Consider the following 55,316-nt stretch of genomic DNA (forward strand, 5'->3'; position numbering starts at 1 on the left):
CCTGCCGAATATCTGTCGCTGATCTCCAACGCCATCCGCATCTCCCTCGTCGCATCTAGTACGAAGGAATCACGGTCGCCGAAGCCACGCAAATCACGCCAGAGTCAGATCATCCGCTCAGCGGTATGAGATGGTACCAGATGGTCACCAGCAGCATCAGCGTGCTGGCGAGCGCCGCGGGCCGCGTCCACAGCCCGATGGCGATCAGGGCCCCGCCCACCACCTGGATCGCGGCCAGCAGCGGCGAGAAGAACCAGCCGGGATGAAAGCCGATGGATTCGACGAAGCCCGTCTGCACCAGTGGGTTGACGATCTTCGGCCATCCTTCGATCACCAGGATGGCGCCGACGATCAGGCGGAAGACGAGCCAGCCGAAAGGCTGGGCGAAGCTCTCGTAGAAGCCGCTCATGAACGGAAGGATGAGCCGGTCGCGCGGGTTCTCCACGGCATGTGACATGGGTTCGGTATCCTTGCTGATCGGGGACAAGCGGAACGAAGCCCGAAGTCGATCCGGCATCGGCGCTTCAGGAGCCTCGATACCGCGTCACGCGTGTCGTCCCGCGCCGAGGACCGATGCCGTCTTCGACTGAGCTGTTATCGATATTATGAGTATAATAGTCAAGTTATATGCCAAGCGGTATGCACCGACTTCGTGGTCGGGAGCGGAGTGCATGCCGAGCTTCACGGCAAGCGCGGAAGCGCCGTGGCCGGCGCGCGCACGAGCACACGCCGACCATCGCGGCGAGGGGTGGAAGAACCGGCTGTCGGGCTGTCGCCCGATCAGTCGAACAGGCTGGAGACCGAGCGCTCGGAGGCCGTGCGGGCGATCGCCTCGCCCAACAGATTGGCGGTGGTGATCACGCGGATGTTCGGCGCGTCGAGGATCGCCTGGGTCGGCTGGATGGAATCGGAGATCACCAGCTCGCGAAGCTTGGAGGCCGAGATGCGCGCGACCGCGCCGCCGGAGAGCACGCCATGCGTGACATAGGCCGTGACGCTTTCCGCGCCCGCATCCAGGAGGGCTTCGGCGGCGTTGCAGAGCGTGCCGCCCGAATCGATGATGTCGTCGATCAGGATGCAGTTGCGCCCGGTGACGTCGCCGATGATGTTCATCACCTCGGATTCGCCCGGCTTTTCGCGGCGCTTGTCGACGATGGCGAGCTGCGCATCCATGCGCTTGGCAAGCGCGCGGGCGCGCACCACGCCGCCGACGTCCGGCGAGACCACCATCAGGGCGGACAGGTCGTGGTGCTCCTTGATGTCGCGGGCGATCAGCGGCACCGAGAACAGATTGTCCGTCGGGATATCGAAGAAGCCCTGGATCTGCCCGGCATGGAGGTCGAGCGTCATGACGCGGTTGGCGCCCGCCTCGGTGATCAGGTTGGCGACCAGCTTGGCCGAGATCGGCGTGCGTCCCCCCGCCTTCCGGTCCTGGCGGGCATAGCCGAAATAGGGCAGCACCGCCGTGATGCGCCGGGCCGAGGCGCGCCGCGTCGCGTCGATCATGATGAGCAGTTCCATCAGGTGATCGTTGGCGGGATAGGCCGTCGACTGGATGATGAACACGTCCTCGCCGCGGACATTCTCCTGGATCTCGACGAAAATCTCCTGGTCGGCGAAGCGCCGCACCAGCGCCCGTCCGAGCGGCAGATCGAGATAGCCGGTGATCGCCTCGGCCAGAATGCGGTTGGAGTTGCCGGCAAAAAGTTTCATCGCATCTCGCTTCATCAATCTGGCCAACGGATCGGGACCGCTGCGGGTTGCTCTAGCAACATCCTCCGAAGAGATTCAAGGTGCTATGCATTGGGTGCGTGAATCGTTTTCACTGACCTCCGGCCGAAGGCCGTGTGACGCCGGGATGACACTCCGGACTCGAGCCGCGACCACGAAACGGATCTCCCGAGCGCGCGAACGCAATCGCGTCCCGTTGCTCGGCCGTTTCCGCGGCCGGCCCCCTCCGTCAGCCTCGGCTGGCTGCGAATTTTGCCAGATCGCCAAACGTTTGGGCGGCGAGCTGATCGAAGACCGGTGCCCCGACCACGGACCATGGGTCGTCGGCCGCGCCCGGCGTCGTTTCCTGGCCCTGAATCCGGCGGACCCGCTCGCCGGAGTCGTCCAGCACATCCCATACGTAGGTGACCGTGGTGCTCGATCCGGCGCTGACGGCCGCCAGATATCCCTTGAGCCGATAGGACGCCGATGGAGCGTCGTTCGGCACGATGGTGACGCCATTTTCCGCCGCATGGGCCGAGAGCGCACTGGAGAGAAGTGCCACCCGCTCCGGCGGGGCGCCGATGACCGGCAGGAACTGAACCGAGAGCGCGCTGGCCGGCTGCATCGCCGGCGCGGCCGCCATGGTCTGTGTCTGGGGCTGGGGTGCCGACAGGGGCTGCTCTGTCGCCATGGCCGGTTGGGGCGCTGCTGCCATAGGCTGTTGGGGTGGCGGGCTGGCCATCGGGCTCAGGCCTTGCGAGACCTGCGGGGCCGGGCTCGCCTGCATTTGCGGCGGCGGCGAGGCCTGGGCGCTGCTGGCGGGCTGGCCACCGATATCGGCCGGCGGCACGATTCCCATGGTCGGATCGATGCTGGTGCAGCCGCCCGCCATCGCGAGGGTCCCTGCGGCGGCAAGGGCGATCAGATGGCGGGTGGAGTCTTGCGAAGACATGGCAATCCCCTGGCCTCTCGGCAGGGCGTCGGCGGCGCGCGCCTCTGCCTTAAACGCGATAGGACCAGCTTTGCATGGAAACCTTAAGATCGGGAGTCGACGGGCGGTCGCCGGTTCGCGACGTCGCCGAACCTGGCGGCGACATCGCCCGGCAGTCGCGCCCGACAGGCGCTAGCCGACGACGATCAGGTCGAGCGGCAGTTTGGACAAAGGCTCGGGATCTCCCGCCGTGGTGAGATAGGTGCGGCCCAGCGTCATCGCCGTCCCGCTGTCGGAATCCATGATGATGACATGGCCGAACAGGCACATGTCCGGCACGATTTCCTGCGTGTTTCCGGCGACGAACATCGGCCAGTCCATCCACGACGGCGCGTAGCGCGCGCCCAACGAGTAGCCCGTGGCGCTAAGCCGGTGGCGGACCAGCTCGTGCTCTTCCATCACCGCGGCATGGGCGTCGAAGACGTCGCCGAAGGTGTGGCCAGGCCGCATGACCTCCTCGATGGCGGTCAGCGCCTCGCGGGCTGCGGCATAGAGCTGCAGGTGACGCTCGGTCGGCCGGCCGACGATGACCGTGCGCATCAGCACGGAGTGGTAGTGCGCCTTGACGCCGGCCCATTCCATGGTGAGCTGGTCGTTGTCGTCGAGCGTGCGGCGGCCGGAGGTATAGCGGCAAAGCAGCGCGGTCGGGCCGGAGCCCACGATGAACGGATTGGCCGGATAGTCGCCACCCTTCGCCAGGATGGTGCTCTGCAGCGCGTTGAGGATCTCGGCTTCGTTGGCGCCGGGACGGATCAGCGGCCGGGCTGCCTCGAAGGCGTCGTCGGCGAGGCCGGCCGCCTCGCGGATATAGGCGATCTCCGCCGGGCTCTTGGTCAGGCGCAGCATGCGGATCAGGTCTGTCGCGTCGATCAGGGTCGCGAACGAGCCGAGGCGCTTTTCGACGCCGCGTCCATTGGCGGCCGTCAGACCATGCGTACCCCATTCGACGCCGATCCGCGCACCCAGCAGGCCCATCTCGTCCGCCATGTCACGGAGATAGATGGCGGGCTCGGCGTTGTTGCGGTCGTGCCAGACGACGATGGTCTCGATATTGGATGTCTGGCGAGCCTGGCGCAGGTCGGCGGCGCGCGTCAACAGCCGCATCTCGCCATCGGCCTTGATCAGCAGGCACTGGAAAAAACGGAAGCCGAAGGTGTCGTAGCCTGTCAGCCAGTACATGGACTCCTGCGCAAAAAGCAGCATGGCGTCGAGCTTGCGCTCGGCCATCTCGGCGAGCAGGCGTTCGCGTCTTCGTTCAAATTCGTCGGTTTCAAAATGGAGCATGGGTGTGCCTCAGGGGCTCAGTATGATGGCGGAGAGTTGCCGGCCGTAGTCGGGCTCGCCGCGATGAGTGGTGCGTCGGTACGAGAAGAACAGGCTCTCGTCCAGATAGGTGCACCGATCGACGAAGCTCGCCGCGACCCCTGCGGCGGCGAGTCGTGTCAGGATCAATCCGGGCAGGTCGAACTGCCGCTTGTCGGATGTTTGGCCCGCCGCGAAGAACCGGCCATAGGTCGGATCCACGGCCAGGAAGGTTTCCGCGCGCTCGGCCGAGACCTCGTAGCTCGGCTGCGTGATCGTGGGGCCGAGGCAGGACTGGATGTTCTCGCGCTTGGCGCCGCAGTGTTCCATCGCTTCGATCGTCGCTTCCAGGATGCCGCTCAGCGCCCCGTTCCACCCGGCATGGGCGGCGCCGACGACGCCGGCCTTGCTGTCCGCAAAGAGCACGGGACCGCAGTCGGCGGTGATCACGCCGATCGGCAATCCCGGCGTCGCGGTGACGACCGCGTCGGCGCGCGGCCACTCCTCGCCGAACGGTCGGTCGACGATTACCGCCTCGGCGGAATGGATCTGCCAGGGTGTCGCCAGATCCTGATCCGCGCGGAGAAAACGGACGGCCCGGTTCCGATTTTCGCGCACCGCGTCGGGATCGTCACGCGATCCGAACCCCACGTTGAGGCCGCGATAGATTCCGTCGGAAACGCCGCCGCGGCGGGTGAAAAAAGCATGGCGAACACCCGCACATCCGGCAAGTGTCTCGCCGCAGACGACATCGTCCGCCACGATGTCGGAGTGAGATTGGGGCCGCCGCACGTCCATCGCACGATGGTGGTGGAGTGCGGCGGCGAAGTCAATCGTGCAGCGCGGCGGGGAAGGGGGGCAGCGGCAAGGGCCGGGTTGCGGCCGCCAGCACCTTGAAGATGCGCCCCATCTGGCCTGGCCCGGTGCCGGCCAGCCGCTCGGCGGCGGCAACGATGGCGGCCTGCTCGGCCTTCGACTGCCCGGTTCCCAGCGTCGAAGCGCGCTCCCGCAGGCCGAGGTCGAAGAGAAATTGGCCCTGTTCGGCCAGGGGCGCCACCGCGAGGCCGGCCGCCGCAAAAATGCGCGCCAGCGTGCCGAACTCCACATGGCTGGTGAGGTCGGCTTGGCCGGGATCGTTCAGCGGCTCGGCGGTCTGATGGCCGCGCAAGGCCTGCAAGGTGTCGCCATAGGCCGGCGCCGGATGGCCGTAGTCGATGAACAGCGCGGCGCCGCCGGAGGTCCTGAGCCGATCCGCCGTTGCCTGGGCGAGCCGCCATCGCGCCGGCGCGAGCTCCAGGATCGTTCCGGGCGCCGGAGCCGGCAGGGCACCGCTCAGGTCTTCGATCAGACTGCGATCCTCGGGATGTAGCGGACAGGCGGTGAACGCGAAGCTCTCATCGTCCGCCACTGTGATCCGCCGCTCCTGCCAGCCCTCGCCATCATGGACGAACTGGCGGATGGCCAAGGCATCGAACAGTTCGTTGCCGACCAGAAGCAGCGGGCCGGCTTCGAGCTCTGCCAGCGTGCGCACCCGTGCGACCGGCAGGTCGAAGCGCTCCAGCGTCGTGCGCTGCACCTCCGCCAGCCGGTCGCTCACCTCGACGAGTGTGATGCGTGCGGCTCGCAGAAAGGCCGGATCGATCTGCCGCACGGTGCGCAGCATGTCGGCCATCAACGTGCCGCGGCCGGGACCGATTTCGGCGAAAACGAAGGGAGCAGGGGTTCCGAGCCCATGCCAGGCCGCCACCATCCAGGCGCCGAGAAGCTCGCCGAACATCTGGCTGACCTCCGGCGCGGTGATGAAATCGCCGGTGCGACCGAAAGGCATATGGCTGGTATAATAGCCCTCCCGGCGATCGTAGAGCGCCAGGTTCCAGTAGGTGTCGAGCGGCACCGGCCCCTCGCGGCGGATGCGTTGCGCGATTCGCCGCGCCAGGTCGCTCACGGCTCGGCCTGTTTGGAGCGGGAGGGTTCGCCATCAGCCAAGGGGCGCGGCGCATAGGCGCGAGGCTTGGCGGTGGCGATGCCCCAGACGGCGATCAGCAGCATCGGGATCGACAGCTCCATGCCGCGGGTAAACCAGTCGGTGCCATAGAGGTATCCGACCTGGGCGTCCGGCATCCGGAAGAATTCGACCGCAATGCGCGCGACCGCATAGAGGCCGACAAAGGCGCTGCCGACGAAGCGTGGCCGCGACAGCATCTTGAAGCGATGGGTCAGCAGCCGCAGAATCAGAAAGAGCACCACGCCTTCGAGCAGCGCTTCGTAAAGTTGGCTGGGATGGCGCGGCACCGGCCCGCCGGTCGGAAACACCATCGCCCAAGGTGCATCGCTCGGAGCGCCCCAAAGCTCGCCATTGACGAAGTTGGCGATCCGGCCAAAGAACAGGCCGAACGGCACCGAGGCGGCGACCACGTCGATTAGGCTGAACAGCGGCAGCCTTCGCTTCCAGGCGAAGGCGATTATGGCCAGCGTCACGCCGATCAGGCCGCCGTGAAAGGACATGCCGCCGTCCCAGACCCTGAAAATCTCCAGGGGGTCGGCGAGGTAGCGCGGCAGGTCGTAGAACAGCACCGATCCAAGCCGCCCACCCACGACGATGCCGCCGGTGATCCACAGGATGAAGTCGTCGATGTCGATCGCGGTCAGCGGCGAGACGCCGTTCGGCCAGAGATGCGGGTTGCTCGCCAGGCGGCGCCCGTAGAGCCAGCCGAGCAGGATCCCCGCCACATAGGCCAGCCCGTACCAGCGCAGCTCCAACGGACCGATCTGAAGAAACACGGGGTCGATTTGGGGATAGGAGAGGATCGAGAGCGGAAAAAGCTCGGTCATGAAGTCTCGCTCAACGTTGGGGTGCCCCCGAAAGCGGCGCGACCTTGGCTTGCCGCACCCGGCCGGTCAAGCACCGTCGGCGGCAACGCTCGTCGCCTAGCGCCATTGCCAAGGGCGGTCTTCGCGCCTACGTCAGGACGAGCCAACGCCATCACTGGAGCCCCTCCCATGACCGACCGAGCCCCCAACCGCTTGCTGGACGAGTTTGCCCGCATGATGACCGACGCGGCCGGGACGGCTCAAGGTGTGCGACGCGAGGTGGAAACCTTGTTTCGGGCCCAGGGGGAACGGTTCCTCAACCAGCTCGATCTCGTCCAGCGCGAGGAATTCGAGGCCGTGCGTGACATGGCGATGAAGGCACGCGCCGAAAACGAGGCGCTGAAGGTTCGGGTCAGCGAACTCGAGGCCAAACTCGAGGCCCAGGCACCGGCGTCCTAGGCGGTCTCCACAAGTAATCCACAGGTTTTCCCAAGGCTTCTCCGCCGGAATCATGCGGCGGAAATCCTTGTTGTTGAATCGCTTACGCGGCGACAGCTTTGCCGGGTTTCCTGCCCCTGGCACGAAAACGTTAATAAATTCTGCTCCCCCCTTAGCGCGAAGAATCCGGCCCTATAGACTGATTTTCAAGGGTGATTCGTCGCGGCGGACGGACCTCCCGAGGCGGGCGCTCCTTCTTTCCGGAAGGGGCGCCCGGGCTGGTCTGGTTCGAGCGGCGGACGGATCGGCCTGCAACGCGGCACGAGGAAACAGCAGGTCCTTCATGAATCTTCATCAAGTCCACGAACAACGTCTCGCCAACCCGGTGGATGTCGTGGAATGGGTCGCCTCCAATCGCGAGTGGTCCTTCGAGCGGTCGGGCGAGGACGAGATCGCCCTGGCGGTCACCGGCCACTGGGCGGACTATTCCGTCTCCTTTTCCTGGCTCGAGGAATGCGAGTCGCTGCATCTGGCCTGCGCCTTCGACATGAAGGTGCCGCAGGCGCGGCAGGTGGAAGTCCTGCGGCTGCTCGCGCGGATCAACGAGCAGCTTTTGATCGGCCACTTCGACCTCTGGCCGCATGAAGGCGCGATCATGTTCCGCCATTCGCTGCTCCTGTCGGGCGGCGTGCAGCCGACCAGCGAGCAGGCCGAGCGGCTGCTCGCCTGCGCCCTGGAATGCTCCGAGCGTTATTTCCCCGCCTTCCAGTTCGTCGTGTGGGCCGACAAGAGCGCCGAGCAGGCAATGACGTGCGCCATGTTCGAGACGGCCGGAGAGGCCTGAGCCGATGCCGCTCACCACGGGATCCGTTCTGCTCTTGGGCGCCGGCAATATGGGCGGTGCCCTCCTGGCGGGGTGGCTCTCGGCGGGCGTGTCGGCGACCGACGTCGCCATCGTCGACCCGAGGCTCGGCGACGCCGTGCGGCCTCTGGTCGAGGAAAAGAGTGTGCGGCACCTGCAAAGCGTGCCGGCCGAGCGGTTCGACGTCGTGGTTCTGGCCGTCAAGCCACAGATGATGGCGTCGGTGCTGCCGCATCTGGACCCGGCGCTCTCGCCCAAGACGCTGATCGTGTCGATCGCGGCGGGCACGCCCGTGTCCTTCATCGAAAGTCACCTGGGCGAACGGCCGATCGTGCGCGCCATGCCGAACACTCCGGCGCTGATCGGCCGGGGCATCACCGGCTGCTATGCCAATCCCCGCGTCAGCGCAGACCAGCGGGCGGTCGCCGACCTCCTGTTGTCGGGCAGCGGCGCCGTCGAGTGGGTGGAGAGCGAGGCGCTGATCGACGCCGTCACCGGCGTCTCCGGCAGCGGCCCAGCCTATGTGTTCCTTCTGGCCGAGGCGATGGCCGAGGCGGGCGAGGCGCTCGGCCTCGATCGTGATCTCGCCATGCGGCTCGCACGTCATACGGTCGCTGGCGCCGGCGAGTTGATGATGCGTTCGGACGAACCACCCGCCAAGCTGCGGCAGAACGTGACCTCGCCCAACGGCACGACCCAGGCGGCGCTCGATGTGCTGATGGCCGGCGACGGTCTGAAGCCGTTGATGAAGCGGGCGGTCGCCGCGGCCCGCGATCGGGCCGAAGCCCTGTCGAAGGAATAGCGGCATGGCCGGCAAGGAACCTGCGGCCCGGATCGGCTTCGACGATTTTCTCAAGGTCGACGTGCGGGTCGGCACCATCGTTTCGGCCGAACCGTTTCCCGAGGCGCGCAAGCCCGCCTATCGGCTGACGATCGACTTCGGCGCGCCGATCGGAGTGAAAAAGTCCTCGGCGCAGATCACCGTTCACTATTCGCCGGACGACCTCGTCGGTCGGCAGGTGATGGCCGTGGTGAATTTCCCGCCGCGCCAGATCGGGCCGATGATGTCGGAGGTGCTGACGCTCGGCGTACCGGATGAAGCCGGCGAGGTCGTGCTGCTCCAGCCGACCAAGCCGGTGCCGAACGGCGGGCGGCTCTTCTAAACGCCTGACGCCCGATCGCTTCAGACCTTCGGGACAATACCCCCGCGAGACCCGCCTTCTATCCGGTCAGGCCGGAATGCGCACCATCGCCCTGAGCCCGCCGAGAACGGAATCTGACAGGAGAACGTCGCCGCCGTGCGACCGGGCGATGTCGCGGGCGATCGCGAGCCCCAGTCCGGTGCCGCCGGCATCGATGTTGCGCGCGCTGTCGAGGCGCACGAAGGGCTTGAACACCTCTTCGCGGCTTTCCGGTGCGATGCCCGGGCCGTCATCCTCCACCGTGATCGTCAGCCAGCGTCCCTCGTGCTTGGCGGTGATCGAGACGTGGTCGCCGTGCCGCATGGCGTTGGCGACAAGATTGCCGAGCAGCCGCGAAAACGCATCGGGACGTGCCACGATGCGGGGATCGCCGACGATATCGGTCGTGACCCGCTTGTTCTTCAGTTGTCCCTCGGTTTCGAAGCGGGCAAAGGTGCGCTCCAGATCGATCTCGGCGACGTCCTCCTCGCTGCCGCTCTCGCCCTTGGCGAAGGCCAGATAGCCTTCGAGCATCCGCTGCATCTCGTCGATGTCCTCGTTCAGCTCGCGCTGGTCCTCCTCGTTGCCGATGAGCGCGAGCTGCAGGCGAAAGCGCGTGAGGATGGTCCGCAGATCGTGGCTGACGCCGGTCAGCATCGCCGTGCGCTGCTCCATCTGGCGTTCGATGCGGTCGCGCATCTGGATGAAGGCCAGCGACGCCCGCCGCACCTCCGAGGCGCCGCGCGGGCGAAAGTCGGGCGGCATCGGCTGGCCGCGCCCGAAGCCCTCGGCGGCTTGCGCGAGCTTCTGGATCGGCCGGATCTGATTGCGCAGGAACAGGATCGCGATGGCCAGCAGCACCAGCGAGGTGCCCACCATCCAGCCCAGGAAGATTTGGGTATTGGAGGCATAGGCCGAACTGCGCCGGGCAAAGACGCGCAGCAGATGGTTGTCGAGCAGGATGCGGATTTCGACCAGCTTGGAATTGCCCACCGTGTCGATCCAGAACGGCCGGTTGATCTGGTCGGCGATCTCGTCGCTCAGAATGCCGTCGAGGATGTCGAAGAAGGGCTTGGGCGCCGGCGCCGGCAGCGGCTCCAGCGGAAGCACCGCGATGTTGAGATTCAATCGCTGGCGCGCGATGCGCGTGATCTGGGAAAAGTCGCCGCCCTGGGGATAGCTGTCGATCACGTCGATGATGCCGGCGATGTCGCGCACCACCGCCGTCGACAGGCGCTCCGTCACCATCTGCCAGTGGCGTTCCATGAAGACGTAGGCGGTGACCGACTGCAGCAGCACCATCGGCGCGATGATGATGATGAGCGAGCGCGGATAGAGGCCCTTCGGCAAGGCACGCGAAATCCGCCGCGGCACGTGCTTGAGCGGGCCGCGCCAGATCTTGATGCGCGGCAGTCGGCGCGGCCATGTCGGTCGCGGCAGCCACTGCGGCATCCGCGCGCCCGAACGGATGCGGTCGAGCAACGTCATCGCCGGCGCTCAGTCGATGTTGAGGCGGTATCCGATGCCGCGCACCGTCTGCAGCCAGAGCGGGTTGGCGGGATCGGCTTCGATCTTGCGCCTCAGCCGGTTGATCTGAACGTCCACGGTGCGCTCGCCGACCTCGCTTTCGTCGCCGAGAAGGTCCTGCCGCGGGATCGTTTCGCCCGCCTTCTCGGCGAACTGCGCCATGATCTCCTGCTCGCGCTCGGTCAGGCGAATGAGGTCGTTGCTGCGCTTCAGTTCGCGCCGCGACAGCGAGAAGGTGAACGGGCCGAAACGCACATGCTCGACCTTCTGGATCGGCTGCTGTGCTCCCCGTCTCAGGATGTTGTTGATCCGCAGCAGCAGTTCGCGCGGGTCGAACGGCTTGGGCAGGTAGTCGTCGGCGCCGGCCTCCAGCCCCTCGATACGTTGCTCGGTCTCGGACCGGGCGGTGAGCATCAGCACCGGCGTGTCCAGACTGCCGTTCAGGCTGCGCACAAGCTCTAGGCCGCTTTCGCCCGGCATCATCACGTCGACGATCAGCAGATCGAAGTGCAGCCCGCTCAGGATTTTGCGAGCCTCCGCGGCGTCGGCGGCGGTGGAGACGCGAAACGCCCGTTCGGACAGGAAGCGCGACAACAGGGTGCGGATGCGCCGGTCGTCGTCGATGATGAGGAGATGCGGTGCGTCGTCCAGGCAGGGCAGGGCGCGGCCGTGCGTATCGAACTCAACGTTGCTCATCGTCAGCCTTTCCGTCGATGCCCTTCTTGTCGAACCAGCTCCGGGTCGATGCGGTCTCGACCGACATCTGGAAGAGGAAGCTGGACACCGATGCCAGGTCGAAGCCGGCACGAGCGGTCTCGCAGGCCGCCCGCGCGGCGTCGATCCGCCTCACCTGCGCGCGCGACAGCTCCAGCGTGAGAGCGCGGCCCTTCGACGTCGGATAGAGGCGCCGCTGGCGGCGGTCCTCGGTCCCCGGCTGCAGGGCGATGAAATCGCCTTCGATGAGCTGGCGCAGCACGCGCGACAGCGACTGCTTGGTAATCTGCAAGAGATCGAGGAGGTCGGCGATCGTCATGCCGGGATCGCGGTTGACGAAATGCAGCACGCGATGGTGCGCACGCCCGAAACCATAGCGCTCGAGGATCACGTCGGCATCGCCGGTGAAATCGCGATAGGCGAAAAAGAGCAGCTCGATCAGGCGGAAATCGATGTCCTCGTCGGAGTTGAGCGGCTCACGCACGACAAGATCCGCCTGACAAGGCTTGTTGACCGGAACATCCATCAAATAGGTCAGCACTGTTGACGTATATCGGGTTTATTGTTACACCTAAACATGGCCGTTGGAACAGGGTCGGCAACTCCGCCCGTCCGGCCGGTCCATGATAAGGCTCCGCGGTCCAGCCTGTAGAGCGGGCGATCATCAATGTCAGGCCTCGGAAACACGAAAAGCCGCATCGTCGGTGAAGGGAGAGCGCTTCAGGCGCAACGAAATCCATGAGCAGCGTTTCATTCGATCAACTGGACGGGCAAATCTGGTTCAATGGCGAGTTCGTCGCCTGGAAGGATGCCAAGGTCCATGTGCTCACCCACGGACTGCACTACGCCAGCAGCGTATTCGAAGGCGAAAAGGCGTACGGCGGCGAGATTTTCAAGCTGCGTCAGCACACCGATCGTCTGATTGCGTCCGGTCACGCCCTGGGTTTCCAGATTCCCTATTCGGCCGACGAGATCGACGCGGCCTGCAAGGAGCTGTTGGTGCGCCAGGGCTTCTCCGACGCCTATGTCCGGCCGGTCGCCTGGCGCGGCAGCGAGATGATGGGCGTTTCGGCTCAGCACAACAAGATCAATCTCGCCATCGCGATCTGGGAATGGCCGGCCTATTACGGCAGCATCGAAGAGCGGATGAAGGGCATCCGGCTGGACATCGCCGAGTATCGCCGCCCCGATCCGCGCACCGCGCCGGCCCGCGCCAAGGCCGCCGGCCTCTATATGATCTGCACCATCTCCAAGCACGCGGCCGAGGCGAAGGGCTATTCCGACGCGATGATGCTGGACTGGCGCGGCCGCGTGGCCGAGGCGACCAGCGCCAACATCTTCTTCGTCAAGGACGGCGCGATCCACACGCCCGATCCGGACTGCTTCCTCAACGGCCTCACCCGGCAGACGGTGATCGAACTGGCCAAGCGGCGCGGTATCCCGGTGCACGAGCGGGCGATCATGCCGGAGGAACTGGACGCCTTCGAGGAATGTTTCCTCACCGGCACGGCGGCTGAAGTGACGCCCGTTTCCGAGATCGGTCCCCACCGCTTCACGCCGGGCGCGATCAGCCGGCGGATGATGGACGACTATTCGGCCGAGGTTCAGCCCAAGCAGGCCGCGGCTGCCGCGGCGGAATAAGCCGCCTGCGCCTTTGTCCGGGGCCGCGTCGAGCGCCCGTGGTCGGCGAACGGAAATCGAAAGGCTGGGGATCCTCCCCGGCCTTTCTTGTATCGTGTGCCGCGACCACCGATTCTGGCTTCGAGCCGCGCGTGGCGCGCTGATCGGATGAAACCGAATGGAGATGTCGCGCAATGAGCCAAACCGGGGACATTGAATTCGACGGCTCCGCCTTCTCTCCCCAGGAATCCCTGGCCGCGTTTCTGCTTCCCCATACCGGTTTCGATGGCGGCGACGGGGCGCACGATGTCGGGCATTTGCAGCGGGTCTGGAGAAACGCGTCTCGCATCCAGGCAGAAGAGGGCGGCGATGCCGAGATCCTGCTCGCCGCTGTGCTTCTTCACGATTGCGTCGCGGTGGAAAAGGACTCGCCTCGGCGCTCCCAGGCGTCGCGCCTCGCTGCCGCGCACGCCGCGTCGCTGCTCGAAAGGCAGGGGTGGGCGCAGGAGCGGATCGCCGCGGTGGTTCACGCCATAGAAGCCCACAGCTTTTCCGCCGGCATCGAGCCCGAAAGCCTGGAGGCGATGATCCTGCGGGATGCCGACCGGCTCGACGCGATCGGCATGATCGGCATCGCACGCTGTTTCTACATCGCCGGACGTCTGGGGCACGCCATCTACGATCCGCAGGACCCGACGGCCCGCAGCCGTCCTTATGACGACCGTTTCGCGGCCGACCACTTCGAGACCAAACTGCTGCGGCTGGGCGAGGGGTTCAAGACGGCGACGGGCGCGCGGATGTCCGAGGCCCGTCTGCAGCGGCTGCGGGCGTTTCTCGACGGCTTGTGGGACGAGATCGGCGCTGCGCCGTGAACCGCTTTACGCGACCAAAGGAGCCTCCTTGGTGTGGCGCCGTATCCTTGCCGCACGAGGTCTTTCCGCAAAAGAGCGCTGACAAAGCTCGGCTCGCGCGGTAGCACGAGCCGCGAACACCATCTTGGTCGCCCTTAGGGAGCCTGCCATGGGCCAACTGAACGCCCGGATCGTTCCGGTCACGCCCTTCCAGCAGAACTGCTGCATCCTGTTCGACGACGAGCAGAAGATCGGCGTCGTGGTCGATCCCGGCGGCGATGTCGATCTGATCGAAGCTGCGATCGCCGAGGTCGGCGTGCGGATCGAGGGGATCTGGCTCACCCATGGCCATATCGACCATGCCGGTGGCGCGGCTGATCTCAAGGAGCATCTCGGCGTGCCCATCACCGGCCCCCACGAGGCGGACCGGTTTCTGCTCGACGGCATCGAGGATCAGGCCCGCATGTTCGGGGTCGGCGGCGGCTATCGCAACGTCTTGCCGGATTGCTGGTTGACCGAGGGCGAGATGCTGGAATTGGGGCCGCACCGTTTCGAGGTGCTGCATTGTCCGGGCCACGCGCCGGGGCACGTGGTGTTCTTCGATCGTGCCGCGCGCTTTCTGCATGCCGGTGACGTGCTGTTCGCCGGTTCGATCGGCCGCACGGACCTGCCCGGCGGCGACCATGCGGCGCTGATCCGCTCGATCAAGGACAAGGTGCTGCCGCTCGGCGACGATGTCGGCTTTCTTTGCGGCCACGGACCGGGCAGCCGGCTGGGCGATGAACGCCGCACCAATCCCTTCCTGCTGTAGTCCGCGATTCGCTTGGCCGTCGAGCGCGGCCTTATCCGCCCGTGCAGAACCGACGCCGTCCGGTCTCGTCCCTGTAGGTGCCGAGGTCCGGGTCGAAGCTCGAGTGAAGCTCGGCGCAACGCTCGCGCCATTCCAGCGACCAGGGCTCCAGCCAGGCTTCCGAAGCGTTGCCGGCCGTGGTCTCGGCGGGCATCTCCGCCGACGGCTCCTTCTGGACCACCGGCGGCCGATAAGGTGCGGGCAGAGGGGTCGGCACGGCGTCCGGAGCGCTTTCGCTCGGTGACGGCGCCCGTGCCGGTGCCGGCGCACGGGTCGAAACCGGCATCGGTTCGGGGCGTTCGATGGCCGCCTGATGCTCGCTGCGGCGATAGCCCGGCGCGATGCGAATGATCTTGGCGCCGCCGACGCTCATCACGTCGATGCCGTCGGGGCCGATCGGCCGGCGGTCGAGCCGCTCCGATTCGACATCGATGAACTTGGGGCCACCGCCCCGATAGGTCGTCTCGTCCTGCGGGACCGGGGCTCCGAGGATCGGCGACCAGTCGCCCTCGTCGACACCGCGATAGGCGATGCCGCCCTCCGCCGGACTGCCGGGCTGGACGATCACCACGGGCTGCAAGGTATGGCGATAGACCACGACATCCGGCCGATGGCTTCGAATCGTCGTGAAGGAGCCTCTGCTTTTGACCGAGACGGGCGGTCGGGGTTGGTCCCAGAAACTGGTCCGGCCGTGCGGAATCGCGCGGACGCCGGCCGAGGTTACCCAGCGTGAGCCGGGACGCACCGTGCGAACATAGGAATTCGCGCTGGCGTGGGCCGCAACGGCAAAAGCCTCTCCCAGGCCGCCCCGCTCGCCGGCCGCAGCCGGGGCGCAGACTGTCAGGGAAAGGGCTGCAACCGCAGCCGATGCTGCGGCAAGCACCCGGAGCATGGCGTCATCCACCCTGTTAAGTCTTTGTTAACCTGACTTAACGTGGGCAGGCATGGCTGGCCAGTTCGAGATGAAGAAATGGTTAATATCGACAGAGGCCGCTTGGCTGTGTTTTGGGGAGGATTGAGCCGCGCCCATCGGGCTCGAAGGTGAGGCAAAATAGCGCGTCGGCTTTGCAACGAAGCCGCATCGGCGATGGCGGATACGGCGCCAAAAGAGGAAACGACGGCACGCTCGACAACGATCGAGCCGTTCAAATCGACACCGGCTGCGTCGACAAGGCCGCCTGCGTTTCGCCCACGACAAAATCCCCGCTAGCACTGCTGAACGGGGTTCTGATCATGACAGATCTCGGCAGTCAGACTGCCGTTCGTTCGCTGGCGCCGATCGGCTGTTTTGGCAGCCTGGACGCCGCCAGCGGCTTAGTCGGCGAGTTCGAGATTGACCGCCTTGGGACCCTTGCCGCGTTTGTCCGGCTCGGTGTCGAAGGCGACCTTCTGATTTTCCGTCAGGCCCGGCAGGCCAGACGCCTGTACGGCGGAGATGTGGACGAAGATATCGGCGCCACCGTTGTCGGGCTTGATGAATCCAAAGCCCTTCTCGGTGTTGAAGAATTTGACCGTACCGGTCTGCGACATGCGGGAACCCTTTCCCCTTCAGCAATCAATGGTCCGCCATTGGCGGCGGTGGCAGGCAAGTCTCAAGTTGCAGGGAAAGGAGCCGTTCAATCGCGGTTGCTCGCACACCCGCTTCGAGGATTATCAGCGCCCCCGATCCGCCAGTCTTCCAGTTTCACCACGTCCGTGGAATTGCCCGAACACTAAAATGATTGCTATTTCCGACCTTGCTTTGCAAGTGAAAGTTTTCGTGGATGGCCAAATTTACTGTTCGAAGGCGGATATACGTTGCGGGTAGTGGGTAATAAGTGACTGATATGGAAAAGATTTTAGGAATTCGGCCAGGGCGATGCGGCTTTTCGGATCCCGTGGCACTGCCGCCCCGGACCGACGCCCGATGAGCAAAATCGACGAAGCCGCACTGGCGCGGGCCTATAATCGGGCCCTGGCGGACGAAAAGGCCGGACGCCGCGAACAGGCCGCGGACGGCTATCGCAAATGCCTGGCGCTCGATCCGGAAGACCGGGGCGGCGCCGCGGTCCGGCTGGCCTCGCTCGGGCTGGGCGAGGCGCCGGATCGGGCGCCGGAGGCCTATGTCGCCATGTTGTTCGACCAGCATGCCGGCGACTTCGAAAACATTCTGGTGGATCAACTCGGCTATGGCGTGCCGGGGCTCCTGAGCGAGCGGCTGAGGCAGGTCGCGGCCGGTCCCTACCGGCGCATGCTCGATCTCGGCTGCGGCACCGGCCTGTCGGGCGAGATGCTGCGCGACCTTTGCGAAGAGGTAGCCGGCCTGGACCTGTCAGAGGCCATGGTCGAGGCGGCGCACGAAAAGGACGTCTATGACGAGCTTTTCGTCGGCGATGCGGTCGGATTCCTGGAGGAGTGCGACGAAGAAGAGCCGTGGGATCTGATCGTGGCGACCGACGTGCTGCCTTATCTCGGCAGCCTGGAGGGTCTGTTCGGCGGCGTCGCGCGGCGGCTCAACCCGAACGGGGTTTGGGGGTTTTCCTCCGAGACGCTCCCGGAGGCCGATCTGGCCGGCCGTGCCTTCATGGTCGGGCCGCACCAGCGCTTCGCCCATGCCGAGGCCTATGTCCGCGACCAGCTCGCCGCCCACGGTTTCGCGGTTCTGTCGCTGGAGCCGATCACCGTGCGGCTGGAAGAGGGTGAGCCGGTGCCCGGGCATTTGGTGATTGCGAGAAAGGCGGGGTAGGGCCATGCATCCGCCGGGTTTGGTCGACACCAATCCTACCGCTGCGTTTCAATGAGGTGCTCCATGCGTCGTGCCGTCGTTCTTGCCATTCTGGCCCTGGCTCTTTCGAGCTGCCTGTCGGAGATCAACAAGCCGATCCGGCCGAATGATCCCTGGCTGAAGAATGCCGACATGATGGATCAGGCAGTGCCGCGCGACTGACCCTCAAGACCCGAGCTTTAAAAAGCGATGGCCCGCGCAGTCGGCGACTGCGCGGGCCATCGAATGGTCGGCGGCCTGAACCGATCCGCTCGTCAGAATAGGAAGAACACCAGGGTGACGAGCAGGAACAGCGGCACCAGAATGCCCACCGACCAGGCCATGTAGCCGAAGAACGAAGGCATCTTCACGCCGGCACCCTCGGCGATCGACTTCACCATGAAGTTCGGCGCATTGCCGATATAGGAGTTGGCGCCCATGAACACGGCGCCGCACGAGATTGCCGCGAGCGTGTGGGCGAGGGGGCCCATCAGGTGCTGGGCATCGCCGCCGGCGAGGTTGAAGAACACCAGATAGGTCGGCGCGTTGTCGAGGAACGACGACAGCACGCCGGTGGTCCAGAAGTACATGGCGTTGATCGGCCTGCCGTCCGGCTGACTCACCAGGGCCACCAGCGGCGCGAAAGCGCCGTCATGGGCCGCCCGCAGCATGGCGATCACCGGAATGATGGTCACGAAGATCGCCGCGAACAGCTTGGCCACCTCGGTGATCGGCCCCCATTCGAAGCCGTTGCGGGCCCGCACCCCCTTGGGCGTCACGGCCAGAGAGACGAGCGCGGCGAGAACCAGGACGACGTCGCGCGCGATGTCCTGCAATTCCAGCTCGATGCCGAGCAGGTGGTAGCTGACGCCCGGATGCCAGGTGCCGGAGATCAGCACGCCGCCGACCACGACCAGGAGCAGGAGGATGTTGATCTTGCCCTCGATGCCGATCTTTCCGGTATCGGGCGTCGGATCGTACATGCCGCGGAAGTCGGCGTCGTGATTGTAGAGCTGGCGATCGATCAGCCAGAACAGGCCGAGCAGCAGGACCGTGCAGAACGCCATCTCGGAGGCCATGTGGATGGTGGTCCAGAAGAAGTCGACGCCGCGCAGATAGCCCAGGAACAGCGGCGGATCGCCCAGCGGCGTCAGCGAGCCGCCGATGTTCGACACCAGGAAGATGAAGAACACCACGACGTGGACGTTGTGGCGGCGGCCGTCATTGGCGCGCAGCACCGGCCGGATCAGCACCATCGAAGCGCCGGTCGTGCCGACCACGGAGGCGAGCACCGCGCCGACCGCCAGGAAGGCGACGTTGAAGCGCGGCCGGCCGTGCAGGTTGCCGGTGATCAGAATGCCGCCGGCGATGGTGAACAGCGCGCCGAGCAGGATCAGGAAGGGCACGTAGTCGAGCAGGCCCATATGGGCGACCTCGTGCACCACCAGGTCCATGTCGTAGGTCATGGCGAAGGGGACGAGGAAGACCAGGGCCCACACCGCCGCCACCTTGCCGAAATGATGATGCCAGAAATGCGGGGCGAGCAGCGGAAAGAGGGCGATCGACAACAGGATGCCGACAAAGGGAAGCGCCCAGGCGACGCCCAGCTCGGCGCCGTTCAGGCCCGCTTCGTGCGCGGCCTCCGCCTCCTGCGCGAAGGACGGCGCGATCAGAAGCAGCATCAGCGGCAGGGCGAGACACAGGATTTGCGGGAGCCGCGCTCCCCATCGGCGCAATCGGGCCGTGGGCCTCCGCACGCAACACACAATCGAAGACACCATGCGACCGCCTGCCTAATTCTACGTCCGAGAGATCTTCCGTCTCCTCCCGGCGCACTGTGTAGGCGGGCATGGGATGGGACGCAAGCGCGCGATGCTGCGCTGCGGCAAGCCGCCGCCCGCAACCCGGATGGTGCGCTTTGCGCTAACGATGAATCGGAAACCTGTTGGGCGAAGCCGGTGGAAGACCTTACCTTAGGGGATGACGACCGAGAGGAGCGGCTTCATGATGCGAATTCTTCTGGCCCTTGGCCTGCTGCTCGCGGCAGCGGCTCCCGGCCTGGCGCAAAGTTCGGGCGACGGCGCGGAAATCGCGCCGCCGGCCTCCACCAACGAGATCCTGCCGCGCGCCAGGTCGATCCGCCGGTTGCTGGAGAACCACGACAACCAGACCGACCGGCGCGACATGTTCCGCAATCGCGACCGCTACCGGCGCGGCGACGACGGGCCGGATCGCCGCGACGACTGGGCCGACGACGGCGATCGGGATTATGATCGCGACGGCGACTGGGACCGCTGGGACGACGAGCGCTGGAGCGACCGGGACGACTGGCGTCACGGTCGCCGGGACGACCGCGATCGGTGGGACCGCCGCGATCCGCGCTGGCGTCGCGAGCCGCCGGAGCCGCAGGGCGGCTGGAATTGGCGCGAGGATCGCCGTCATCTCGGCCCCGGCCCCTGGTGGTCGCCGAACGAGCCGCCGGGCGGCTTTGCCGACGGCTACGACTACCGCCGCGACGGCCGCACGGCCCGGTAGAGCGAGACGCTCAAAGCAGACCGCGCGCCGCCAGATTGGTCATCAGGGCGCGCGCGCCAAAGGTCCATTCCGGGCAGTCCGTCGACAGCCGCACCGTGTTGGTCAGCGTGCCCAGGCCCGGCGCCGAGATCGTCACCCGGTCGCCGAGCTTGTGGGTGAAGCCTTCGCCCGGCACGTCGCGATCCTCGATCGGCGCGAACAGCGTGCCGAGATAGAGCATCAGCCCGTCCGGATACTGGTGGTGGCGGCCGAGCGTCTGGGCCACCAGATCCTCCGGATCGCGGCTGATCTCCGCCATCGACGAATGGCCGGTCAGCCGATAGCCGTCCTCGGCGCCCTCGACCTCCAGCGTCAGCTCGGCTCTGCGCACGTCGTCGAGCGTGAAGCGATCGTCGAACAGCCGGATCATCGGGCCGATCGCGGCGCTGGCGTTGTTGTCCTTGGCCTTGGGCAGGAGCAGCGCCGAGCGCCCCTCGACATCGCGCAGATTGACGTCGTTGCCGAGCGTGGCGCCGACGATCCGCCCGGTGGAGGCCACCGCCAGCACGATCTCGGGCTCCGGATTGTTCCAGTGCGAGATCGGATGCAGCCCGACCTCGGCGCCCGGCCCGACCGCGCTCAGCGGCTGCGCCTTGGAAAACACCTCGGCATCCGGGCCGATGCCGACCTCCAGATATTGCGACCACAGCCCCTCGGCGATCAGCGCGCGCTTGACCTCGGCGGCCTGCTCCGAGCCGGCGCGGATGTTGCGCAGCGAATCGCCGATCAGTCCGGCGACGCGCCGGCGGATCGCCTCGGCGCGATGCGGATCGCCCTCCGCCTTCTCCTCGATGACCCGCTCGACCATGGAGCGGGCGAAGGTGACGCCGCAGGCCTTGACCGCCTGCAGGTCGCAGGGCGCGAGGAAGTGCAGACGCGTCGGATCGCCCGGCCGGCCCGCCGCCACGTCGTCGATCGAGCCGAGCGGCCGGCCGGGCGCGGCGCGCACATAAGCCGCCGGATCGTCCATCTCGCAGACGTCGCGCACCGTCGGCGCGGCGCGCGCCGTGATGTCGACCACCTGGCCGTCGCGCAGCGTCACCACCGCAGGTCCCACCGCCTCAGGCAGCCAGACGCGGCCAAGCCAGGTTCCGGACGTCTCGTCGATCATGCTCCCCCCCCCCCAAAACTCGAATAAGAAGAGAAACAAATTACCCGGTTTCGCGCCGGTTGCCAGGGCGATCGGCGAGACGCGTGGCGAAGGGTGGAGTCGACGGACCTAACGGCTGCTGCCGCGTGCGCAACCGGCGCAGCAATCCCGGCCGACGCTTGTCTCGCCACCCCTCCGCCGCGTCGTCCCGACCTTGAGCCGGGATCCACGCCTCTGCGCTTCCGTCGCCACCATCGGCCAACATCAGGCCGGGCCTCCGCCGCTGCGGCGGTTCGACGGGCTTGGAATGGATCCCGGCTCAAGGCCGGGATGACGCCCTCGGGAAAGGGACGCGCCGAGGCGCCTGGCGCCGCGTGGGCGGCTGGAAGTCTCCCGCTGGCCTTCACCTTCTTCGTCATCCTCGGCCACTTCTTCGTCATCGGGCTCCGTCCCGAGGATCCAGACTTTGCGACATTTGCCACCGGACGCCGTGGCTGCTGGTCCCGCCCCAGCGGCAGTGGATACGGCGTCGCTGGATCCTCGGCACGGTGGCCGAGGATGACGCCCTGGGGATAGGGACGCGCCAAAGCGCCCGGCGGCGCGTGCGCGGCCGGCTGGGGCATTCTTTCCGCTGTCCGTCTCTCCCTTCCTCTTTTGCTTCGTTGATCTCGATGCTGTCCGATGGGACGGCGGAACGCCGGAGGCCGACCCTCCGAATGATGGTATTGTTACGGTCCGCCTCCGGCGTTCCGCGCGGGGTTTGATCGAGACGCGCGCGGGCTCTCGCTGCCCTCGCTCCGCCGAACCCTTCACCGCCCTGCGCCTGCAAACGCGCGGGACTGGCTCTGGCTGCCGCCGGGGGGAGTACGACCTCCGGGCCAGCGGCGCGCCGCCTTCCCCGCAGAATCTCGGAAGGCAGGCTCGGTCCGTCCCGTCCGTTTGCCACTCCTCCGGAAGGAGCCGCACCCGGACCCGCCCGCTTGGCCCCCGACCGATCCCGGCGATCGTCCGTGCCCATTCGTGGACCAGCGGTGACGGGATGATAGGGGCGGGAATGGAGGGCGGGGATTTCTTTTGTTGCGGGCGACGGTGACACCAGCCCCTCATGGTGAGCCTGTCGAACCACGAGGGACGCTCGGCGCCCCCCAGCCAGCGCAGGCTGGAGCCTTGATCCCTCGCCCTTCGACAGGCTCAGGATGAGGGATCAAGGAGGCAGGTGCTAAACATTACCGCCCCGGTCGGCCTGTCTTCTTCGGTCGGCGGCGCTTCTGGTCCGACTCGTCCTCGTAGGAGCTTTTTACGGACGCGCTCGCGCTGGAGCGAGAGGAGCGGCTGAAGGCACAGTCTACCGCCAATCAGCCTTGCAATAGACGGTTGTATTCGGCATGGCTGCCAATCCAGAACCAGATGATGTCGTCGCCAGTACGGACCGCGAGAGCCCGATAGCGCAGTCCCACACGCACGGACCAGAAGCGGCCAACAGATTTGAAATGCAGCGATGGATGAAACGGCTCGGCCTTCAGACGTTTAAAACAGCGGTCGGCCGATGTCCTGATCGGAGCTGGCAGAGAGTCGTAGGCGCGCCAAAAGGCCAGGGTGGCATGATGGTTCACAACGGTCGAGATTTGCCGGCGCGGAAATCGGCGAGGGCTTCGTCCGCCAGCGAATCCAGCTTGCCGGTTTCTGCGTCACGCTCGATCCGCGCATCGAAACGCGTGGCGTCGTAATCCTCAAACCATTCGCGGAAGCGGGCGAACTCGTCAGCGGTCAGGCCTACGATGTCTTTCTCGATCTTCTCAAGCCGGGTCATGGCGTGGTCTCCATGCGGTCATCTGCGTTAGTATGACCGCATGCCTACGGTTTTTCTACCGCGCCCTCGTCATCCCGGCTTTGGGCCGGGATGAGGGACCAAAGGGAAGCGCTCACGTTACCGCCACTTGTCGTCCGTCTTCTCCGGCCTCCGGCGGCATTTCTGGCACGTCGCCTTCTTCGTAGGCGTTTTTGCCACGCCTCTCGCTTGCGGGAAAGTCCCTAGTGTTCGAGCACGCTGAGCAATGCTTCTCGACTGGCCGGTCGGGTAATGATCCCAAAACGTGACAGATGCGGCAGCCCGATAAGCCGGAACAGCGGCCCTTCTCCATGGAAAAGTCTGATGGAACCCCAACCGCAGGGGCGGCTCTGCAACGTGTCGATGCCCCCTACTCGCTTGAATGCGGCTGTCGTGTCTCTGGACATTGTTACGACAAGTTTGGGGCGCGCTTGAGCGACGATATCGCGCCAAAGCCATTCGCCAAATGCGAGCGCACCCCGCATATCCTTAAAGCTTCTGGCATTGGGGCAGCGGAAGGGCACCAGATTTCCTGCCAATACGGCTTCCGGCGCCACATCGAGCCAGTCGAACAGCGCACGCACCTGCTTTTGCAATGGATGCGCTCCTGCGGGCCTGCCCGTCCAGCTTTCCGTTACATAGGCGCTACCACTCGTCATGCAGAGTTCCCCGTGATCGTTCGGCAGGAACCCGCCACCAGGTTGCAGGCCGAGGAAGGCCACATCGGCGTTCAACATCGTCTCCCACGGGGAGTAGAGCAACCGCCAGCCCAGCGTGTCTCCGCGCCGACGGTATTCCTTCTCAATGCAAGAGCGGATTTCTTCTTGGTTTAGCGCCATTACCGCCCCGGCCGTCCCGTCTTCTTCGGCCGGCCGCGACGTTTTTGCTCGCCTTCGTCCTCGTAGGAGCCGCGGCCGATGCGTTCGCGGCGGATCGGGCGGGGATCGTCGTCGGAGAGCGTCGCCCCCCCTCTGCCCTGCCGGGCATCTCCCCCACCTTGGGGGGAGATCGGCTGGGGCGAGGGCGCGCCCTTGGTGGATGGCGCCGGCTTCTGCGGCGGGGCCTTGCCCGCCGGCTGCTCGGTGCGGCGCACCGTCATCTCGTCCAGCGAGTTCTTGCGGAAATAGCTGCGGCTCGGCGCGTCGGGCCGGTCGGGCTTCGGCAGGTCGGTGCCGGGGCCCATGTCGTCCAGCGACGGCTTCTGGAAGTAGCTTTTTCCGGCGGCGTCGCTGCTCTCCGTCGCGCTGGATCCTCGCGACGAGCCCGAGGATGACGGCGAGGGCGCAGCCCCCCCTCTGCCCTGCCGGGCATCTCCCCCCCGTTGGGGGGAGATCGGGCCTTCATCGGCCTTGGTGTTGGCTGAGGGAGGGTTGGCGCCGGCGCCGCGCGGCTTGAGGGGTTCGCCGAGGGCCGAGAAGCGGGCGTTGCCGCCGTCGGTGGCACCCTTGCCGGCCTTGCCGCGCTTGCCGGCGCGGCCCTGGTTGGACGAGCCTCGGCGCATCGGGCCGGTGGAGCCGCCGTCGCCGGCGAACTCGGCGGCCAGCGCGTCCGGGCCGTATTCCAGCTCCTTGGCCTCCAGCCGGCGGATCTCGTCGCGCAGGCGCGCAGCAAGCTCGAAGTCGAGATCGGCGGCGGCGTCGCGCATCTGTTTTTCCAGGTGCTCGAGGTGGGCCTTGAGGTTGTTGCCGACCAGCGCGCCTTCCTTGTCGAGATGCTTCACGTCGACCTGGACATGATCCTTCTCGTAATAGGAGTCGAGAATGTCGGAGATGCGCGCCTTGACGCTTTCCGGCGTGATACCGTGCTCGACGTTGTAGGCCTCCTGCTTCTCGCGGCGGCGGTTGGTCTCGGCGATGGCGCGCTCCATCGAGCCGGTGACCCGGTCGGCATAGAGGATGACGCGGCCGTCGACATTGCGCGCGGCGCGCCCGATCGTCTGGATCAGCGACGTCTCCGAGCGCAAGAACCCTTCCTTGTCGGCGTCGAGGATCGAGACCAGCCCGCATTCGGGGATGTCGAGGCCCTCGCGCAAGAGGTTGATGCCGACCAGGCAGTCGAAGGCGCCGAGCCGCAGGTCGCGCATGATCTCGATGCGTTCCAGCGTGTCGATGTCGGAGTGCATGTAGCGCACGCGGATGCCCTGCTCGTGCAGGTATTCGGTGAGGTCCTCGGCCATGCGCTTGGTGAGCACGGTGGTCAGCACCCGGTAGCCCTTGTCGACGGTCTCGCGGATCTCGCCCAGCAGATCGTCGACCTGGGTCTTGGCCGGGCGGATCTCCACCGGCGGATCGGTGAGGCCGGTCGGGCGGATCACCTGCTCGGCGAAGACGCCGCCCGATTCCTCCAGCTCCCAGGCGCCCGGCGTCGCCGAGACCGCCACGGTGGGCGGGCGCATGGCGTTCCACTCTTCAAATCTGAGAGGTCTGTTATCCATGCATGAGGGCAGGCGGAAGCCGTATTCGGCGAGCGTCGCCTTGCGGCGGAAGTCGCCGCGATACATGCCGCCGATCTGCGGGATGGTGACGTGGCTTTCGTCGATGAACACTAGCGCGTTGTCGGGCAGGTATTCGAACAGCGTCGGCGGCGGCTCGCCCGGTTTGCGGCCGGTGAGATAGCGCGAATAGTTCTCGATGCCGGCGCAGGAGCCGGTCGCCTCGATCATCTCGATGTCGAAGCGGGTGCGTTGCTCCAGGCGCTGCGCTTCCAGAAGCCGGCCTGCCTTTTCAAGCTCTTGCAGGCGAATCCTTAACTCTTCCCTAATGCTTTTGACAGCTTGGTTTAAGGTCGGGCGCGGGGTGACGTAGTGGGAGTTGGCGTAGATCTTCACCGACTTCAGCGCGTCGGTCTTCTTGCCGGTCAGGGGATCGAACTCGGTGATTTCCTCGATCTCGTCGCCGAACAGCGAGATGCGCCAGGCGCGATCCTCCAGGTGGGCGGGAAAGATCTCGATCGTGTCGCCGCGCACCCGGAACGAGCCGCGCTGGAAATCGGCGTCGCGGCGCTTGTACTGCTGGGCGACGAGGTCGGCGAGGAGCTGGCGCTGGTCGAGCCGGTCGCCCACCGACATCTGGAAGGTCATCGCCGTATAGGTCTCGACCGAGCCGATACCGTAGATGCAGGACACCGAGGCGACGATGATGCAGTCGTCGCGCTCGAGCAAGGCGCGGGTGGCGGCGTGGCGCATCCGGTCGATCTGCTCGTTGATCGACGATTCCTTCTCGATGTAGGTATCGGAGCGAGGCACATAAGCCTCGGGCTGATAGTAGTCGTAGTAGGAGACGAAATACTCGACCGCGTTGTCCGGGAAGAAGTTCTTGAACTCCGAATAGAGCTGCGCGGCCAGCGTCTTGTTGGGGGCCAGGATCAGCGCCGGGCGCTGCGTCTCCTCGATGACCTTGGCCATGGTGAAGGTCTTGCCCGAGCCGGTGACGCCGAGCAGCACCTGGGTCTGGTCCTGGTCGGCAATGCCCGAGACGAGATCGCGGATCGCGGTCGGCTGGTCGCCACGCGGCTCGAACTCCGACTTGATCTGGATGCGGATGCCGCCTTCCGACTTTTCCGGCCGCTCCGGACGGTGCGGCACCCAGATCTCGCCGTTCTTGTGCAGCGGATTGCCGCTCTCGATCAGCTTCGACAGCGCCTCGACCGTGGCGGTGACGGCGCCCTCGGGCAGCGCCTTCGCCTCTTCCAGGCTGACGTCGAGACCAGCCACCGGGTTGAGGCCGGCGCGGGCGCGCTCCTTCGGGTCGGTGGCGGCGCCGATCGAGGTGCCGCGCGCCGTCTTGCCGGAGGGGTTCGTCCGGGCCTTCCTGGCGGGCTTCGGCGTCTTGGCGTCCGCCTTCGCCTCGGCGTCGTCCTCGGCGGCGCGCGCGATGGCGTCGGCCCAGCCGGAGACCGGACCGGACAGATCGGTGGGATCGCCCTCGAAATCGGCCTGCGGCGCCTCGCCGAAGCCGTCACGCGATTCGGAAGCGTCGTTGAAGGCGACGAGCGGGCCACGCCGCTTCAGCTTGCGGTCGGAATTCTTGTCGGAAGCCATGGGGGGAATATGGAGAACAAAACCGGATTCGAGAAGGCCCGGCGACGCGATCTGTGGATTCCGTCGCGCGACCCGGCCGCAGGCGAGACGATGGCCGGCGCGGCGGCTATCATCCCGGCCTCGGTCGGCGGTGCGGCGGCGGCCGGCCGAACCTTGGAATCATGCGGGAAGGGCAGGCGGTGCACGCGCGGGATCTGATGCTGTCGTTCAAGGGCCGGATCAACCGCAGGCGCTATTGGATCGCCATCCTCTGCGTCGTGGCGGCCGCCTTCGTCGTCGCCGTGATCGTCGCGCCGATGCCCAAGGCGATCGGCCAGGCGGTGGCGCTGATCGCGGCCGTCGCGCTCCTCTACCCGCTGACGGCGATCGCGGTGAAGCGCTTTCACGATCGCGGCAAGGCCGGATGGTGGGCGCTGATCGGCTTCGTGCCGGTGGTGGGCTCGCTGTGGCTGATCGTCGAAAACGGCTTCCTGGCCGGGACGAAGGGGCCGAACCGCTACGGCCCGGACCCGTTGCAGCGGTCGAGCCGGGTGCTGCGGCCGCGCCGCTGACGGATCAGCCCGAAGGCCGAGGCCCACGGATGCGGCGGCGGCCCGGCCGAGCCAAGAAAAATTCTGGAAACAATGGGTTAGGGGCGCCGGAGCGCCGTCGGCGGCAAAAAAATCGACCGGCGATTCACCCTTTGCTTACCAAACCTCGATAGCCTTTGTCTTGCCCGCTCGAGTTTCGCGGACAACGAAAGGCCGTCCCATGGTTTTGCGTCTCGTCGGATGGCGCTTCCCGGCGCTCGCCGCATTGTGCCTCGTTGCGGCGGGCGCTGTCGATGCTGCCGCTCAGACGCTGACGGCTCCGTCGCCGCCCGCCGATATTCCGCAATCCGCCCCGGCGCCTTGGGGAACGCCCGCTGCGCCCGCCACAACCGGCGGCGTCGCTGCCAGCGGCGCGGGACAGCCGAGCCTCGTATGGGGAGCGCCGGTCTACGACAGCTATCGTCCGTCAGCCCCGAGCCTCGAAGAGCGCGCCATGACCTCGGCGCAGCCGCTGCCTGCCGCGCCGACATACCAGGCTGCGCCGACCTACCAGGCACCCACGGCGCCGACGGTCGTCTATCAACCGGTCGAGCCGCAGCCATCCCAGCCGGTCGCGATCGAGCCGCAGCCCATGCCCGTCTATCAGGCGCCGACCCCCATGCCACCGGCCGTGGCCAGCAGGCCGGTGCCGCCGCCCGTCGCCGTCGCCACGGCGCCGGTCGCGCCGCAGCCTGTTGCCATACCGCCCGCCGCCATCCAGCAGCAGACGATGCTGCCGCCGATGGACGCGCCCGTCAGCGTCGACCAGCGCATGACCGGCTTCTCTCAGCCCGACCCATGGACCGGGTTGACCGCGGTGACGCCTGGAGCCGTGCCCGAACCGAGGCCGCAGCCCAAGACGACCACCCTGCCGAGCTACGCCTCGCTGGAGAAGCGGGCGCCGCCACGTTCCGCGGCGCCCTCCTTGCCGCGCGCGCCGCTGGAGGAGGAGACGCCGAGCGGCTATTCGCCGATGCCGCGCGCCGAAATCGTCTGCCGCCAGGCGCTGGCCAAGCTTGGTGTCAAGTTCGTCGACGCCAACTCGATCGGCGGCAGCAAGAGCTGCGGCATCCAGTATCCGGTGAAGATCAGCCAGATCCTGCCCGGCATCGCCATGAAGCCGGCCGCGACGCTGAACTGCCAGGCGGCGCTGCGCGTGGCGCAGTGGATGGACGAGGAGGTGGTGCCGGCCGCTCGCTGGAAGATGTGGGACAAGCCGGATGCGGTGATCAACCTGTCGTCCTACCGCTGCTCGCGCATTGCCGGCTCGCGCACCATCAGCGAACACGCCAGCGGCAATGCCCTCGACGTCGGCGGCTTCCAGTTCGGCAAAGAGATCGTGCACGTGGAGAAGAAGGGCTTCTTCGCGTTCCGCGAGCGGCCATTCCAGAAGGAGGTGCGGCAGTCGGCCTGCAAGTATTTCGGCACGGTGCTCGGCCCCGGCTACAACGAGGACCACGCCGACCATCTGCATCTCGACGCCAAGAACCGCCGCCGCGGGGTGTGCAAGTAGATCTCGGGGTAAACGGAGCGCGCGCTCGTCGTTGGAGTCCACCTCCCGATTTACAATCTTTAGTCGTGCCTGCAGAAAACTCGGAGAAGTCCGGCGGCGAGCCTCGCCGCCGGCGTGACTGCCCCAACGTTACATCTCGTCGTAACTCGGCAGCGGCTCGCCGCCGGCATCCTGGACCACCAGATCGAACAGGCGGCGCACGTCCTGCGGACGCTCGTCCGCCAGGTCCTTGGTCTGGTCGGGATCGGCGACGATGTCGTAGAGCTTGGCTTCGCTGCCGTCGTTCCTGGCGATCAGCGTGTACTGCTTGTCGGACGCCCAGACATAGTCGTTGAGGCCGGAGGTGAAATGCGGCCGGGGCGTTCCCTCCTTGCCGTCGAGATGCGGCGACAGATCGGCGCCCTGAAGCTCGGTCTTTGGCGCGATGCCGGCGAGCGACAACACCGTCGGCGCGATGTCGAAGGTCGAGGCGAAATAGTCGCTGGCGGTGTCGGCGCCGGTGCCGTTGGGATGGCGGATGAAGAACGGCGTATCGGTCATCTCGCCCCATAAGGCATAGGCCGGCTTGCCGACCGCATCGTGCTCGCCCAGCGCCATGCCGTGGTCGCTGGTCAGGATCACCAAGGTCGAATCGAGGAAGCCCTGCTCGTCGAGCTGCTCCATGAAGAAGCCGAGCCAATGATCCATCAGGGTCACTTCGGCGGCATAGAGCGCACGCATGCGCTGGAGCTGGCGCGGCGTCAGGTAGTCGCTGCTGCCGTAGCGGGGCGTCACCGGCTCCGGATCGGCATAGTCCGGGTCGTCGTAGAGATCGACATAGTAGCGAGGAGCGTCCCAGGGCTCGTGCGGGTCGAAGGAATCGACCGTGAGAAAGAAGGGCTTGTCGCGCGGATAGTTTTCCAGAACGCGGGCAGCCGCGCGGAAGACGCGTGCCGTGAAGTGATCCTCCTCGCTCTTCCGGTCGTTGGTGTTGGCGAGATATTGCCGAAGCTCGAGGGAAAGGGGCGTGTCGCCCAGCTTGGTGGTGATCTCTTCGCCGTTCTGGTCGCGGTAGAGGTAGCGGTCGAGATGATAGTCCGGGACGCTCCAGTAGGGCTGATAGGGATCGCCCTCCTGGCCCCGCATCCACTGCACGGTATTGAACCCGCGCGTAAAGTTCATGCCCGGCGTGAATTCGTGCGGAACGTCGGAGACCAGCATGGTCTGATAGCCGTTTTCGGCCATCTGCTCGGCGAGCGTCGGCTGGTCGTCGGGGATGTGCTGCCAGCCCCAGACCGTCGACCGGTTGCCGGCGCGGCGTGTCCAGTTGCGAAAGGGAAAGGTGCGCATGCCGCTGTGGATGGAGCGACGAGCCGGAATGGTCGGCATCGCTTCCGGCGTGGCGCGGGTGAACCGCAGGCTTTGCCGGCCCAGCTGATCGAGCGCCGTCGTGCGCATCCAGCGATTGCCGTAGATCCCCAGATGGTCCCGGCGAAGCGTGTCGATGACGATGACGACGACGTTGGGCCTGTCCGGCCGCGCCGCGCTGCGCGAGATGTTGATCCTTGGGCCGGCGGCCAGAGCAGGGGCGGCAAGCCCTGCGCCAACGCCGGCAGCGCCCGCCGTCATGATGAAATTGCGGCGCGAAATCGACAGTACCATCGGTAAACCTCACGATTGCCTTGGCCGTCGGGCCAGGGCAGGTGAAGCCGCGACACCGGCGGGCAGCTGTCGACGGTGCGATGGTAAGTCGGGCAGAATAAGGCCCTGATCAGGTGGTTTCGAAGCGATGGCATGGCCATCTCATGACCCGCCAACCGTGCCCGATAAAAGATGTCGGCCGGTCAGCCCGAGACGGTGCTGACCTCGCCGCACACCTCGGTCTTGCGCTGGAAGTGCAGATAGGTCGGATCGAATTCGGCCATGTCCTTCAGGCGCTGCCAATTGTGGACGACGAGCGTGCGGCGGCGGAAGTCGACCAGTTCGTCGCGGCTCATGTCCTGCAGGATCCGGTTGACGTGGACGTAGCTGAGGCCGAGCGCATCGGCCAGGTCCGCCTGGGTCACCGGCAGTGTGGCCTGTCCCTCGTCCACCAGGCCGACGATCGAGAGGCGCATCATGACTTCGCAGATCAGATGGGCCAGCCGGGCCGGCGCCGGGCGACGGCCTAGACCGGTCATCCATTCCAGGAACATCGAGCCGTCGATCAGCGTTTGGCGCCACAGCGCCGCAGCGAGCTTCGGCCGCTCCTCGGTCAGGCTGCGCAGGCTGCCATGCGAGATATAGGCCAGTCGCGAAGGGGCGAGCGTTCCCAGATTGTGGTCCATGACCCCAAGATGCAGGCTGAACAGATCCGGCAGGTCACCCGGCACATGGAACGCCACGATCTGGCGGCTGCCGTCGCTCAACACTTTGAAGCGGCACGCGAAGCCGCTGAGGATGAGGCAGCACCGCTGGGGACGATCGCCCTCGCGCACCACCTCGTATCCCTTGTCAACCTCATCCCCGCCCGTCATCAGCGACAGCAGAGCGGCCAGATCGCTCTCGGAGATATCCGTCGTGCTGCGCAGATGGCAGACGAGCGGATGGGTTATATCGAGGCTGGCGTTCATGGATGCCGCTTCTCCAGCTACGTGGTCGACGGGCGGACCGTCGACGGCCTTCTGTTATCGTTGGGACCCATTCGATCCAATACGCGGATTGAGAAACCCTTTCCCTAATCGAATCAACACATTTTGTGCAGCGGTCACTGCAACCTCAATCGTATGATCCACATTTTCAATCCATGCCGACACGCGACCTGACCCTCAAGCCCGTGAAAGTGGAAACCGGAAGCCCGGACGAGGACGGGCTCCTTGTTTTCGACGAGGGACGACTCGTGGCGGTTCTGGTTCGCCTGGACAGTGATGTTCACGAAGACAATCGCGGAAAGTGGTTTTTGGAGGCAGGCTTCAACGGCCTTGCATGGGACGGGCAAGTTTTCGACAGCCTTGGAGACGCCGGCGACTGGATCAGTGCCAAGCTCAAAGGAAGCGGTGACGGCATTCAACGATGACGTGCGTTTGATAATGTCCCTACGGGGCCAATCATGGCATGTCGCGGCCGGAACACGCAAGGAAGTGCGGTTGTAGCCGGCTACGCATCTTCGGTGGGCACGGCGACGGGGCGGCCCTGCGTATCGAGCGCCACGACGACGAAGCTGCCTTCCGTCACCTTCACCCGGTCCCGTGTCAGATGGCGTTGCGCCCAAGCCTCGACCAGCAAGGTGATCGAGGTGTGGCCGATCCTCTCGATCGTCGTGTAGACGCACAGCACGTCGCCGATCTTCACCGGCTTCTTGAAGGCCAGCGCATTGACGGCGACCGTCGTGACGCGGCCATGGGCGCGTTCCGATCCGCGGATCCACGCCGCCAGATCCATTTGGGACATCACCCAGCCGCCGAAGACGTCGCCCTCGGCATTGGCGTCGGCCGGCATGGCGGGCACGCGCATGGTGAGATCGCCACGGGGCCCGGTTGCGCTTTCGTCCATTCTCGATCGTTCCCACTATAAACTGCCGGCTCGCGGCTTCGCGTCTGCCTCAATCATGCGGGCCGCCGCCAGACCGGGCAAGCGCCAACCCGCCGCATCCGCGCTGCCGCTCGCCCCCTCAAGCCTTGCCCGGAGCCGTCCCGCTTTCGTCGGGAAGCGCCGGTTCCGGCTCCCTTCCGCGCAGGCGCATCGGCACGAGCTCGACGGCAAGCATGGCGGCGAAGATCAGCGCACAGCCGAGGAGCCCGATCGCGGCGATTCGCTCGCCCAGGACGGCGACGCCGAACAGGGCGGCAAACAGCGCCTCCGACGACAGGAAGATGGCGGCCTGCGGCGCCGTGGTGTGGCGCTGGCCGATCGCCTGCAGCGTGAAGGCGACGCCGGAGGAGAACACGCCGCCATAGACGATCTCCGGCCAGGCGGCGAACAGCGCGTCGAGGGAAACCGTCTCGAAGGCGAACATTCCGACGCAGGCGAGCACGCTGGTCAGGGCGAACTGGACGCAGGACAGGGTGAGAGGTCGTCCGCTGCGGCCGGCGAACAGACCCAGGAACAGGATCTGCAATGCCCAGAACACCGCGCACACGATCATCAGCAGGTCGCCCCGGCCGAGCGCCGCGACAGAACCGCCGCCGATCAGAACCGTTCCGGCAAAGGCGGTGAGCGCCGCCGGCCAGACCACCCAGTGCGGGCGCTGCCGTAAGAGGGCGAGCGCCAGGATCGGCGTGAAGACGACATAGAGACCGGTCAGGAAGCCGGCGTTGGTGACGCTGGTGGTGAGAATGGCGATTTGCTGGATGACCGAGGCCAGAAAAAGCATCAGGCCGACCAGAACAAAGCCGCGCCAATCCGCCGCATCGATCGGCTTGGATGCCGATTTCGCCTCGCGCCAGGCAAAAGGCAGAACGGTCAGCGCCGCCAAAAAGAAACGCGTGGCGACGAAGGTCCAGGGACCGACCGCGTCCATCGCCGTCGACTGGGCGACGAAGCCCATGCCCCAGATGGCGCCGGCAAGCAGCAGCAGAAGGTTGGCGGTCAGGCGGCTCACGCTCGAGGGCTCCTGTTGAAACTATGTGCGGCTAGCGGCGCACAAGCCGCCGCGCAAGGTGCGTCCATGAAAAATACCAGGCGCCCTGTGGCCGTCATTTGCCGACGCGCCCGCAAGCGGCCAGATGGAAGAGCGCGGAATAAAACCTTTTCCGCCAAGGCCTTGTGGCGGTCGAACGGGAACGGCGACACGCCGCGCCCCGTTGTGCGCAAGACATCGGCAAATCTCCGGCAGCGCCGGATCGCCGACCAAACAATAAAGGAGGAAACCATGAAGACGATTGCCATGGCCGCGCTGGCGGCCTGTTGCGCCACGACGGCGTTCGCGCAGGATCCGGCGTCGCCGGAAACCGTCTCCGTGGAGATGAAGATGCAGGACGGGACCGGCGTCGGGACCATCACCCTGATGCAGACGCCGAACGGCGTTCTCCTCAGCAACGACCTGTCGGGGCTGCCCGACGGGGAGCATGCCATCCATCTTCACGAAACGGGCGCCTGCGAGGGCGATTTTTCGTCGGCCGGCGGTCATTACAATCCGACCAGCATGGAACACGGCTACAAGAGCGAAGGCGGCGTCCATGCCGGCGACATGCCGAACTTCACCGCCGTGAACGGCATCGCCAAGTTCGATCATGTGGACCCGAACGTCTCGCTGGTCGACGGCGATGCGCCGCTGAACGATGCCGACGGCACTGCGATCATCATTCACGACGGGGCCGACGACTATGAATCCCAGCCGTCCGGCGACGCTGGTTCGCGGCTCGCCTGCGGCGTGGTCTACCCGGCGCAATAAGGCCTCCTGCGAACGCACCAGTTCGGGACACGCTGGCGGCTTCAGCTCGGCCGCCAGGTCATCGGCTGAAAGCCGGGCAGGGCCTCGATCGAGGAAAGCCAGGAGCGGATGCAGGGGAAGGGCCCCAGGTCGAACTCGCCTTCATCGGCGACGTGCGTGTAGGCGAACAAGCTGATATCGGCCAATGTCGGCGTAGCCGCCGCCAGGAAGGCCGTGCGCGAGAGCTGATCCTCCATCACCGCGAGAGCGGCGAGCCCGGCCGAGCGCAACGCCTCCAGTTTTTCGGGCGTCGCTTCGGCCATGCGCCGGGGATTGCGCAGAAGCGCGCGGCGCGCGGCCACGGCCGGCTCGTGACTATTCTGCTCAAAGAACATCCATTGCAGCATGCGCGCTCTGGAGAAGGCATCCTGCGGCGTAAACGCGGAGCCTGCGTCGAGATAGCACAGAATGGCGTTCGATTCGGCCAGGACGCGGCCGTCCTCCAGTTCGAGCAGCGGCACCCGGCCCGCCGGGTTCTTGGCCTGGAAGGCGGCGCTGCGGGTGCCGAGTTCGCCCGCTGCTGTCTCGATATGCTGGAACGGCTGGCCGAGCAGCGCCAGTAAAAGCCGCGGCTTGTAGCAATTGCCCGAGGTTTGTCTTCCATAGAGTTTGAACATGGGCCGCTACTCCTTCCCGCAAGAGCGGAGACTGTGCCCTGCTTCTCGCCGCCGGCAAAATTCCAATCTCTGCTGGATAGGATCAGAAAGTGTGATGGTTGCGGCGGCTCGCGCGCTTGCGCGAGCGCATCCATCGGACTAGTGTTCGCGCGCCTTTGCAGCCGTGCTGCCGGGGCTGAATTTTTCCGTCTTTTTTGGAGTTCTTTCCAATGGCATTCCTCGCCGACGTTTTCGATCGCGTTAAGCCTTCTGCGACCATGGCCGTCGCCCAGAAAACGCGCGAGCTGAAGGCGAAAGGCCGTGATGTCATCGGCCTCGGCGCCGGCGAGCCCGACTTCGACACGCCGGACAATATCAAGAGGGCGGCGGTCGATTCCATCAATCGCGGCGAGACGAAGTATCCGCCGGTGTCGGGCATCCCGCAGCTGCGCCAGGCGATCACCCTGAAGTTCAAGCGCGAGAACAATCTCGACTACAAGCCGGAGCAGACGATCGTCGGCACCGGCGGCAAGCAGATTCTGTTCAACGCCTTCATGGCGACTCTGAACCCGGGCGACGAGGTGATCATCACCGCGCCCTATTGGGTGAGCTATCCCGAGATGGTGGCGATCTGCGGCGGTACGCCGGTGGTCGTCGAAGCCGGCATCGAGACCAAATTCAAGCTGACGCCGGAGGCCCTGGAAAAGGCGATCACGCCGAAGACCAAGTGGTTTCTCTTCAACTCCCCGTCGAATCCTTCGGGCGCCGCCTATACGCATGCCGAGATCAAGGCGCTGACGGATGTCCTGATGCGCTATCCGCATGTCTGGGTGATGACCGACGACATCTACGAGCACCTGGTCTATGGCGACTTCACCTTCGCCACGCCGGCCGAGGTGGAGCCGGGGCTCTTCGATCGCACCCTGACGATCAACGGCGTTTCGAAAGCCTATGCCATGACCGGCTGGCGCATCGGCTATGCCGGCGGGCCGGTGCAGCTCATCAAGGCGATGGACACGATCCAGGGCCAGCAGACCTCGGGCGCCTGCACCATCGCGCAATGGGCGTCGGTGGAGGCGCTGACCGGGCCGCAGGACTTCATCGAGGAACGGCGCCTGGCCTTCCAGAAGCGCCGCGATCTGGTCGTCTCCATGTTGAACCAGGCCCGCGGCATCGAGTGCCCGTCACCGGAGGGCGCATTCTACGTCTATCCCTCCTGCCGCGAATTGATCGGCGCCAAGGCGCCGAGCGGCAAGGTCATCGAGACCGACGAGGATTTCGTCACCGAACTGCTGGAAGCCGAAGGGGTTGCCGTCGTGCACGGTTCGGCCTTCGGCCTCGGCCCGAACTTCCGGATCTCCTACGCGACTTCGGACGATCTCTTGGAGCAGGCCTGCGGCCGCATCCAGCGGTTCTGCAACAGCCTGGACAAGTAAACGCGGGCCCGACCTGAGCGTCGGATCGGCATTCGGGGAGGCGACGGGCATCGGCCGGTCGCCTCCTTTTTTGTCCCCGCGGCGGGCAGGAGGTCGACGTCGACGTTGATCGATCCGGCGGCGCTCGGCGCCCAATCGCGAAGGAACGGACGGGTAGCGCGTGACCGCCCCGGCGGAGCCTTCGCGGACGTCCAAGCGCGGTGAGATGGAGCCGGAAGCAGGCCGGTCGATGGATGAGGTCGAAGACCACTCCGGATTGCTGATCGCGACCAGCGCCGGCGCAAAAAAAAGCCAGGCTCGATGGCCTGGCCAATAAGGGAACTTTCCAAGAAAGCAAACCCTTGGGAGGAATCGTCGGGGAAGCGATGGGAGGAGGATTCGCCCGCACCCGACACGAAGAGAAATAATCCCGCCCCAAGTTGTGAGCTAGTAGTTTTTCTGCATGGCAGCCATGCATGGAGTGCATGCGAAGGTAAGTGTAGGATATTATGCTGCGGCAGCGAAGAATTTGTTGGAAAGTCCCTACGAAATCGGCGGTCTTGCGTCAAGAACAGCAGGGGTCTTGGGTTGTGGTACTTCGCTTTACACCGCGATGTCTCTGAAATTCAGTAAGACCAAGTGCGGGCCTTGGAAATCAGGAAATCGCGGAAAACCTTGAGCTTGGCCGCGTTGCGCAACTGCTCCGGGTAGCAGAAATACGTATCGAAGGTCGGAAGGTCGACGTCCGGCAGAACCTGGACGAGCTTGGACTGCTTGTCGATCATGTAGTCGGGCAAGAGCGCCAGGCCGATGCCGCTTTCGATCGCCGATTTGATCGACATCAGGTTGTTGATCTGCAGGATCGGATTGCGGGTCTGGCTCTCCGGCAGTCCGACGGTCTCCAGCGCATTGAGGTTGCGCAGATAGCTCGGCGTCGGCTCGCCGAAGGTGATGATGCGATGCTTTTCGAGGTCCTCGACCGACTGCGGCCGGCCGAACCGCGACAGGTATCCGGGCGCGGCATAGACGTGCATGTGCACCGTGAACAGCCGCCGCTGAATGAGGTCGGGCTGCTGAGGCGCACGCAGACGGATCGCGGCGTCCGCCTTGCGCATGGTCAGGTCGACTTCCTCGTTGTCGAACATCAGCTGCAACTGAAGCTCCGGGTAGAGCTCCAGAAATTCCTTGGCGCGCTCGGTCAGCCAGCCCGAGCCGAGACCGACGGTGGTGGCGATCCTGAGCTTGCCGGTCGGCTTCTCCCGCGTTTCGGAGAGCTGCATCTGCACCGTTTCGAGGCGCTTGATGACGTCATTGGTGGTCTGGAACAGCATTTCGCCCTGCTCGGACAGGACGAGACCGCGGGCATGGCGGTGAAACAGCGGGGCGCCGATCTCCTGTTCCAGGGCCGCGACCTGCCGGCTGATCGCCGACTGGCTGAGGTTGAGAGCGTCGGCGGCGTGCGTAAACGATCCGGCCTCGGCCGCCGCGTGAAAGATCCGCAGCTTGTCCCAGTCGAGAGCCATGTCCTGTTTCCCCCAGCGCTTGGCCCAGACCGTAAGACAAGGCGCCGTTCATGCTTTAACGTGATCGTTGTTCAATTTTGCGATGGCAATGTCAACGGATCATCGGCCTTTCGAACGATCATCTAAGGTCGCGATCAGCGCCGGCCAGCGGAATTATCATTCCGCCGCCTGCGCGACATCTCCAACCGACTGGCTCGCCAGCCACCGCTCCGCTTCCAAAGCCGCCATGCAGCCGAGGCCGGCCGCCGTCACCGCCTGGCGATAGACGTCGTCGGTGACGTCGCCCGCGGCGAAGACGCCGGGTACCGACGTGACCGTCGAGCCGGGCTCGACCCACAGATAGCCGGAGGGCTTCTGGCGAAGCTGCCCGGTGAACAGCTCGACCGCCGGTGCGTGACCGATGGCGATGAAGACGCCGTCGGCGGGCACGTCGCGCAACGCACCGCTTTCGCGGTCCCGCAGCCTGACGCCGGTGACCGACTTCATCGGCTTGTCGATGCCGAGGATCTCGTGGACTTCCTCGTTCCAGGCGAAGGAGACGTTGTCGCGGGCACGCAGGCGGTCCTGCATCACGCGCTCGGCGCGCAGCTCGTCGCGGCGATGCACCAGCGTCACCGACTTGGCGATATGCGACAGATAGAGCGCTTCCTCCACGGCCGTGTTGCCGCCGCCGACCACGACGACGTCCTTGCCGCGATAAAAGAAGCCGTCGCAGGTGGCGCAGGCCGATACGCCGAAGCCCTGAAACGCGATCTCGCTCGGCAGTCCCAGCCATTTGGCCTGGGCACCCGTCGCGATGATCAGCGCGTCGCAGGAATAGGTCGCCCCCGAATCGCCTTTCAGGCGGAAGGGCCGGGCCGACAGGTCGGCCTCGACGATCAGATCGCTGACCATCTCGGTGCCGACATGGATGGCCTGGGCCTTCATCTGTTCCATCAGCCACGGCCCCTGCACGGGATCGGCAAAGCCGGGATAGTTCTCCACGTCCGTGGTGATGGTGAGCTGGCCGCCTTCCTGCAGGCCGGCGACGAGCAACGGTTTCATCATCGCCCGCGCGGCATAGATCGCGGCGGTATAGCCCGCCGGGCCGGATCCGAGGATCAGAACATTGGCGTGGTGGTCGGTCATGGCTGAACTCTCATCTGGGTGCACCTGCCAGATGGCATCTCGGCAAAACGCTTGCAATAGCCCACAATGCCCTGTTCGAGGTGCGGGTGAAAGTGGCCTGCGCGGGGCATCAACAGGCGATTGCCCCGAAGCGGAGGAATCGTTAGAACACCGATCGAGAGTGGTGGATTCGAGGGCCGCCGCGGCAAGCGCGCGAGGGCCGCATTCTTAAGACCGTCTTTCACGTCGCTTCGATCTTCGGCATCGCCGTCGCCGGCGCGATGTTGATTCCTGCCCTGATCGATTTCGCCGACCAGAATACGGACTGGCACGTGTTCGTCGGATCGGGGTTTCTGATCGCTGCCATCTGCTCGCTGGTCGCCGTGTCGACGCGCACGCCGCGATCGTCGCAGTTCAGCCCGAGGCTCGGCTTTCTGCTGGTGACGACGGTGTGGGTCCTGACCTCGGCCGTCGGCGCGCTGCCGCTTTATTTTTCCTCGGCGAAACTGACCTATGCCGGCGCCTTCTTCGAGGTCATGTCGGGCCTGACGACCACCGGCTCGACGGTGATCTCCGGCCTCGACGCGCTGCCGCGCGGCCTGTTGATGTGGCGCTCGCTGCTCCAGTGGATGGGCGGCATCGGCATTATCGGCATGGTGATCCTGATCCTGCCGTCGCTCAGGGCAGGCGGCCTGTCCCTGTTCCACATGGAAAGCTCGGACCGCTCCGACAAAGTGCTGCCCCGTGTGCATCAGCTGGCGGCCGGCCTGGTCTCGGCCTATCTCGGCCTGACCTTTCTGTGCGCGGTGACCTATTTCCTTCTGGGAATGTCGGCCTTCGACGCCGTCAACCACGCCATGACCACGCTGGCGACGGGCGGCTATTCCACGCACGACGCCTCGCTCGGCTATTTCGAGAGCAATTCGATCCTCGTCGCCTCCACCATCTTCATGGTACTGGCGGCGCTGCCCTTCGTCGTCTACATCCGCGCCTTTCTGCCACGCCGCTTCCAGCGCTGGAACGACCCGCAGATCATCGTCTTCCTGGTGACCTGCTGCGTCCTCAGCTTTGCGATCGCGGTGACGCGCCGCGTGGTCAACGACACGCCCTTCGGCGAGGCGCTGATCAGCTCCACCTTCCACCTCGTCTCGGTGATCACCACCACGGGCTACGCGTCGGAGGACTACACGCTGTGGTCCAACGCGGCGATCGGCATCTTCTTCCTGGCGATGTTTCTGGGCGGCTGCGCCGGCTCGACGGCCGGCGGGATCAAGGCCAACCGGCTGGTCATCCTGTTCCTGCTGGTGCGCGCCAACTTCCGTCGGCTGGTGCGGCCGCACGCGGTGCAGCGCCTGAAATACGGCAAGCAGGAGGTGTCGGCCGAGGTCATCCAGACCGTCACGATCTTCTTCTTCCTGTTCTTCGGCGCGCTTCTGACCGGCACCGTCGCACTGATGATCCTCGGCCTCGACATCATCACCGCCTTTTCCGGCTCGCTGACGGCGCTCTCCAATGTCGGCCCGGGCTTCGGCCAGATCATCGGGCCGGCCGGCAATTTCTCCAGTCTGTCCGATCCGGTGCTGTGGGTGCTGTCCCTGAACATGCTGCTCGGCCGTCTCGAACTCGTGACGGTGCTGATCCTCTTCTTCCCCTCGGTATGGGTGGACTGACGACGGAGGCTTGGATGCAGGCCGTCTATATCAACCTCGACCGCGCTGGCGAGCGCCGCGCCTTCATGGAAGCACAGGGGCGACGCCTCGGGCTCGACCTGGAACGACATCGCGCCACCGAGGCGGCGGATATCCCCGAAGACGAGTTCCAACGCCTGTCGCGGCTCTGGGAACGTCCGCTGACCCGCAACGAACTGGCCGCCTTCCTGTCGCACCGGGCGGTGTGGCGGCGGGCGGCGGGCAGCGCCGAAGGGCTCGTCGTCCTGGAGGACGATGCCGTGCTCTCCGCGCGCTTCGGTGCGATCATCGAGCGTTTGCCGTCCGACGGCTTCGATCTCGTCAATCTGGAGAATTTCGAGCGCCGCAAATTCTTCCGGCGCGCTCCGGCGCTTGTCGAAGCCGACTTTCGGCTGACCGAAGTGGTGCGCGACAAGGCCGGTGCGGCGGCCTACCATCTGAGCCGCCGCGGCGCCGAGCGGCTGCTGGCGCTCGCCGAAGCCCGAACCGCGCCGGCCGACGCCTTTCTCTTCGCCGTCGCTCGCTTGCGGCTGGCGCAGGCCGAGCCGGCACCGGCGATGCAGGCGCATCTTCTGGCGCAGCGCGGCGTCGAGCCGGGGATCGCCACCCAGACGCAGATCCACCAGCCACGCCAACGCCTGTCCCTTACGCCAGCCACGTTGCCGTACCATTGGCGGCGGCTTCGCACGCAGATCGATCTCGTGCCGGCGCAGGTGCGCCGCCTCGTCGATCTCGACTTCCGGGCGCCGGAGGTGGACCTGGAGGATTTTCGCCGCGTGCTGCCGATGAGGCTGTGATGCCGGAGCCGGCCGAACGGTCGGATCAGGACTGCCAGAGCCGCTCGTAGACGGCGCGGATCTCGTCGGCCTCGCGCTGCAGCGGGAAGCGTTCGCGGACATGGGCGAGGCCCGCCTGGGCTGCGGCTTCGCGTTTGGCGTCGTCGGCGAGAAACGGCTCGATCGCTTCGATCAGCGCGGGCGCATCGTCGATCGGCACGACGCGGCCGGTGACGCCATCCACCACCAGTTCGGAAAAGGCGCCGGCATCGGTGGCGATCACCGGCGTGGCCGAGGCCATCGCCTCCAAAGGCGTCAGGCCGAAGCCTTCGTTGCGCGGCGGCGCGACATAGAGATCGAAGCGCCGGAACCACGCCGCGATGTCGTCCACCTCACCGAGAAAAAGGATGCGTTCGCTCAGGCCGGCGTTCGCGATCCGCTCGCGCAGTTCTCGTTCGAAGCCGGCATGCTCGGCCGTCGTGCGGCCGGTGATCACGGCGGTCCAGTTGGGATGACGGGGCAGCAGGGCGATCATCGCGGCGACGAAGAGATCGGTTCCCTTCTGGTGCCGGATGCGGCCCGAGCAGCCGACGATGCGGCGGCCGGCGAATCGTTCCGATTCCCGCGGGGAGGGGCCTAACGGCGAAAAGCGAGCGAGGTCGATGCCATGCATGACCACCGTCGCGGGCACCTCGAGAAAGGCGGCGCTCTTGGTGCTGGTGGCGATCACCGCGTCCATGCGGGACACGAGGAAGCGCGTCCAACGCGTGTGGCGGCGTTGCGCGGCGGAGGTGAAGAGCAGGGCCAGCGGCATCCGGCAGATGTCGCGCAACAGCAGGCCCGGCAGCATCTCGACATTGCGGCGGGCATGCCAGATGCGGCGGCGCCGCCCGGCCGGACGACGCCACAATCCGGGTAGCTGCCACCAGTGGATCCGCGGCAGGCCACCGGGCAGGCCGGGACCCAGCACGGCGATCCCCAGCGATTTCGCCTGATGCGGGATGAGTTGGATCAGCGTCGAGGTGACGCCCGACAGACGGCGCTTGAAGTTGGGAGCGACGACCTCGACGTCCCGGAGCCTCATGACGACGGCCGGCCGCGATCAGCCCCAGCTGACGGTGAGGATCTCATAGGAACGCGCGCCGCCAGGCGCCGACACCTCGACGGTGTCGCCTTCGCTCTTGCCGATCAGCGCGCGCGCGATCGGCGAGGAGATCGAGATGCGGCCCGACTTCACGTCCGCCTCCTGGTCGCCGACGATCTGGTAGACCTTCTCTTCCTCGGTGTCCTCGTCGACGAGCTTCACCGTGGCGCCGAACTTGACCTTGTCGCCGGACAGCTTGGAGACGTCGATCACCTCCGCGCGGGCGGTCAGATCTTCCAATTCGGCGATCCGGCCCTCGTTGAGGCTCTGGGACTCTTTGGCGGCGTGATACTCGGCATTCTCGGAAAGGTCGCCGTGCGACCGCGCCTCGGAGATCGCCGCGATGATGCGCGGACGCTCCTCCTGCTGGCGTCGGCGCAGTTCTTCCTTGAGCGTCTCGAAGCCGCCCATCGTCATGGGAACCTTTTCCATGCCTCCATCCTTTCCAGACCACCGGCATCTTTGGCCGGAAATCCGTTCACGCGTTCGTCCCGTCCGCCAAGCGGGAACTGAAGACAAACCGGCTCCGGACCGCCAACGCAGCCGGAACCAGCCTACCGAGTATACAAAAACACGGCGGCGACCGACGAAGCGACCGCCACCGATGTGATCAGGCGCTCAAGAAATAGGATTGTAGCGAGTTCACTTCAAGGCTGCCGGCCTTGAGGGCCTCGATCGCCTGCACTGCGGCCTCCATGCCGGCCAGCGTGGTGTAGTAGGGTACCTTGTGGATCAAGGCCGCGCGCCGCAGCGAGCGCGAATCGGAAACCGTCTTGGCGCCGCCCGTCGTGTTGAAGACGAGCTGGACCTGGCGGTTGCGGATCGCGTCCTCGATATGCGGTCGCCCTTCCAGCACCTTGTTGATCTTCGTCGCCGGAATGTCGTTTTCGGCGAGGAAGCGCTGGGTGCCGCCGGTGGCCAGGATCTTGAAGCCGAGATCGTGCAGCCGCCGCATGGCGCTCAGGATGCGCGCCTTGTCCTCGTCGCGCACCGAGATGAAGACGGCGCCCTCGCGCGGCAGTTCGGTGCCCGAGCCGAGCTGCGACTTGGCGAAGGCCAGCGCATAGTCGCGGTCGAGGCCCATGACCTCGCCGGTGGAGCGCATCTCCGGCCCAAGCAGCGTGTCGACACCGGGGAAGCGCGCGAAGGGAAACACCGCTTCCTTGACGGCGATGTGGTCGAGGGCCTTCGGGTCTGGCTTGCCACCATAGGCTGCAAACGCTGTCTCCAGGGCCTCGCCCGCCATGATTCGCGCCGCCACCTTGGCGATCGGAGCGCCGATGGTCTTGGCGACGAAGGGCACGGTGCGCGAGGCACGCGGATTGACCTCCAGCACGTAGACCTTGTTGTCCTTGATGGCGTACTGGACGTTCATCAGGCCGCCGACGTGGAGCGCGCGGGCGAGTTTGCGCGTCTGATCCTCCATCTCGGCGACGATCTCGTCCGACAGCGAGTGGACGGGCAGCGAACAGGCCGAATCACCCGAATGGATGCCGGCCTCCTCGATGTGCTCCATGATGCCCGCGACATGCACCGCCTGGCCGTCCGACAGGCAGTCGACGTCGACCTCGATGGCGTTCGCCAGATAGCCGTCGAAGAGCAGCGGGTTCTTGCCGAGCAGGGTGTTGATCTGGCCGGTCTTGTCGTTGGGATAGCGCGCCTTGATCTCCTCCGGCACCAGTTCCGGCACGGTGCCGAGCAGATAGTTCGACAACGAGGCTTCGTCGCGGATGATCTGCATGGCGCGGCCGCCCAGCACGTAGGACGGGCGCACGACCAGCGGAAAGCCGAGCTCGCCGGCGACGAGCCGGGCCTGCTCGACCGAATAGGCGATGCCGTTCTTCGGCTGCAACAGGTCGAGCTTGTTCAAGAGCTTCTGGAAACGGTCGCGATCCTCCGCCAGGTCGATCATGTCGGGCGAGGTGCCGAGGATCGGAATGCCGGCGCGCTCCAGCCCCTCGGCGAGCTTCAGCGGCGTCTGGCCGCCGAACTGGACGATGACGCCGGAAAGCGTGCCGCGCTGCTGCTCGGCATGCAGGATCTCCAGCACGTCCTCGACCGTCAGCGGCTCGAAATAGAGGCGGTCGGAGGTGTCGTAGTCGGTCGACACGGTCTCCGGGTTGCAGTTGATCATGATCGCCTCGTAGCCCGCGTCTTTCAGCGCGAAGGCGGCGTGGCAGCAGCAATAGTCGAACTCGATGCCCTGGCCGATCCGGTTCGGACCGCCGCCCAGGATGACCACCTTCTTCCGGTCGCTGACCTCGGCCTCGCTGCGCTGGGCGCCGGCGAAGGGGCGTTCGTAGGTCGAATACATATAAGGCGTCGGCGAGGCGAACTCGGCCGCGCAGGTGTCGATGCGCTTGAACACCGGCCGCACGTCGAGCCGCTCGCGCAGACGCCGGACGTCCGCGGTCTCGCAGCCGGCGAGCCGCGCCAGCCGAGCGTCGGAAAAGCCGGTCGATTTCAAGAAGCGCAGATTGTCCGGATCCTGCGGCAGGCCGTGCTCGCGCACGCGGGCCTCCAGGTCGATGATCGCCTTGATGCGGGCGATGAACCACGGGTCGATCTTGCAGGCCTGGTGCACCAGTTCCGGGCTCGCGCCGATGCGCAACGCCTGGGCCACCATGCGCAGGCGATCCGGCGTCGGCGTTCCCAACGCGGCGCGGATGGCGTTCTTGTCCTCACCCTCGTCGAGGCCGGGAATCTCGATCTCGTCGAGACCGTCGAGGCCGGTTTCCAGCCCGCGCAGGGCCTTTTGCAGCGATTCCTCGAAGGTGCGGCCGATCGCCATGACCTCGCCCACCGATTTCATCGAGGTCGTCAGCACCGGTTCGGCGCCGGGGAACTTCTCGAAGGCGAAGCGCGGGATCTTGGTGACGACGTAGTCGATGGACGGCTCGAAGGAGGCCGGCGTGGCGCCGCCGGTGATGTCGTTTTCCAGTTCGTCCAGGGTGTAGCCGACGGCGAGCTTGGCCGCGACCTTGGCGATCGGAAAGCCGGTGGCCTTGGAGGCGAGCGCCGAGGAGCGCGACACGCGCGGGTTCATCTCGATGACGACGAGGCGGCCGTCGTCCGGATTGACGGCGAACTGCACATTGGAGCCGCCGGTCTCCACCCCGATCTCGCGCAACACCGCGATCGAGGCGTTGCGCATCACCTGATATTCCTTGTCGGTGAGGGTGAGGGCAGGGGCCACGGTGATCGAATCGCCGGTGTGGACGCCCATCGGATCCACATTCTCGATCGAGCAGACGATGATGCAGTTGTCCGCGTTGTCGCGGACCACCTCCATCTCGTACTCCTTCCAGCCAAGCACGCTTTCCTCGACCAGCACTTCCGTCGTCGGCGACGCGTCGAGGCCGCGCTCGACGATCTCGAAGAACTCGCTACGGTTGTAGGCGATGCCGCCGCCCGTGCCGCCGAGCGTGAAGGAGGGCCGAATGATTGCCGGCAGGCCGATCGTGTCGAGCGCGGTCGCGGCGAGCGCCATAGCGTGCGACATGTAGCGCTGCTTGCGGTCGCTCTCTCCGAGATTCCACTCGTTCTCCAGCGTATCGAGAGCGGCGTCGAGATCGCCTCCGGAAAGCCGCGACTTTAATTCGGCCCGCTTGGCCTCGTGCGCTTTGCGGTCGGTGTCCTTGATGTCGGTGGCGTTGGCCAGTAGCGAACGCGGCGTCTCGAGGCCGATCTTCGCCATTGCCTCGCGAAACAGCGCCCGGTCCTCGGCCTTGTCGATGGCCTCGGCATTGGCGCCGATCATCTCGACGCCGTAGCGTTCGAGAACGCCCATGCGGCGCAGCGACAGCGCCGTGTTGAGCGCGGTCTGGCCGCCCATCGTCGGCAGGATCGCATCCGGCCGCTCCTTGGCGATGATCTTGGCGACGACCTCGGGGGTGATCGGCTCGATGTAGGTCACGTGCGCCAGATCCGGATCGGTCATGATCGTCGCCGGATTGGAGTTGACCAGGATGATTCGGAAGCCCTCGGCCTTCAACGCCTTGCAGGCCTGCGTGCCGGAATAGTCGAACTCGCAGGCCTGGCCGATGATGATCGGCCCCGCGCCGATGATGAGGATGGATTTGAGGTCTTGGCGCTTCGGCATGGCGGTCCGTTGTTGTTCATACGTGCGTGAACCAGCCGGACGCTTGGTCGCTTGAGCGTCGCGGTCGGTCGGTCGGCGAATGGGTCTTCAGGCTGAGGCCGCCTTATAGGGGCAAGGGCGGCATCGGGAAAGGGGGAGGCAGTGTCTTTGGTTCAAGATCGGGACGGATGGGTGAGCCAGCAAGAGACCGCAATGGCGGTTTGTATCGGCAAACCGTAGGCCGCGGTCAGTCAAACGTCCGGCATTCCATGATGAAAATGTCCGGATCTTCCCGCCTTTGGCTTGTTTTCGGCTCGCCGACAGCGCGGCGCACGAGCAGTTTCCGCGGCCACTTCAGATAAATACAATCAAAAGTTGAACATACTTAAAATAAAAAATACCTTAGGTTGTGTGGCCGCGAATCAAAGGTCGCTTAAGAGAGGAGAGAACACATGTCTGGTTTAAATATCATCACGGCGCCGGCGCAAATCTCCATCGCGTCGCCAGCGCTCCTCACCGGGGCCGCCGCTGGCAGGGTTGCTGACGGCGTGACGTCGTGGAAGGTCTCGACGAAGCGTGGAACGCAGATCGGGGTGGGAGCGTCGGTGTCCGGGGCGGGCGCATGGGTGGAAATGAGCGGAGTTTTCAATTTCAAGCTTCGCCGGCTCGAATCTTCCAAGACCTATGATCGGATGAAGACAGAGTACAGCATCAGCGGGGGGGTCAGCGCATTCTGGAGTTGGCTTGGCATTTCCGCCAACGCATCGACCCACAAGGAAGAAATTCACGAGGTCTTCACCGAACTGTCCCAGTCACAGGAGGTCGACGGCGTCGCCAACTTCAAAATGGACATCACGGGCATCTATCCCAATGTCCGCGTCGATGCGTCGGCCTACGTCATGATCTTTCAGATCGAAGATGGCGACGGCAACACCTACAACATGGTATCCAACGGCGATCCGTCGAGCGATACCGGAGCGCAAGACCAGAACGGAAATGCTCTGCCCCAGCGCAACAACGACAGCACGATCACGATCTGACATCTGAGCGAGCGTCGAGGCGGGATATGCGAGAGCCGTCCGCTTTCGCGTATCCCCGATGGCTGAATCTGCCGGCGTGGATCAAGGTATGGGGCGGGCGTCATGGTCCAGCGCTAAACCGCCTAACGGTGGCGGCCGCCCTCGGGACGTTGCCGGTTGTCATCCCGGCCCTTGAGCCGGGATCCTGCCTTCTTCGTGCCTTCGTTGGATGAAGCCAAACGGCACCTCGAAAGGAGCTCGTTCAGTATCCCCGAACGGGACACGCCGACAATGGGCCCGGCTCGGGCAGCACCTCAGGCGGCCTTGCCCTGGTCCGCCTTGTGCGCGTCGATCATCTCGAAGAAGCGCTTGAAGAGATAGTGTGAATCCTGCGGTCCGGGCGACGCCTCCGGATGATGCTGGACCGAAAACACCGGCTTGTCCGTCAGGCGCAGCCCGCAGTTCGAACCGTCGAACAGCGACACGTGCGTCTCTTCCACGCTCTCGGGAAGCGAATCCTTGGCGACCGCGAAGCCGTGGTTCATCGACACGATCTCGACCTTGCCGGTGGTGAAATCCTTCACCGGATGGTTGGCGCCGTGATGGCCCTGATGCATCTTCTGGGTCTGTCCGCCCAGGGCCAGCGCCAGCATCTGATGACCGAGGCAGATGCCGAACATCGGAATGCCGGTCTCGATCAGCGCCTGGATCGTCGGCACGGCGTAGTCGCCGGTGGCCGCCGGATCGCCGGGACCGTTGGACAGGAAGATGCCGTCGGGCTGGTGCGCCAGGATCTCTTCGGGGCTCGCCGTCGGCGGCACCACGACGACCTTGGCGCCGAGCCCGGCCATCAGTCGCAGGATGTTGCGCTTGGTGCCGTAGTCGATGGCCACGATCGTATAGCGGGGTTCGGACTCGTCCTTGCCGTAGCCGCCGCCCCAGGCCCAGGGCTTCTCGTTCCAGATCACCTCCGCGCCGGCAGCCACGTCCTTGGCGAGGTCGAGCCCGATCAGACCGGGCCAGGCCTTGGCCCGGGCCTTGAGCGCCTCGACGTCGAAATTGCCGTCCGGATCGTGCGCGATGACCGCATTCGGCATGCCGTTTTCGCGGATGTGGACCGTGAGGGCCCGGGTGTCGATGCCGCACAGCGCGATGACGCCGCGCGCCTTGAGCCAATCGTCGAGGCCTTGCGCCGCGCGATAGTTGGAATAGGGCGAGATGTCGGCGCGGAAGATCGCACCCACGGCGCCGGCCGACTTGTCCGGAACCAGATCCTCGAAATCTTCGGTGTTCGTCCCCACATTTCCGATGTGCGGAAAGGTGAACGTGACGATCTGCTTGGCGTAGGACGGATCGGTCAGAATCTCCTGATATCCAGTCAGCGCCGTATTGAAGCAGACCTCGCCTTCGGTGGCTCCGGTCGCACCCAGGCCCTGGCCCTCGATCACCGTTCCGTCGGCGAGCACCAGCAGGGCGGTGGGCTTGCGTGTGGTCCAGCCGTCGGTCATGCGCGTCCTCGATCGTTCTCGGCAAACCGGCGCGGCACAAAGCGACGCGGATTTGCGCTAAATCATTCGATGGTCGCAGGTTCCGTTCGAAAAGCCGCGGGGGGCATGATCGGGCCAACCTGCCTCGGGTCGCCGGTGTCGGGCGTCCGGCTGTCCTGGATATCGCCGCTTCGCTCTCAAACCGCAAGTGGCTTGCATAAGACGGCGGAGCGCATTACATCGCCGCGCTGTTTCCGGCCCGGCCGTCGCTAAAGATGACGAAACGACGACAACAGGCTACAATCATAGGTCTGACGAGAGTCGTCGCCGATTGAGAATGCAGCCAAAACACGTCGAAATCGTTTGGGCGGTCATGGGCCGAGTGAACTTCAACACTTTCGCAATCTGAATGGGGTGCTTCTAGCACACGGCCTCATTTTGGCCGGACATTCCTGTGGTGGCGTCAATGGTACATCATGTAGTCCGCGAGCAACTCGCGGAATCTCTGAGCAAGGCAGTCAAGGAACAGGACAAGCGCCGGACCGGCATGTTCCGGCTGATCAACGCCGCCATCAAGGATCGCGACATCGCCGATCGCAGCGAAGGTCGCGACGTGGCCGGCGAAGACGAGATCCTTCAGATCCTCGTCAAGATGATCAAGCAGCGCAAGGAATCGGTGCGCTCCTATGACGAGGCCGGCCAGTTCGACATGGCCGAGCGGGAGCGCGAGGAAATCGCCATCATCAAGGAGCTGCTGCCCGCCCAGCTCAACTGGGGCGAAATGGAACAGGCCTGTCGGCAGGTGGTGGAAGAGACCGATGCCAAAGGGTTGCGCGATGTCGGGCGCTGCATGAACAAGCTCAAGGCGCGCTATCCCGGTCAGATGGATTTCGGCGAGGCGAGCTCCGTGGTGAAGACGCTGCTGAAATAGGCCGGCAGCCTACCGCGCGATTCCCAGCCGATCGCTATTGAGCCGGAGAAAACAAAGCTAGAGCAGCAGCCAGAGACCCATGGCGGCCAGCGCCAAGGCGCTCACCAGAGCCAGACCGAAGACGCGAGCATCACCGCGCAGCTTTATCTTCCATGAGCCGCTGTAGGCGTCCTTCTGTGCCTCCCGCATCTTTCGATCGAGGTCGGCCATGTTGAAATGATTTCGGGTTTCGTCCGAAATCATCGTGGTCAGAGCCTTTCGGTCTTGGCGAATTCGGCCATGAGCGCCGGATACTCGTCTTCGGGCGGATATTGTTCGAAGCTGTACACCGCGGGCGTCGTTGCCCACGGCAGCTTTTCGCTCGTACAGGTCTCGATGAACGGGCGGAACGTGGACGCGTCGTCCAGCATCGTGGCCCGAACGTTGACGAACGGTCCCATGGCATCGAACCGGGTAAAGAGCCAACTCATGCAATGGCCGCAGAACAAATGCCGGATTTCTCCGTGCAGCCCGCCGATCACCGGATCGCCGCTGATCACTTCGAACGTATCCGCCGGATAGAGCGCGCTCAAGGAAAACGCGCTGGCCGTCATGCGCTGGCAGCCGGTGCAGTGGCAGGCGAAGGTCATCGCCGGTTGGCCGCGGACTGTGAAACGGAGCCGCCCACAGCGGCAACCGCCCTCGCGAACGTCCTTTTCCATCAAATATTCTCCTCCAGGCGCCTTCTCGCCAATAGCACACATCGTGCCGAGGCGTACCGGGGCCGGCATCTCTGACACCGGTCGCCGATACGTCAGCAACGCCGCGCCTGACGATCAAAACATCATCGACCAGATCAGCGGCAGGAGGATGGCCGTGGCGATGGCGTTGAGGCCCATGGCGAGACCCGAAAAGGCGCCGGCCGCCTCGCCCTCTTGCAGGGCCCGCGCCGTGCCGAGACCATGCGAGGCCATGCCCAGGCCGAAGCCGCGCGCCCGTTCGTCTCTGATGCCCACGAGCGTCAGGACAAAGGGGCCGGCGGTGGCGCCGAGCACGCCGGTGATCAGCACGAAGACAGCGGCGAGCGAGGGAAGACCACCGAGCTTTTCGACGATGCCCATGGCGACCGGCGTGGTCACCGATTTCGGCGCCAGGCTCATCAGCGTCTCGCGGTCGGCGCCGAGCGCGGCGGCCAGGGCCAGGGTGGAGGCGATGGCGGTGAGCGAGCCGGCAATGAGCCCGACAACGATCGCCACGGCGCGGCGCTTGATCCGGTCCCATTGCCGGTAGAGCGGCACGGCCAGGGCCACGGTGGCCGGTCCGAGCAGGAAGTGGACGAACTGCGCACCCTCGAAATAGGTATCGTAGCTCGTGCCCGTGAGCATCAGCACCGTGACGATGACGACGATCGACAGAAGCAGCGGATGAAAGAGCGCCATTCGGCCGCTCTTCTCGTAGACGAAGAGCGACGCGAGATAAGCGGCGAGCGTCAGGGTCAGCGACAGGAGCGGCGAGGCCGCGAGATAGACCCAGATATCCCCGAGTCCAGACAGGGCGTCGGTCATGACTGGCCCTTCGGCGTGGTGCCGCGCGTCAGCCATTGCAGCACATGGCCGGCGACGATCATCGTGGCGAAGGTCGACACCAGGATCGCGCCGGCGATGGCGAGCCAGCTTTGGCCGAGACGGCTGAAATGCACCATCACGCCGACGCTGGCGGGGATGAAGAGCAGGGTGAGGTGCGCCAGCAAGCCGGCGGACGCCCGCTCGATCTCGATCGGAACGCGACCGCGAATCACCAGAGCGGTGAACAGGATGACCATGCCGATGACCGGTCCCGGCAGCGGCAGGCCGGTGGCCGCGGCGACGAGTTCGCCGATCAGTTGGCAGGCGAAGATGGCGGTGAGGGCAGGAAGCATGGGAAGGTCCATATCAAGCAGGACGTCGCGGTGGGGAACCGCACTGCGTGAGTAAGGCGACTCTTTAGGCCCCCATAGACAGGCTGTCTCCCCTTCTTGTGGTGAGGGCAGCCATGCAGCCATTGCCGCTGGGGCCTGTGGATCGATGTGGAGAAATTTAAATCGCGGCGGGGAGAGGCACTTTCGTGCTAACGCACCCTCATGAGATTTTCCAACAGCTTTCTCGACGACATTCGCGAGCGCGTGCCGATCTCTGACGTGATCGGCCGCCGCGTGACGTGGGATCGCCGCAAGTCGCAGCCTTCGAAGGGCGATTGGTGGGCCTGCTGCCCGTTCCACGGCGAAAAGACGCCCTCGTTCCACTGTGAGGACGCCAAGGGCCGCTATCATTGCTTCGGCTGCGGGGTGTCGGGTGATCATTTTCGCTTCCTGACCGAGGCGGAGGGGCTGTCCTTTCCCGAAGCGGTCGAGCGGCTGGCGGCGCAAGCCGGGCTGCCCATGCCGGCGCAGGACAGCCAAGCCCGCGAGCGCGACGAAAAGCGCGCGACGCTGCTCGACGCGCTACGGCTGGCGGCCGATTTCTTTCGCGGCAGCTTGCAGGAGGCCGAGGGCGCCAAGGCGCGCGCCTATCTGCGTGATCGCGGGCTCAATCCGCAGACGCAAAAGACCTTCGGCCTCGGCTATGCTCCCGATGCCCGCAACCGGCTGAAGGGCTTTCTGGCCGACAAGGGCATCGGCAAGGAGGAGATCGAAGCGGCCGGCCTGGTGGTGCACGGTCCCGACATCGCGGTTTCCTACGACCGGTTTCGCGACCGCATCATGTTTCCGATCCTCGACACCCACGAGAAGGTGATCGCCTTCGGCGGGCGGGCGCTGTCGGCCGGCGTACCGGCGAAATATCTGAATTCGCCGGAGACCGAGGTCTTCCACAAGGGCACCGTTCTCTACAACCACGCCCGCGCGCGCCGGGCGGCCCGGAACGCCGGAACGCTGATCGTCGTAGAGGGCTATGTCGACGTCATCGCGCTCGCCCAGGCCGGCTTCGACCATGCGGTGGCGCCGCTCGGCACAGCGCTGACCGACCGGCAGCTGGAGTTGCTGTGGCGCGACACCGGCGAACCGGTGCTCTGCTTCGACGGCGATGCCGCCGGGCTGAAGGCGGCGCACCGCGCGGCCGATCTGGCGCTGCCGCTCCTGAAACCGGGCCACTCGCTGCGCTTTGCGCTCTTGCCAGACGGCCGCGATCCCGACGATCTGGTGCGCGCCGACGGTCCGCAGGCCTTTGCCGAAGTGATCGCCGAGGCCCGACCGCTGGCCGACCTCTTATGGATGCGCGAGACGGCCGGAGGCATCTTCGACACGCCCGAGCGCCGTGCCGACCTGGAGCAGCGGCTGAAGACGCTGACCCGCCAGATCGGCGACGAGAGCGTGCGGCGTCACTATCTGCAGGACGTCGACGAGCGGCTGCGCGGCTTTTTCGGTCCCGCGCCGGAACCGCGTCGCGGCCGTTCCGACCGGTTCGAGACGCGCCGGCCGGCCGCGTCGAACCGGCATGGCGGCCCGTCGCGGCGCACCCCGATCTCCGATCGGCTCAGCCGCTCGGGCCTGGTGCGGCGGGAGACGACGGCCCATCCCTCCGGCCGTGCGGTGGCGATCGTCATCGGCTTCATCAACCATCCGATCCTATTCCACGAGGCCTTCGACCATTTCGCCGATCTCGACCTGCCGGCCGGCGACCTCGCGCGGCTGCGTTCCTGCGTGCTCGACATCTACGCCGAGCGCTCGCCGGCCGATCGCGATGCGCTTCTGGCCGAGGTGGAGCGGCGCGGCCTCATCGATGTCTTCAATGCCCATGAGCAGCGGGTGCGGTACCTGCGCTTCTGGCCGGCGCTCGCCGACGCGGCGCTCGAGGACGCGCGCGAGGCGATCCGTCAGGCGCTCCACTTGCACCACAGATTTCGCTTATTAACTAAGGAGTTGGAATTGGCCGAGGAAGCCCTGCGTGTGGCGGTTTCCGATGTCGGTGAGGCGGACCCGTCCGTCTCCGAGGCGGCCTATGCCAACATGATCGAAATCAAGCGAGAGATCGAAAGTCTTGGCGGAATGGAAGCGCTGATCGACGGGTTCGGTGTCCTGTCGGGGCGATCGGCGAAAGCCTATTGACCTGACTATAACCTTTTCCTGCGATCAGTGCGGCAATTTCGTCTTTCAGGGTCTGGAATCGAGACTGGCGCTTGACTTTCGATGCAAAATCGGACCAGACGCCGTTTTTGCGGCTAACGATCTTGAAATACGGGAAAACTGCGCCTTTTAACAGGGCGCCTTGAATAGTGGACCGGCGTTTGGCCCAGGCGAAAATGAGTGGGTAAGCAAACGGTTGCGGTCCGCGCCGACGGCTGCGAGTGGGGATCGGCATTGTCCTTGTCCCAGTCCGGCACGAGGCGTGAATTGGGGAAAGATATCCATGGCGACAAAGGTCGACGAAAGCGAAGCGGCAGTGGAAGAGCGCCCGGAGACCCCGGACGGTCCCCTGCTCGACCTTTCGGATGATACCGTCAAGAAGATGATCAAGGCCGCCAAGAAGCGCGGCTTTGTGACCATGGACACGTTGAACTCGCTGCTCAACGAGGACGTCACCTCGGAGCAGATCGAGGACATCATGGCGATGCTCAACGACATGGGCATCAACGTGGTGGAAGAGGGCGAAGAGGAGGACACGGAAGACTCCTCCGACGAGACCGGCACCGATGTCGCCGAACTCGGTGGCAGTGGCGGCGCCGTTGCCACGGCGCCCAAGCGCGAGGCGGCCGACCGGACCGATGATCCCGTGCGCATGTATCTGCGCGAGATGGGTGCGGTCGAATTGCTGTCGCGCGAGGGCGAGATCGCCATCGCGAAGCGCATCGAGGCCGGCCGCGAGACCATGATCGCGGGTCTCTGCGAAAGCCCCCTGACGTTCCAGGCCATCATCATCTGGCGTGACGAGCTCAACGAAGGCAACATCATGTTGCGCGAGGTGGTCGACCTCGAGGCAACCTACGCCGGCC

At 65.5% G+C, this 55,316-nt stretch carries 54 protein-coding genes (1 of these 54 running past the window's edge); 21 read left to right on the plus strand and 33 right to left on the minus strand.

Annotated elements, in window-relative coordinates; genetic code table 11:
* Positions 1-109: 109 nt before the first annotated feature.
* The 7 genes from SMD10_RS16575 to lgt form a co-directional block, all read right to left on the minus strand.
* Positions 110-457 (minus strand): DoxX family protein, encoded by a 348-nt coding sequence (locus SMD10_RS16575; protein WP_331686842.1) that lies wholly within the window; start codon positions 455-457, stop codon positions 110-112.
* 323 nt (positions 458-780) lie between these two features.
* Positions 781-1,713: a ribose-phosphate pyrophosphokinase gene (locus SMD10_RS16580; RefSeq protein ID WP_331686843.1), complete on the minus strand. Its 933-nt coding sequence runs from the start codon at positions 1,711-1,713 to the stop codon at positions 781-783.
* A 247-nt stretch (positions 1,714-1,960) separates the two neighbouring features.
* Positions 1,961-2,665, minus strand: a complete 705-nt coding sequence (locus tag SMD10_RS16585; protein ID WP_331686844.1) for a hypothetical protein — start codon at positions 2,663-2,665, stop codon at positions 1,961-1,963.
* A 171-nt stretch (positions 2,666-2,836) separates the two neighbouring features.
* On the minus strand, positions 2,837-3,988 hold the full coding sequence (locus SMD10_RS16590) for a M24 family metallopeptidase (RefSeq protein ID WP_331686845.1): 1,152 nt from the start codon (positions 3,986-3,988) through the stop codon (positions 2,837-2,839).
* 9 nt (positions 3,989-3,997) lie between these two features.
* Positions 3,998-4,804 (minus strand): peptidoglycan editing factor PgeF, encoded by an 807-nt coding sequence (gene pgeF / locus SMD10_RS16595; RefSeq protein ID WP_331686846.1) that lies wholly within the window; start codon positions 4,802-4,804, stop codon positions 3,998-4,000.
* A 31-nt stretch (positions 4,805-4,835) separates the two neighbouring features.
* A complete protein-coding gene (locus SMD10_RS16600; RefSeq protein WP_331686847.1) occupies positions 4,836-5,951 on the minus strand; it encodes a class I SAM-dependent methyltransferase in 1,116 nt (371 codons plus the stop codon).
* Complete coding sequence (gene lgt / locus SMD10_RS16605; RefSeq protein ID WP_331686848.1) at positions 5,948-6,838, minus strand: prolipoprotein diacylglyceryl transferase; 891 nt, start codon at positions 6,836-6,838, stop codon at positions 5,948-5,950. Before lgt ends, SMD10_RS16600 begins: the two co-directional genes overlap by 4 nt.
* A gap of 168 nt (positions 6,839-7,006) precedes the next feature.
* Between lgt and SMD10_RS16610 the strand changes: the two genes are divergently transcribed.
* The 4 genes from SMD10_RS16610 to SMD10_RS16625 all read left to right on the plus strand — a co-directional run bounded on the left by SMD10_RS16610 (position 7,007) and on the right by SMD10_RS16625 (position 9,280).
* Positions 7,007-7,276, plus strand: coding sequence for an accessory factor UbiK family protein (locus SMD10_RS16610; protein ID WP_331686849.1), 270 nt, complete (start codon positions 7,007-7,009; stop codon positions 7,274-7,276).
* A gap of 322 nt (positions 7,277-7,598) precedes the next feature.
* Positions 7,599-8,099, plus strand: coding sequence for a type III secretion system chaperone family protein (locus SMD10_RS16615; protein WP_331686850.1), 501 nt, complete (start codon positions 7,599-7,601; stop codon positions 8,097-8,099).
* Between the two features lie 4 nt (positions 8,100-8,103).
* Positions 8,104-8,919, plus strand: coding sequence for a pyrroline-5-carboxylate reductase (proC, locus tag SMD10_RS16620; protein ID WP_331686851.1), 816 nt, complete (start codon positions 8,104-8,106; stop codon positions 8,917-8,919).
* Between the two features lie 4 nt (positions 8,920-8,923).
* Positions 8,924-9,280, plus strand: a complete 357-nt coding sequence (locus SMD10_RS16625; protein WP_331686852.1) for a tRNA-binding protein — start codon at positions 8,924-8,926, stop codon at positions 9,278-9,280.
* Between the two features lie 66 nt (positions 9,281-9,346).
* On the opposite strand, the gene SMD10_RS16630 is transcribed toward SMD10_RS16625, so the two are convergent.
* Genes SMD10_RS16630 through SMD10_RS16640 form a run of 3 tightly spaced genes read right to left on the minus strand, consistent with a single transcriptional unit; the run spans position 9,347 to position 12,065 of the window.
* Positions 9,347-10,750 carry an ATP-binding protein gene (locus SMD10_RS16630; protein WP_432757263.1) on the minus strand — a complete coding sequence of 468 codons (1,404 nt, stop codon included), beginning with the start codon at positions 10,748-10,750 and terminating at the stop codon, positions 9,347-9,349.
* Positions 10,751-10,795: 45 nt separating this feature from the next.
* Positions 10,796-11,521, minus strand: coding sequence for a response regulator transcription factor (locus SMD10_RS16635; RefSeq protein WP_331686854.1), 726 nt, complete (start codon positions 11,519-11,521; stop codon positions 10,796-10,798).
* A complete protein-coding gene (locus SMD10_RS16640) occupies positions 11,508-12,065 on the minus strand; it encodes a MarR family winged helix-turn-helix transcriptional regulator (RefSeq protein ID WP_331686914.1) in 558 nt (185 codons plus the stop codon). Before SMD10_RS16640 ends, SMD10_RS16635 begins: the two co-directional genes overlap by 14 nt.
* Before the next feature lie 212 nt (positions 12,066-12,277).
* On the opposite strand from SMD10_RS16640, the gene SMD10_RS16645 reads away from it, so the two are divergent.
* The 3 genes from SMD10_RS16645 (at position 12,278) to SMD10_RS16655 (ending at position 14,821) form a co-directional block, all read left to right on the plus strand.
* Complete coding sequence (locus SMD10_RS16645; RefSeq protein ID WP_331686855.1) at positions 12,278-13,180, plus strand: branched-chain amino acid aminotransferase; 903 nt, start codon at positions 12,278-12,280, stop codon at positions 13,178-13,180.
* A 173-nt stretch (positions 13,181-13,353) separates the two neighbouring features.
* The gene (locus tag SMD10_RS16650; protein WP_331686856.1) at positions 13,354-14,031 is read left to right on the plus strand and encodes an HD domain-containing protein; all 678 of its coding nucleotides are present in this window, start codon (positions 13,354-13,356) and stop codon (positions 14,029-14,031) included.
* 148 nt (positions 14,032-14,179) lie between these two features.
* A complete protein-coding gene (locus SMD10_RS16655; RefSeq protein ID WP_331686857.1) occupies positions 14,180-14,821 on the plus strand; it encodes an MBL fold metallo-hydrolase in 642 nt (213 codons plus the stop codon).
* Between the two features lie 31 nt (positions 14,822-14,852).
* Here SMD10_RS16655 and SMD10_RS16660 read toward each other — a convergent pair whose 3' ends face one another.
* Positions 14,853-15,752 (minus strand): BA14K family protein, encoded by a 900-nt coding sequence (locus tag SMD10_RS16660; RefSeq protein WP_331686858.1) that lies wholly within the window; start codon positions 15,750-15,752, stop codon positions 14,853-14,855.
* Positions 15,753-16,174: 422 nt separating this feature from the next.
* Positions 16,175-16,390 (minus strand): cold-shock protein, encoded by a 216-nt coding sequence (locus SMD10_RS16665; RefSeq protein WP_331686859.1) that lies wholly within the window; start codon positions 16,388-16,390, stop codon positions 16,175-16,177.
* Between the two features lie 376 nt (positions 16,391-16,766).
* On the opposite strand from SMD10_RS16665, the gene SMD10_RS16670 reads away from it, so the two are divergent.
* The gene (locus SMD10_RS16670; protein ID WP_331686860.1) at positions 16,767-17,585 is read left to right on the plus strand and encodes a class I SAM-dependent DNA methyltransferase; all 819 of its coding nucleotides are present in this window, start codon (positions 16,767-16,769) and stop codon (positions 17,583-17,585) included.
* A gap of 63 nt (positions 17,586-17,648) precedes the next feature.
* The gene (locus tag SMD10_RS16675) at positions 17,649-17,786 is read left to right on the plus strand and encodes a hypothetical protein (RefSeq protein ID WP_331686861.1); all 138 of its coding nucleotides are present in this window, start codon (positions 17,649-17,651) and stop codon (positions 17,784-17,786) included.
* Positions 17,787-17,878: 92 nt separating this feature from the next.
* On the opposite strand, the gene SMD10_RS16680 is transcribed toward SMD10_RS16675, so the two are convergent.
* Positions 17,879-19,285 (minus strand): sodium:proton antiporter, encoded by a 1,407-nt coding sequence (locus SMD10_RS16680; RefSeq protein ID WP_331686915.1) that lies wholly within the window; start codon positions 19,283-19,285, stop codon positions 17,879-17,881.
* A gap of 322 nt (positions 19,286-19,607) precedes the next feature.
* Here SMD10_RS16680 and SMD10_RS16685 point away from each other — a divergent pair, with 322 nt between their 5' ends.
* Positions 19,608-20,138 carry a hypothetical protein gene (locus SMD10_RS16685; protein ID WP_331686862.1) on the plus strand — a complete coding sequence of 177 codons (531 nt, stop codon included), beginning with the start codon at positions 19,608-19,610 and terminating at the stop codon, positions 20,136-20,138.
* A 10-nt stretch (positions 20,139-20,148) separates the two neighbouring features.
* Here SMD10_RS16685 and SMD10_RS16690 read toward each other — a convergent pair whose 3' ends face one another.
* From SMD10_RS16690 to uvrB, 5 genes are all read right to left on the minus strand, one after another.
* Positions 20,149-21,288 (minus strand): fumarylacetoacetate hydrolase family protein, encoded by a 1,140-nt coding sequence (locus SMD10_RS16690; protein WP_331686863.1) that lies wholly within the window; start codon positions 21,286-21,288, stop codon positions 20,149-20,151.
* A gap of 1,334 nt (positions 21,289-22,622) precedes the next feature.
* Positions 22,623-22,880 (minus strand): ParE family toxin-like protein, encoded by a 258-nt coding sequence (locus tag SMD10_RS16695; protein WP_331686865.1) that lies wholly within the window; start codon positions 22,878-22,880, stop codon positions 22,623-22,625.
* Positions 22,877-23,077 carry a hypothetical protein gene (locus SMD10_RS16700; RefSeq protein ID WP_331686866.1) on the minus strand — a complete coding sequence of 67 codons (201 nt, stop codon included), beginning with the start codon at positions 23,075-23,077 and terminating at the stop codon, positions 22,877-22,879. The genes SMD10_RS16695 and SMD10_RS16700 overlap by 4 nt, the downstream gene beginning before the upstream one ends.
* A 221-nt stretch (positions 23,078-23,298) precedes the next feature.
* A complete protein-coding gene (locus SMD10_RS16705) occupies positions 23,299-23,934 on the minus strand; it encodes a hypothetical protein (protein WP_331686867.1) in 636 nt (211 codons plus the stop codon).
* A complete protein-coding gene (gene uvrB / locus SMD10_RS16710) occupies positions 23,934-27,134 on the minus strand; it encodes an excinuclease ABC subunit UvrB (protein WP_331686868.1) in 3,201 nt (1,066 codons plus the stop codon). The genes SMD10_RS16705 and uvrB overlap by 1 nt, the downstream gene beginning before the upstream one ends.
* A 161-nt stretch (positions 27,135-27,295) precedes the next feature.
* Here uvrB and SMD10_RS16715 point away from each other — a divergent pair, with 161 nt between their 5' ends.
* A complete protein-coding gene (locus SMD10_RS16715; RefSeq protein WP_331686869.1) occupies positions 27,296-27,685 on the plus strand; it encodes a DUF805 domain-containing protein in 390 nt (129 codons plus the stop codon).
* A 199-nt stretch (positions 27,686-27,884) separates the two neighbouring features.
* Positions 27,885-29,216 (plus strand): extensin-like domain-containing protein, encoded by a 1,332-nt coding sequence (locus SMD10_RS16720; protein WP_331686870.1) that lies wholly within the window; start codon positions 27,885-27,887, stop codon positions 29,214-29,216.
* Between the two features lie 129 nt (positions 29,217-29,345).
* Here SMD10_RS16720 and SMD10_RS16725 read toward each other — a convergent pair whose 3' ends face one another.
* Complete coding sequence (locus tag SMD10_RS16725; protein ID WP_331686871.1) at positions 29,346-30,857, minus strand: sulfatase; 1,512 nt, start codon at positions 30,855-30,857, stop codon at positions 29,346-29,348.
* A gap of 182 nt (positions 30,858-31,039) precedes the next feature.
* Positions 31,040-31,807 (minus strand): Crp/Fnr family transcriptional regulator, encoded by a 768-nt coding sequence (locus SMD10_RS16730; protein WP_331686872.1) that lies wholly within the window; start codon positions 31,805-31,807, stop codon positions 31,040-31,042.
* A 173-nt stretch (positions 31,808-31,980) separates the two neighbouring features.
* On the opposite strand from SMD10_RS16730, the gene SMD10_RS16735 reads away from it, so the two are divergent.
* Complete coding sequence (locus SMD10_RS16735; protein WP_331686873.1) at positions 31,981-32,250, plus strand: hypothetical protein; 270 nt, start codon at positions 31,981-31,983, stop codon at positions 32,248-32,250.
* 80 nt (positions 32,251-32,330) lie between these two features.
* On the opposite strand, the gene SMD10_RS16740 is transcribed toward SMD10_RS16735, so the two are convergent.
* Positions 32,331-32,726: an acyl-CoA thioesterase gene (locus tag SMD10_RS16740; protein ID WP_331686874.1), complete on the minus strand. Its 396-nt coding sequence runs from the start codon at positions 32,724-32,726 to the stop codon at positions 32,331-32,333.
* A 118-nt stretch (positions 32,727-32,844) separates the two neighbouring features.
* Positions 32,845-33,774, minus strand: a complete 930-nt coding sequence (locus SMD10_RS16745) for a DMT family transporter (RefSeq protein WP_331686875.1) — start codon at positions 33,772-33,774, stop codon at positions 32,845-32,847.
* Positions 33,775-34,044: 270 nt separating this feature from the next.
* Here SMD10_RS16745 and SMD10_RS16750 point away from each other — a divergent pair, with 270 nt between their 5' ends.
* Positions 34,045-34,566 (plus strand): superoxide dismutase family protein, encoded by a 522-nt coding sequence (locus SMD10_RS16750; protein WP_331686876.1) that lies wholly within the window; start codon positions 34,045-34,047, stop codon positions 34,564-34,566.
* Positions 34,567-34,607: 41 nt separating this feature from the next.
* On the opposite strand, the gene SMD10_RS16755 is transcribed toward SMD10_RS16750, so the two are convergent.
* Positions 34,608-35,222: a glutathione S-transferase family protein gene (locus tag SMD10_RS16755; protein ID WP_331686877.1), complete on the minus strand. Its 615-nt coding sequence runs from the start codon at positions 35,220-35,222 to the stop codon at positions 34,608-34,610.
* 209 nt (positions 35,223-35,431) lie between these two features.
* Between SMD10_RS16755 and SMD10_RS16760 the strand changes: the two genes are divergently transcribed.
* Positions 35,432-36,637: a pyridoxal phosphate-dependent aminotransferase gene (locus tag SMD10_RS16760; RefSeq protein ID WP_331686878.1), complete on the plus strand. Its 1,206-nt coding sequence runs from the start codon at positions 35,432-35,434 to the stop codon at positions 36,635-36,637.
* Between the two features lie 605 nt (positions 36,638-37,242).
* On the opposite strand, the gene SMD10_RS16765 is transcribed toward SMD10_RS16760, so the two are convergent.
* Together SMD10_RS16765 and trxB are read right to left on the minus strand one after the other, a co-directional pair.
* A complete protein-coding gene (locus tag SMD10_RS16765) occupies positions 37,243-38,139 on the minus strand; it encodes a LysR family transcriptional regulator (protein WP_331686879.1) in 897 nt (298 codons plus the stop codon).
* Between the two features lie 156 nt (positions 38,140-38,295).
* Positions 38,296-39,267, minus strand: coding sequence for a thioredoxin-disulfide reductase (gene trxB, locus SMD10_RS16770; RefSeq protein WP_331686880.1), 972 nt, complete (start codon positions 39,265-39,267; stop codon positions 38,296-38,298).
* Positions 39,268-39,527: 260 nt separating this feature from the next.
* On the opposite strand from trxB, the gene SMD10_RS16775 reads away from it, so the two are divergent.
* Together SMD10_RS16775 and SMD10_RS16780 are read left to right on the plus strand one after the other, a co-directional pair.
* Positions 39,528-40,916 carry a TrkH family potassium uptake protein gene (locus SMD10_RS16775; RefSeq protein WP_331686882.1) on the plus strand — a complete coding sequence of 463 codons (1,389 nt, stop codon included), beginning with the start codon at positions 39,528-39,530 and terminating at the stop codon, positions 40,914-40,916.
* Between the two features lie 14 nt (positions 40,917-40,930).
* Positions 40,931-41,731 (plus strand): glycosyltransferase family 25 protein, encoded by an 801-nt coding sequence (locus SMD10_RS16780; RefSeq protein ID WP_331686883.1) that lies wholly within the window; start codon positions 40,931-40,933, stop codon positions 41,729-41,731.
* A 25-nt stretch (positions 41,732-41,756) separates the two neighbouring features.
* On the opposite strand, the gene SMD10_RS16785 is transcribed toward SMD10_RS16780, so the two are convergent.
* The 3 genes from SMD10_RS16785 to carB form a co-directional block, all read right to left on the minus strand.
* The gene (locus SMD10_RS16785) at positions 41,757-42,794 is read right to left on the minus strand and encodes a glycosyltransferase family 4 protein (protein WP_331686884.1); all 1,038 of its coding nucleotides are present in this window, start codon (positions 42,792-42,794) and stop codon (positions 41,757-41,759) included.
* 18 nt (positions 42,795-42,812) lie between these two features.
* Positions 42,813-43,286, minus strand: a complete 474-nt coding sequence (gene greA, locus SMD10_RS16790) for a transcription elongation factor GreA (RefSeq protein ID WP_331686885.1) — start codon at positions 43,284-43,286, stop codon at positions 42,813-42,815.
* 178 nt (positions 43,287-43,464) lie between these two features.
* Positions 43,465-46,956 carry a carbamoyl-phosphate synthase large subunit gene (carB, locus tag SMD10_RS16795; RefSeq protein WP_331686886.1) on the minus strand — a complete coding sequence of 1,164 codons (3,492 nt, stop codon included), beginning with the start codon at positions 46,954-46,956 and terminating at the stop codon, positions 43,465-43,467.
* A gap of 431 nt (positions 46,957-47,387) precedes the next feature.
* Between carB and SMD10_RS16800 the strand changes: the two genes are divergently transcribed.
* Positions 47,388-47,975, plus strand: coding sequence for a hypothetical protein (locus SMD10_RS16800; RefSeq protein WP_331686887.1), 588 nt, complete (start codon positions 47,388-47,390; stop codon positions 47,973-47,975).
* A gap of 293 nt (positions 47,976-48,268) precedes the next feature.
* Here SMD10_RS16800 and carA read toward each other — a convergent pair whose 3' ends face one another.
* On the minus strand, positions 48,269-49,462 hold the full coding sequence (carA, locus tag SMD10_RS16805) for a glutamine-hydrolyzing carbamoyl-phosphate synthase small subunit (protein ID WP_331686889.1): 1,194 nt from the start codon (positions 49,460-49,462) through the stop codon (positions 48,269-48,271).
* A gap of 445 nt (positions 49,463-49,907) precedes the next feature.
* Here carA and SMD10_RS16810 point away from each other — a divergent pair, with 445 nt between their 5' ends.
* Complete coding sequence (locus SMD10_RS16810; protein ID WP_331686890.1) at positions 49,908-50,372, plus strand: GatB/YqeY domain-containing protein; 465 nt, start codon at positions 49,908-49,910, stop codon at positions 50,370-50,372.
* Between the two features lie 57 nt (positions 50,373-50,429).
* Here the strand turns inward: SMD10_RS16810 and SMD10_RS16815 are convergent, their stop codons facing one another.
* From SMD10_RS16815 to SMD10_RS16830, 4 genes are all read right to left on the minus strand, one after another.
* Positions 50,430-50,615: a hypothetical protein gene (locus SMD10_RS16815; protein ID WP_331686891.1), complete on the minus strand. Its 186-nt coding sequence runs from the start codon at positions 50,613-50,615 to the stop codon at positions 50,430-50,432.
* Between the two features lie 5 nt (positions 50,616-50,620).
* Complete coding sequence (locus SMD10_RS16820; protein ID WP_331686916.1) at positions 50,621-51,073, minus strand: GFA family protein; 453 nt, start codon at positions 51,071-51,073, stop codon at positions 50,621-50,623.
* 114 nt (positions 51,074-51,187) lie between these two features.
* Positions 51,188-51,916, minus strand: coding sequence for an LrgB family protein (locus SMD10_RS16825; protein ID WP_331686892.1), 729 nt, complete (start codon positions 51,914-51,916; stop codon positions 51,188-51,190).
* A complete protein-coding gene (locus SMD10_RS16830; RefSeq protein WP_331686893.1) occupies positions 51,913-52,269 on the minus strand; it encodes a CidA/LrgA family protein in 357 nt (118 codons plus the stop codon). The genes SMD10_RS16825 and SMD10_RS16830 overlap by 4 nt, the downstream gene beginning before the upstream one ends.
* Positions 52,270-52,470: 201 nt before the next feature.
* Here SMD10_RS16830 and dnaG point away from each other — a divergent pair, with 201 nt between their 5' ends.
* On the plus strand, positions 52,471-54,432 hold the full coding sequence (dnaG, locus tag SMD10_RS16835) for a DNA primase (RefSeq protein WP_331686894.1): 1,962 nt from the start codon (positions 52,471-52,473) through the stop codon (positions 54,430-54,432).
* A 301-nt stretch (positions 54,433-54,733) separates the two neighbouring features.
* Positions 54,734-55,316 carry the 5' portion of an RNA polymerase sigma factor RpoD gene (gene rpoD / locus SMD10_RS16840; RefSeq protein WP_331686895.1) on the plus strand. 1,415 nt of this gene lie beyond the right edge of the window, so 583 of the gene's 1,998 nt are visible here — the first part of the coding sequence; its start codon is at positions 54,734-54,736; its stop codon lies off the right edge, out of view.

The organism is Consotaella aegiceratis (assembly GCF_036541425.1).
GTDB lineage: Bacteria > Pseudomonadota > Alphaproteobacteria > Rhizobiales > Rhizobiaceae > Consotaella > Consotaella aegiceratis.

Bases quoted from the DNA above. Each gene is read 5' to 3' on its own strand.
- SMD10_RS16575 (WP_331686842.1), bottom strand. From the start codon at position 457: ATGTCACATGCCGTGGAGAACCCGCGCGACCGGCTCATCCTTCCGTTC.
- SMD10_RS16580 (WP_331686843.1), bottom strand. From the start codon at position 1,713: ATGAAACTTTTTGCCGGCAACTCCAACCGCATTCTGGCCGAGGCGATC.
- SMD10_RS16585 (WP_331686844.1), bottom strand. From the start codon at position 2,665: ATGTCTTCGCAAGACTCCACCCGCCATCTGATCGCCCTTGCCGCCGCA.
- SMD10_RS16590 (WP_331686845.1), bottom strand. From the start codon at position 3,988: ATGCTCCATTTTGAAACCGACGAATTTGAACGAAGACGCGAACGCCTG.
- pgeF (WP_331686846.1), bottom strand. From the start codon at position 4,804: ATGGACGTGCGGCGGCCCCAATCTCACTCCGACATCGTGGCGGACGAT.
- lgt (WP_331686848.1), bottom strand. From the start codon at position 6,838: ATGACCGAGCTTTTTCCGCTCTCGATCCTCTCCTATCCCCAAATCGAC.
- SMD10_RS16610 (WP_331686849.1), top strand. From the start codon at position 7,007: ATGACCGACCGAGCCCCCAACCGCTTGCTGGACGAGTTTGCCCGCATG.
- SMD10_RS16615 (WP_331686850.1), top strand. From the start codon at position 7,599: ATGAATCTTCATCAAGTCCACGAACAACGTCTCGCCAACCCGGTGGAT.
- proC (WP_331686851.1), top strand. From the start codon at position 8,104: ATGCCGCTCACCACGGGATCCGTTCTGCTCTTGGGCGCCGGCAATATG.
- SMD10_RS16625 (WP_331686852.1), top strand. From the start codon at position 8,924: ATGGCCGGCAAGGAACCTGCGGCCCGGATCGGCTTCGACGATTTTCTC.
- SMD10_RS16630 (WP_432757263.1), bottom strand. From the start codon at position 10,750: ATGCCGCAGTGGCTGCCGCGACCGACATGGCCGCGCCGACTGCCGCGC.
- SMD10_RS16635 (WP_331686854.1), bottom strand. From the start codon at position 11,521: ATGAGCAACGTTGAGTTCGATACGCACGGCCGCGCCCTGCCCTGCCTG.
- SMD10_RS16640 (WP_331686914.1), bottom strand. From the start codon at position 12,065: ATGGATGTTCCGGTCAACAAGCCTTGTCAGGCGGATCTTGTCGTGCGT.
- SMD10_RS16645 (WP_331686855.1), top strand. From the start codon at position 12,278: ATGAGCAGCGTTTCATTCGATCAACTGGACGGGCAAATCTGGTTCAAT.
- SMD10_RS16650 (WP_331686856.1), top strand. From the start codon at position 13,354: ATGAGCCAAACCGGGGACATTGAATTCGACGGCTCCGCCTTCTCTCCC.
- SMD10_RS16655 (WP_331686857.1), top strand. From the start codon at position 14,180: ATGGGCCAACTGAACGCCCGGATCGTTCCGGTCACGCCCTTCCAGCAG.
- SMD10_RS16660 (WP_331686858.1), bottom strand. From the start codon at position 15,752: ATGCTCCGGGTGCTTGCCGCAGCATCGGCTGCGGTTGCAGCCCTTTCC.
- SMD10_RS16665 (WP_331686859.1), bottom strand. From the start codon at position 16,390: ATGTCGCAGACCGGTACGGTCAAATTCTTCAACACCGAGAAGGGCTTT.
- SMD10_RS16670 (WP_331686860.1), top strand. From the start codon at position 16,767: ATGAGCAAAATCGACGAAGCCGCACTGGCGCGGGCCTATAATCGGGCC.
- SMD10_RS16675 (WP_331686861.1), top strand. From the start codon at position 17,649: ATGCGTCGTGCCGTCGTTCTTGCCATTCTGGCCCTGGCTCTTTCGAGC.
- SMD10_RS16680 (WP_331686915.1), bottom strand. From the start codon at position 19,285: ATGCTGCTTCTGATCGCGCCGTCCTTCGCGCAGGAGGCGGAGGCCGCG.
- SMD10_RS16685 (WP_331686862.1), top strand. From the start codon at position 19,608: ATGATGCGAATTCTTCTGGCCCTTGGCCTGCTGCTCGCGGCAGCGGCT.
- SMD10_RS16690 (WP_331686863.1), bottom strand. From the start codon at position 21,288: ATGATCGACGAGACGTCCGGAACCTGGCTTGGCCGCGTCTGGCTGCCT.
- SMD10_RS16700 (WP_331686866.1), bottom strand. From the start codon at position 23,077: ATGACCCGGCTTGAGAAGATCGAGAAAGACATCGTAGGCCTGACCGCT.
- SMD10_RS16705 (WP_331686867.1), bottom strand. From the start codon at position 23,934: ATGGCGCTAAACCAAGAAGAAATCCGCTCTTGCATTGAGAAGGAATAC.
- uvrB (WP_331686868.1), bottom strand. From the start codon at position 27,134: ATGGCTTCCGACAAGAATTCCGACCGCAAGCTGAAGCGGCGTGGCCCG.
- SMD10_RS16715 (WP_331686869.1), top strand. From the start codon at position 27,296: ATGCGGGAAGGGCAGGCGGTGCACGCGCGGGATCTGATGCTGTCGTTC.
- SMD10_RS16720 (WP_331686870.1), top strand. From the start codon at position 27,885: ATGGTTTTGCGTCTCGTCGGATGGCGCTTCCCGGCGCTCGCCGCATTG.
- SMD10_RS16725 (WP_331686871.1), bottom strand. From the start codon at position 30,857: ATGGTACTGTCGATTTCGCGCCGCAATTTCATCATGACGGCGGGCGCT.
- SMD10_RS16730 (WP_331686872.1), bottom strand. From the start codon at position 31,807: ATGAACGCCAGCCTCGATATAACCCATCCGCTCGTCTGCCATCTGCGC.
- SMD10_RS16735 (WP_331686873.1), top strand. From the start codon at position 31,981: ATGCCGACACGCGACCTGACCCTCAAGCCCGTGAAAGTGGAAACCGGA.
- SMD10_RS16740 (WP_331686874.1), bottom strand. From the start codon at position 32,726: ATGGACGAAAGCGCAACCGGGCCCCGTGGCGATCTCACCATGCGCGTG.
- SMD10_RS16750 (WP_331686876.1), top strand. From the start codon at position 34,045: ATGAAGACGATTGCCATGGCCGCGCTGGCGGCCTGTTGCGCCACGACG.
- SMD10_RS16755 (WP_331686877.1), bottom strand. From the start codon at position 35,222: ATGTTCAAACTCTATGGAAGACAAACCTCGGGCAATTGCTACAAGCCG.
- SMD10_RS16760 (WP_331686878.1), top strand. From the start codon at position 35,432: ATGGCATTCCTCGCCGACGTTTTCGATCGCGTTAAGCCTTCTGCGACC.
- SMD10_RS16765 (WP_331686879.1), bottom strand. From the start codon at position 38,139: ATGGCTCTCGACTGGGACAAGCTGCGGATCTTTCACGCGGCGGCCGAG.
- trxB (WP_331686880.1), bottom strand. From the start codon at position 39,267: ATGACCGACCACCACGCCAATGTTCTGATCCTCGGATCCGGCCCGGCG.
- SMD10_RS16775 (WP_331686882.1), top strand. From the start codon at position 39,528: ATGTTGATTCCTGCCCTGATCGATTTCGCCGACCAGAATACGGACTGG.
- SMD10_RS16780 (WP_331686883.1), top strand. From the start codon at position 40,931: ATGCAGGCCGTCTATATCAACCTCGACCGCGCTGGCGAGCGCCGCGCC.
- SMD10_RS16785 (WP_331686884.1), bottom strand. From the start codon at position 42,794: ATGAGGCTCCGGGACGTCGAGGTCGTCGCTCCCAACTTCAAGCGCCGT.
- greA (WP_331686885.1), bottom strand. From the start codon at position 43,286: ATGGAAAAGGTTCCCATGACGATGGGCGGCTTCGAGACGCTCAAGGAA.
- carB (WP_331686886.1), bottom strand. From the start codon at position 46,956: ATGCCGAAGCGCCAAGACCTCAAATCCATCCTCATCATCGGCGCGGGG.
- SMD10_RS16800 (WP_331686887.1), top strand. From the start codon at position 47,388: ATGTCTGGTTTAAATATCATCACGGCGCCGGCGCAAATCTCCATCGCG.
- carA (WP_331686889.1), bottom strand. From the start codon at position 49,462: ATGACCGACGGCTGGACCACACGCAAGCCCACCGCCCTGCTGGTGCTC.
- SMD10_RS16810 (WP_331686890.1), top strand. From the start codon at position 49,908: ATGGTACATCATGTAGTCCGCGAGCAACTCGCGGAATCTCTGAGCAAG.
- SMD10_RS16815 (WP_331686891.1), bottom strand. From the start codon at position 50,615: ATGATTTCGGACGAAACCCGAAATCATTTCAACATGGCCGACCTCGAT.
- SMD10_RS16820 (WP_331686916.1), bottom strand. From the start codon at position 51,073: ATGGAAAAGGACGTTCGCGAGGGCGGTTGCCGCTGTGGGCGGCTCCGT.
- SMD10_RS16825 (WP_331686892.1), bottom strand. From the start codon at position 51,916: ATGACCGACGCCCTGTCTGGACTCGGGGATATCTGGGTCTATCTCGCG.
- SMD10_RS16830 (WP_331686893.1), bottom strand. From the start codon at position 52,269: ATGCTTCCTGCCCTCACCGCCATCTTCGCCTGCCAACTGATCGGCGAA.
- dnaG (WP_331686894.1), top strand. From the start codon at position 52,471: ATGAGATTTTCCAACAGCTTTCTCGACGACATTCGCGAGCGCGTGCCG.